We start from the raw sequence: 57671 nt of genomic DNA, 5'->3' as shown, positions 1-57671 counted from the left end.
AGCGTAAGCGATCGCAGTCGCCCGCCCGATGCCAGAGTCCCCGCCGGTGATCAGGGCCTTGCGTCCTTTCAGCCGGCCGTGGCCTTCATAACTATCTTCGCCATGATCGGGTCGAGGCGTCATCCGGGCAGCCAATCCCGGCTCGGCTTGCGGCTGACGGGGAAAGGGCGGACGCGGATACTGGTGGCGGGGGTCCTGCATGGCGGTGCGGTCGGACATCGTCTTCCTCATTCGGCTGGCCTGCCCTTTGAATGTCGACGCGCCACGGCCCGTTCCCACCCTCGCCTCTTGCAACGCGAGGGGACCGACCGCGTTCTTCCATCCCGACCGCGGCCGAAACGGCGTTCGTCGATAACCTTCACCAGGAGCGGCTCCACGCGCATGTCCTTGCCCGATCAAGGCCCCGCTTCTGTCCTTCGCCCGACGCCCGCTGGCCTGTGGTGTCCAGAGGGCGACTTCTACATCGATCCGCCGCGTCCCGTGGATCGGGCCGTCATCACGCATGGGCATGCCGACCACGCGCGCGCCGGCCATGGGGCAGTGCTGGCCACTCCACAAACCCTGGCCATCATGAGCGAGCGCTATGGCGCAGACTTCGCCGGCCGCACGCAAGCGCTGGAGTATGGGGAGCGGGTCAAGGTCGGCGGCGTAGAGGTTTCCCTCGCCCCCGCCGGACACGTCCTGGGCTCTGCACAGGCCACCGTGCGTCAACGCGGCCTCACGATCACCGCTTCCGGCGACTACAAGCGACGGCGCGATCCAACCTGCGCGGGCTTCGAGCCCGTGCCCAGCGACGTCTTCATCACCGAGGCGACCTTCGGCCTGCCCGTGTTCCGTCACCCCCCGGACACGCAGGAGATCGAGCGCTTGTTGCGCTCGGTCCAACAGTTTCCCGAGCGCGCGCATCTGGTCGGCGCCTATGCGCTAGGCAAGGCGCAGCGGGTGATCCGACTGCTACGCGAAGCCGGCTATGACGAGACCATCTACGTCCACGGCGCGCTGGAAAGGCTGAACCGGCTCTATGAGCACTTTGGTGTCGATCTGGGACCGTTGGCCCCGGCGACAGGCTCGAAGGCTGATTTCGCGGGACGCATCATCATCGCACCGCCGTCCGCCGTCGCCGACCGGTGGAGCCGTCGTTTTCCCGATCCTGTGACGGCCTTCGCTTCCGGCTGGATGAGCGTGCGGGCGCGTGTGCGCCAGCGAGGCGTCGAACTGCCGCTCATCCTGTCCGACCACGCCGACTGGGACGAACTGACCGCCACGCTGACCGAACTGTCGCCGCAGGAGATCTGGATCACGCACGGTCGTGACGACGCCCTGCGCCGCTGGGCGGAACTGCATGGGCTTAGCGCCCGCGCCCTTCACCTCGTCGGTTATGAAGACGAGGACGACGACTGATGCGTGCCTTCGCCGCCCTGCTGGATCGCCTCTCTTTCACAGCATCGCGCAACGCCAAACTGCGGCTGATCCGGGACTATCTGGCAGACGCCCCCGACCCTGATCGAGGCTGGGCGCTGGCCGCCCTGACAGGCGCGCTGTCCTTCACCGCCGCCAAACCCGCCATGATCCGCCAGGCGGTCGAGGGGCGGGTCGATCCCGAGTTGTTCCGCCTTTCCTACGACTACGTCGGCGATCTGGCTGAGACCGTCGCCCTGATCTGGCCAGCGCGTCACGGGGCCAACCGCGAGCCAGAACTGTCCGAGGTGATCGACGCCCTCAGCATCGCCAAACGGGGCGAAGTGCAAGGCCTGCTGGAAGGCTGGCTCGACGCGCTCGACGCCGATGGACGTTGGGCCTTGCTGAAGCTGGTGACCGGGGGCCTACGCGTCGGCGTCTCGGCGCGGCTTGCCTGGCAGGCCGCGGCCGATTTCGGCGGGGTCGAGGTCGCGGATATTCAGGAGGTCTGGCACGCGCAAAGCCCGCCCTACGCCGACCTCCTGGCCTGGCTGGACGGCAAGACCGAGCGCCCTTCGGCCATGGCGCTTGGCCGCTTTCGCCCCGTCATGTTGGCCCAGCCCATCGACGAGGCGACCGATCTGCCAAAGCTCGATCCCGAAACCTACGCTGCTGAATGGAAGTGGGACGGCATCCGCGTCCAGGCCGTCAGCGAAGGCGGCGTTAAGCGCCTTTACAGTCGCACCGGCGAAGACGTGTCAGCCGCCTTTCCCGATGTCGTCGCCGGCCTGGACTACGAAGGCGTCATCGACGGCGAGCTTCTGGTGCTACGCGAAGGCCGTGTCGCGCCTTTCGGAGACCTGCAACAGAGGCTGAACCGCAAGACGGCGGACGCCAAGCTGATGGTCAGCCATCCGGCAGGGGTTCGCGCCTACGACCTGCTCGCCGCCGATGGTGAAGACCTGCGCCCCCTCCCCTTCGCCGAGCGTCGCGCACGGCTTGAAACCTTCGTACTGGCGGTCGGGTCGGATCGCATCGATCTCTCGCCGCTGGTCCCTTTCACCAACTGGGATGATCTGGCCGCCCAGCGCGCCATGCCGCCCGACGGCGACGCGCAGTCCGCCGAAGGCCTGATGCTGAAGCGGCTCGACAGCGCCTACGAAGCGGGTCGGCCAAAGGGACCTTGGTTCAAATGGAAGCGCGATCCACATCTGATCGACGCGGTGTTGATGTACGCCCAACGCGGCCACGGCAAGCGGTCCAGCTTCTATTCCGACTATACCTTTGGCGTCTGGACCGAGGACGCGGACGGGGTCCATGTCCTGACGCCCGTAGGCAAGGCCTATTTCGGCTTCACCGACGAGGAACTGAAGCAACTCGACAAGTTCGTGCGCGACCACACGGTGGAACGGTTCGGGCCCGTCCGCTCCGTGCGGGCTGAGCGCGACTTCGGACTGGTGCTGGAGGTCGCCTTTGAGGGGCTTCAGCGCTCGAAGCGCCACAAGTCAGGCGTCGCCATGCGCTTTCCCCGCATCAGTCGCATCCGATGGGACAAGCCAGCCAGGGAAGCGGACGAGTTGGCCACGCTCGAGCGAATGCTGGATTGAGCGCACCGCCCCCCACGCTGACCGGCCCAAGTCGCGGAACTGGGCCGAACGCCGGAACGTTTCGACGCTTCATCCGCGGCTCTCGATCCACTCGATCACCTTTGTCTGACGTCAGATTGGAGAAGACTGGTTGTCCGACCCCGAAGCGCCGTCCGTGGACAATCGCCCTCTTCCCCCAGGCCTTGTCTGGTCGTCGGACGATCGGCCCGGGATCAGCCGCAGGCGTTCTGGCGCCGGCTTCAGCTATCGCGATGCGGACGGGGTTCTTGTGCGCGCGGCCGACGACATCGCTCGTATCCGTGGCCTGGTGATTCCTCCGGCATGGTCGGAGGTCTGGATATGTCCCAATGCTGCGGGTCATATCCAAGCGACCGGTCGAGACGCCAGAGGCCGCAAGCAATATCGTTATCATGCCGATTGGAATGCAGTCCGATCAGCGAACAAGTTCGACAGACTGCCCGCCTTCGCCAAGGCCCTGCCCCGTCTGCGGCGCAAGGTGGAAGCCGACCTTGCCCGTCCCGGCGCCGGTCGAGAAAAGGTGCTCGCCGCCTCGGTCCGCCTGTTGGAGTTGACCCTCATCCGCGTCGGCAACGCCCAGTACGCCCGGCAGAACCGTAGCTATGGCCTGACCACCTTGCACAAGCGTCACCTGACCGTCGATGGCGTCGCGCTTCGCTTCTCTTTTCGCGGCAAGAGCGGCGTCGATCATAAGGTCAGCATCCGCGACCGACGCCTGGCGGCCGTCGCGCGCTCCCTGCGCGACCTGCCCGGCCAGACGCTGTTCAAATATTCGGACGCCCTGGGAGATGTGCATCAGGTCACCTCGGACGACGTGAACGCCTACATCCGTGCCGTGATGGGTGACGACTTCTCCGCCAAGGATTTTCGCACCTGGGCCGGCACCGTATCGGCGGCGCGCCTTCTCAAAGGCGCCGAGCCCCCAAACTCTTCAACGGACGCCAAGCGCAAGACCACCGTCTGCCTTAGAACGGTCGCTGGCCTCCTGGGGAACACCCTCGCCGTCTGCCGCTCCTCCTATGTTCACCCCGTCGTGCTGACCCTCTTCGCGAGCGGCGAATTGGCCGACGCCCTGCCTGGCGCCGAGACCGCGGGCTTCGAGAAAGCTCTCGCGAAACTACTCGCCGCCGCCTAGCGGATTGACCAGGTGAAACAGACCAAGAACATCACTATATCCCTATTCCCGCCTCTGGATCGCCTGCTTGAACATCCGCGAACATGATCATGACCTGATCCCTCCGCGCTTCCGCGACTGGTTCGCCGAACGCGGCTGGGCGGTTCGCGCGCATCAGCGAGAGATGATCGAGAAAGCCAAGGCTGGGGTTGATGTTCTCCTCGTTGCTCCGACCGGTGGCGGCAAGACGCTGGCGGGCTTTCTGCCCAGTCTGATCGACCTCGCGGAGCGCGGCCCTCGCAATGGCCCGAAGGCGTTGCACACCCTCTATATTTCGCCCTTGAAGGCCCTGGCTGTGGACGTCGAGCGAAATCTTCTGACCCCGGTGCGCGAGATGGGCCTGCCCATCGTTGTCGAGTCCCGAACCGGCGACACAGGCCAGGCCCGTCGGCAGCGCCAGAAGAACCTTCCGCCCGACATTCTGCTGACCACCCCCGAACAACTCGCCCTCTTCTGTGCCTGGGAGGGCGCTCGCGATTACTTCGAAAACCTGCGCTGCGTGGTCATAGACGAGATCCACGCCATCCACGGCTCGAAGCGAGGCGACCTCCTGTCCCTGGGTCTGGCGCGTCTTCGAAGCTTCTCTCCCAATCTTCGCTGCGTCGGCCTATCGGCCACAGTGGACGACCCGGCGCGGGTGCGGCGATGGCTTTCGGATCGTGGGAACGACATCGTTCTGGGCAGGGCCGGCGCGCCTCCGCAGTTGGAAGTGCTGCTCTCCGAAAACCGCGTCCCGTGGGCCGGTCACACGGCCCAGCATGCGATGGCCGAGGTCTATGAGACCATCAAGACGGCCCGAACGGCGCTGGTCTTCGTCAACACCCGCTGGCAGGCGGAGTTCGCCTTTCAGGAACTCTGGCGGCTGAATGACGACAACCTGCCGATCGCTCTGCACCATGGCAGCCTGTCGGCCGAGCAACGGCGCCGGGTCGAGGCCATGATGGGTCGGGGCGAACTGCGGGCCGTCGTCTGCACCTCGACGCTGGATCTTGGCATCGACTGGGGGGCCGTGGATCTTGTCATCCAGTTGGCCGCGCCCAAAGGTTCGTCAAGGTTGGTTCAGCGTATAGGCCGCGCCAACCACAGGCTCGACGAGTCGTCCCGCGCCGTCCTGGTGCCCGCCAGCCGGTTCGAGATGCTGGAATGTCAGGCCGCCGTGGAAGCCGTGGCCGAGAACGCCCTGGACGGCGATCCGCCGCGCACGGGAGCTCGCGACGTCCTGGCCCAGCATGTCATGGGTTGCGGCTGTTCCGAACCCTTCGATCTGGAGGCGCTATACGCCGAAATCACGCGCGCCGCGCCCTACGCCGACCTCTCGTGGGAAGCCTGGGAACAGGTAGTCGATTTTGTCTCGACCGGCGGCTACGCCCTGAAGACCTACGACCGATTTCGTCGGTTGATCTGGGGTCAGGACGGCCTGTGGAGGGTCCGCAATGAGGAGACGGCGCGACGACATCGCATGAACGTCGGCGTGATCGTCACCGCCCAGACCCTGAATATTCGCCTGCCCGGCCGCCGTGGCTCGGGCCGCATGCTCGGCCAGGCCGAGGAATGGTATTTCGAGCAACTGTCACCCGGCGACAGCTTCCTCTTCGCGGGCCAGGTCTGGCGCTTTGAAGCCGTCGAAGGGACCGATGCGATCGTCACCCGCTCGAACGACACCGAGCCGAAGGTCCCCAGTTGGGGCGGTTCGAAGTTTCCCCTCTCCACCTATCTGGCGAAGCGGGTGCGGCGAATGATGAGCGATGAGGCCGCCTGGTCACGCCTGCCGCGAGATGTGTGCGAGTGGCTCTTCGCCCAGAAGGATCATTCCAGCCTGCCGGGTGAAGACGACCTGCTGATAGAAACCTTCACCCGAGGCAAGCGGCATTTCCTGGTCTGCTATCCCTTCGAGGGCCGACTGGCGCATACGACGCTGGCCATGCTGGTCACGCGCCGTCTCGACCGCGCCGGGGTGGGACCGATCGGTTATCTGGCGAATGACTACGCCCTCTGCGTCTGGGCCATGCGACCGATGGACGGCCTCGATTTCGACGCCCTGTTCCAGCAGGACATGCTGGGGGACGACCTGGAAGCCTGGCTGGACGAAAGCTTCATGATGAAACGCGCTTTCAAGGAATGCGCCCTGATCGCCGGCCTCATCGAGCGGCGTATGCCCGGCCATGAAAAGAACAGCCGCCAGGTCACCTTCTCGGCCGACCTGATCTACGACACCCTGCGTCGGCATGATCCCGGCCATCTCCTCCTGTCCTGCGCGCGTGAGGACGCGGCGCGGGGCCTGCTCGACGTGGCGCGTCTGGGTGAGTTGCTCGCACGCATATCCGGCCGCATCCGTGTTGAGCGACTGGCGCGCCTGTCCCCGTTCGCCGTGCCGCTGCTGATGGAGATCGGCAAGGAAAGGGCGCCGGGTACTTCAGCCGCCGACATGATGCTGGAGGACGCCGCCCTGATTGATGAGGCCATGTCTTGACCGCTCTCGCGATCGGCGCTGCGACCAATGAAGGGGCACTGACAATCCGCTTCGCCAACGTCGAAGTCATGCTTCGAGCGTCCGGCGCCTTGTGGCTGGCGCAGGAGCAGATGCTGGTGGTCGCTGACCTTCACCTGGAGAAGGGCTCCGCCTATGCAGCCCGTGGTCAGTTGCTGCCGCCGTATGACACGCGCGAGACCCTGGATCGACTGGAGCGCGAGATCGTCGCTCTGGCGCCCCGCTCGGTCGTCCTGCTCGGCGACACCCTCCATGACGGCGATGCCGGCGTCCGCATCGGCGAAGTGGAACGCGCGCGCATCGCCGATCTGGCGACGCGCACGCAGTTGATATGGGTCTGCGGCAACCACGATCCCGACGGTGCAGGTGATCTTGGCGGCGAAACCGCAGTCTTGGTCCAGATCGCCGGATTGACCCTGCGGCACGACCCTTCGCCCTATCCTGTCGTCGGCGAAGTCGCCGGACACCTGCATCCTTGCGCGCGTCTTCAAGGTTCGGCTGGGGGTGTTCGTCGGCGCTGCTTCGCCTCGGACGGCCGACGCCTCATTCTGCCTGCTTTCGGCGCCTACGCGGGCGGGCTCAATGTGCGAGACGCGGCGTTCGCCGATCTGTTCAATAGGCCGCCGATCAGCTTCGCCCTGGGCCGATCCGTCGTCCCGATCGCCTACGAACGCCTGCGTCCGGACCGTCCGCTCCGCTGATGCTCCGCGTCTCCGCCGTCAACCGTCACCCCCTCAGGGTCGCGCCCCCGTCCACATAGAGGTCGGTCATGGTGATGTGGGCGGCGCGGTCGGACAGCAGGAAGACCACCGCCTCGGCGATGTCATCGGGCGTCGCCAGCTTTTGCAGCGGAATGCCCGCCTTGAAGGTCTCCGACGAGCCGGCGATGACGCGGGCGGCGCCGTCTTCGTCAGCCCACATGCCGGTCTGCATCGGCGTCAGGGTCGAGCCGGGGGCGACGATGTTGCAGCGGACGCCCTTGGGTCCCAGCTCAATCCCCAGACAGCGGGTGAACATGGTCGCCGCCGCCTTGGACGCCGCATAGGCCGCCATCGCATGACGCGGCACGCCTGCCGCGTTCGAGCTGACGGTGACGAAGGCGCCCTTGCCTCTTTCGCCCATCCGGCGCGACGCCGCGCGGCCCAGATGGAAGACTCCATCCGCGTTGACTGCGAAGACGCGGCGCCATTCGGCGTCAGAGGTCTGATCCACCGTCACATTGGACAGGACGCCCGCCACGCTGGCCACGAAGTCGATCGGACCGTCTTCGGCCTCGATACGCTCGAACAGGGCCTCCACCGTCGCGCCGTCGGACACGTCCAGCGGCTCGACCCGCACGCCGTTCAGAAGCGCCAGTCCCGACAGGTCGGCGGACGGCAAGTCGGTGGCGACCACGCGCGCGCCCTCCTCGACCAGCAGGCGCACCACGGCGGCGCCGATGCCGCCGCCCGCCCCCGTGACTAGGGCCAGACGGCCGGACAGTCCGCTGTCTCTCATCGTGCGATCTCCTCGAAGGCGCTCATGCGGGCGTCCAGGGCGGGGGCGATCAGGGCCGTCGCCCCCGGGCTGGTCAGTTGCGGGTGCAGGAAGGGAACCTCGACCACGTCCAGATCGGCGGCGTAGGGCCGCCAAAGGCCGGGGGTCAGGTCGCGCTCCTTGTGATCCAGCGCCGCTCGGACGTGGGTGGTGCGGCCGCCGAACGCCTTGTGACGATGCTCCCGCACCAGGCGGTTCGTGTCGAGCACCACGCGTATCACGCCGTCCAGCGCCGCCTCAGGCAGGCCGCCCAGAGCGCTATCGCCCGCCTTCAGGAAGGCGAGGATGGCCGCGCGGCTACGCAGTTCGGGATAGTGCGTCGGGTCGTAGCCCGCGATGGCCAGAAGGGCGCGCATGGCGTCGACGGGGTCCGGTTCCGGCTCGGCGCGCCAGCACTCGGCCGGATAGGAATCCAGCATGGCCATCAGCCCGACCTTCACCCCGCGCCGCTCCAGTTCGACCGCCGCCGCCTGGGCGATGATGCCGCCGACGGACCAGCCTGCGATGTGGACAGGGCCACGCGCGCCCAAGGCCAGAATGTGATCGACATAGACCGACGCCAGCGTGTCGATCCCGCCCGGCAGGGCGTTCTGCGGGTCCAGCGCAGGCGACTGCACGCCCCACACCGTACGGCGCGGCGACAGGGCGCGCGCCAGGGTGCGATAACCCCACGACAGCCCCCCCGCCGGGTGGATCAGGAACAGTGGCGGCAGGGCCGGATCGCCCTCGGCCAGACGGATCAGCACGCCCAGCCCGTTGTCGAAGTCCAGCGCCTCGGCGTCGATCAGGCCGGCCAGTTCCGCCACGCGCGGCCGGTCGAACAGGGCGCCCAGCCCCGGATCGCGCCCCAGCCGCTCGCGGATCAGCATCATCAAATGCACAGCCAACAGGGAGTCGCCGCCCAGAGTGAAGAAGTCATCGTCGGCGCCCGCCGGTTCGGCCCGGCCCAGCGTCTCGGCGAACAGTTCGGCGATGATGTTCTCGGTTGGCGTCTCGGCCGCCCGGCCCGCAGCGGCCTCGAACACAGGAGCGGGCAGCGCCTTACGGTCCAGCTTGCCATTGGAGGTCGTCGGCAGGGCGTCCAGCACCACGATGGCGGCGGGGACCATGTAATCGGGCAGACGCGCGGCCAGCCTGGCCTTCAGGGCGGCGGGATCATAGACATCGGCCGGGACCAGATAGGCGACCAGGCGGCGCTCGCCGGGGCGGTCCTCACGGGCCTGCACCACCGTCTCGCGCGCCAGGCCGCTGGCGATGACGGCGGCTTCGATCTCGCCCAGTTCGATGCGCAGGCCGCGAATCTTCACCTGATGGTCGCTGCGGCCCAGATAGACGACGGCTCCGTCGGCCCGTCTGCGCGCCACGTCGCCGGTGCGATACAGGCGCTGGCCCGGATGGTGCGGGTCGGGAATGAAGCGGTCCTCGGTCAGGTCGGGTCGGTTCAGATAGCCGCGCGCCAGTTGCACGCCGCCCAGATGCAGATGGCCGCCCATGCCGGGCGCCACGGGACGCAGCCGCTCGTCCAGAATGACCAGCCGCGTGTTCCACACCGGCCACCCGATCGGCATGGGGCGGGACGTATCGCCCGGCCCGGCGGCCCAATAACTGACGTCCACCGCCGCTTCGGTCGGGCCGTAGAGGTTGTGCAGTTCGGCCATCACCGTCTGATGGAAACGGTCGCGCAGTTCGGCGGGAAGCTCCTCGCCGCTGCAGAAGACGTGGGCGACCGCGATCCCATTCGCCGTCGGCTCTGCGAGGAAGGCCGACAGCATGGAGGGGACGAAGTGCAGGTCGGTAATCGCATGGCGGCGGATCAGTCCGGCGATGGCCGCCGGATCGCGGTGCGCGCCGGGCGGGGCCACGACCAGTTCGCCGCCCGAGATCAGGGCCAGGAAGAACTCCCACACCGAGACGTCAAAGGTGGCGGGCGTCTTCTGCAGGATGCGGGTTTGGGCGCCGATGCCGTATTCAGCCTGCATCCACAGCAGGCGATTGACGATGGCGCGGTGCTCGACCAGCACCCCCTTGGGATCGCCGGTCGAACCCGAGGTGTAGATGACATAGGCGGCGTCCTCGCCCGCCTGCTCCACAACTGGCGCAGCCCCGTCCAGCGGCCAGTTGGCGGGCTCCAGCAGAGCCTCGCCGAACGCGCCACCGATGTCTTCATGGGCCAGCACGGCAGCGGGACCGGCGGCGCGGACGATGGCGACGATGCGCTCGGCCGGATGCTCCAGATCCAGCGGCAGATAGGCCCCACCAGCGCGCAGGGTCGCGACCAGGGCGATCACCAGCTCCAGCGAACGCGGCAAGGCCACGGCGATGAGGCTCTCGCGCCCCACGCCGCGCGCCGCCAGCGCCGAGGCCAAGGCCGCCGTGCGGCGGTCCAGTTCGGCGTAGGTCAGACTCTGATCGCCAAAGGTCAGCGCCGGGGCGTCCGGCGACGCCTTCATCGCCGCCTCCAGCAAGGCGGTCAGCGTCGTGTCAGGCACCGGATGAGCGGTGACGTTGAAGGCTTCCAGTTCACGCTCGGCCTCTTCAGGCGTGGCGATGGGAATTTCGGCCAAGGTTTCGGCATCGAGCGCATTCGTCAGGAAGACGGCCAGACGCTCGGCGTGGGCGGCAGCCTCCTCCAGCGTGTAGAGGTCGGGGTTGGCGTCGACTTCCAGCGTCAAGGACGGATTGGCGTCGCCTCGGAAGGTGAAGCTGATGTCATCGACCGGGCCAGTGCCCAACACCTTCAGCGTCGTATCCAGTCCCACAAAGCGCGGCGGCAGGTCGAACGGCAGGACGTTGACGAGCGGCCCATACAGACGCCGCGCCCCGCCGATCAGGCCCAGGTCGCGCCGCAGCTGCTCGCTGCGGTAACGGCCGTGTCGGCGTGTCTTGATCAGGGCCTTGGAGGCCAGGACCAGTTGTTCATCCAGCGGCGCGTCTTCGTCCAGTGTGAGGCGCAGCGGCGGGACGTTCATGATCATCGCGGGCGTTCGCGCCGAGGCGCTGCCCATGCGGCCCATCCACGGCACGCCGATCACCGCGTCTTCCGCGGCTGAGAAACGACGGACATAGGCGGCGCCGATGGCGGTCAGGACGTCAGGCCAGGACAGGCGCCCAGCATCGGCACGAGCGCGCAGGCGAGCCGTGACCTGCGGCGGCAGGGCCCGTTCGATGCGGTGAAATCGGTGGGCGGTCGTCGCCTTGCCGGGTGCCAGAGAGGCGACCTCGGGCGCGTCGCCCATGACCTCGCGCCAGTAGGCGGCGTCGGCCGTGCGCTTTTCGGAGACGCGATAGGCGGCGTCCTCGCCCCACACCTTGGCGATCGGATTGAAGACCGGCCCGGGCGTCAGGCCGCCGCGCGCGGCGTTGTATAGCTCGGCCACTCGGTTGGTCAGCAGGGCCATGCCGAAACCATCGGTGGCCAGATGGTGGACGCGCAGGCTCCACAGGAAATGCTGCGGCCCCATCTGAAACAGGATGTTTGCAGCCAGCGGATCGCGGGTCGGGTCCAGCGGCGTCTCATGATCGCGACGCATGGCGGCCATGGCCTCGGCGACGGGATCGGCGGCAGTGGACACATCGATGATCTCGAGGAACGGGCGGTGCGCGGCGTCCAGCGTCTGCACCACCGCCCCGTTCCGCTCAACAAACCGCAGCGACAGGGCCTCCGCCTCGACCGCGACCTGATCGACGGCGGCACGGAAAGCTTCGATATCCAGATCGCCCCGGACGTCGACATAGTGGGCCGTATTGAAGATCGGATTGGTCGGGTCCAGTCTCTGGGCAAACCACAGGCCAGATTGAGCCTCGGTCAATGGCGCTTCCGTCGCCGTCTCAACACCCACCACGGCGCGTCCGTCGTCCACGCCTCAGGACTCGACGCCGAGCGCGGCGCGCTTCTGGCGGATGATGGTCCACCACTCGGCCAGCGTGACGTGTTCGGCCAGCTCGCTGAACTCCAGCGGCACGGTCTCGCTCCACTGCAGGCTGAGGTTGAGCACGCGCAATGAATCCACGCCTAGGTCCATCAGGTTGTCATCGTCCAGAATGGAGTCCGGCGTTTCATGCAGCACGGCGGCGATGTCGGCGCGCATCCGTTCGAGGGTCAGCTCCTGCGGGGTCAGCTTGGTCATATCAGTCGTTCCAGAGCGCGCGCTGTTGAAAGGGCCACGGCGCAGGTGTCGGCGGCCCAGGCCACCGCGCCCATGTGTTTTTCGCGGGAGAAGTCACCCAGGGCGTCGGCGACGAAGAAGGGTTCGATGTCGCGCTGAAACGCCTCGGCCGCCGTAAGCTGGCAGCCGATGTGGGCGTAGACACCGCAGACGATCAACTGGTCCCGCCCCCGCACGCCCATCAGCGTCTCGAGGTTGCTGCGCTGGAAGGCGCTGTAGCGGTGCTTGACCAGAGGGAAGTCGCCCAGCGCCGGGGCCAGTTCGGGCAGGATATCTTCATGCGCAGGCGTGCGGCTCATGCCCGGCCCCCAGAGGTCGGCCTGCAGGCCCCGGTCCCGGCGGTCCTGATCGCCATGCTGGGCGGTGTAGAAGACGGGCACGCCCGCCGTCCGCGCCGCCGCGATCAGCCGGGCGATGTTGGCGATCAGCCCCGGCAGCGGCTCGGCGCCCGGCGCATAGGGGCGCATGAAATAGCGCTGCATGTCGTGGACCAGCAGGGCCGCGCGATCAGGCTGCAACGTCCACTGGGCGCGCGAGGGGGGAATCTCCGCCTCGGTCGGCAGGGTGTAGGCCGGAACGGTCGGCAGACCTTTGGGCGCGGTCATGCATGGTCCTCCTCTGGCACGATGCGCTGGCGTAGGGCCGCGCGCAGTTCCCGACGGCTGACCTTGCCCACGGCGGTCACGGCGAAGTCCTCCACGAAGACGATCTGGTCCGGCACCTTGAAGGCGGCGATGTCACGCTGGCGCATCCAGGCTTTCAGTTCGACGCCACGGGGCGCGTCGCCCCTGGGAATAACGAAGGCGCAGATGCGTTCGCCTAGATATTCGTCCGGCACCGACACTACGGCGGCGTCGAACACAGCCGGATGGGCCAGCAGGTGATCCTCGACCTCCTCGGCCGAAATCTTCTCGCCCGCGCGGTTGATGTGGTCCGTGGCGCGTCCCATGACGACCAGATAGCCCTCCGGCGTTCGGCGCACGACGTCGCCTGTGCGGTAGAAGCCGTCGTCGGTGAAGGACCGTGCATTGGCGCCCGGCTCGTTGTGGTAGGCGCGGATCGTGTAAGGCCCGCGCGTCAGCAGATCGCCAGCCTCTCCCTCCAAGACCGGCGCGCCTGCGTCATCCAGGATCAGGATTTCGTCGTCTGGACTGATGGGCCTTCCCTGGGTCTCGACGATCAGACTCTCATCGTCGTCGAGGCGGGTGTAGTTGACCAGGCCCTCGGCCATGCCGAACACCTGCTGCAGGGTGCAGCCCAGTTCCGTCCGGACGCGCCGCGCGGCCTCGGGCAGGAACTTGGCCCCTCCGACCAGAAGCACCTGAAGGCTGGACAGGTCGTGGGCTTTCCTCGACGCCGCCTGCATCCACAACAGGGCCAGCGGCGGCACCAATCCAGTGATCGTCACCCCCTCGCGCTCAATCAAGGGAAAGCAGGCGTCCGGCGAGGGCGAGGGCACCATCACGACCGTCGCGCCGACATAAAGGGCGCCCAGATAGCCTGGCGAACTCATGGGGAAATTATGCGCCGCTGGCAGGGCCGTCAGATAGACGCTCTCCGGCTCCAGTCCCGAGATGTCGGCGCTTTCACGCACGCTGTAGAGGTAGTCGTCGTGGGTGCGCGGGATCAGCTTGGACAGGCCGGTCGAGCCCCCCGAAATCTGAAGGAAGGCCACGCTCGATGGGTCAGCATCGGTCACTGGCAGGATCGCCGGATCGGCGAGAAAGTCGTCGAAGGCAGCGAACTCCTCGGCCTCACCGACCACGACCACATGGCGCAGGTCGGGAATCTCACCTTGAACGGCGCGGGCCAGGATGCGGTAGTCGAAGCCCTCGTGCCGGTCGGCCACGACATAGGCCGAGGCTTCGGCCCGCGCCACGAAGTGGACGATTTCGGTCGAGCGGTGCGCAGGCAGCGCATAGACAGGGATCAGTTGAGCCCGGAACAGGCCAAAGATCACGCTGAGGAACTCGGGCAAATTGGGAAGTTGCACCACCACCCGATCGCCCGGCTTCAATCCCAGAGCCAGAAATCCGGCGGCGGCCGCCTCAGCCTTTTCCAGAAGGTCGCCATAGGTCCAGCGCTGATCCATGCCGACCACAGCCACGGCGTCAGGCTGAGCTTCGGCGCGACTGCGCAGCACTTGAGAAAAGGTCTCACCGCGCCAGTAGCCCTTGGCTCGATAAAGCGCCGCCATGTCGTCCGGCCAGACCTGTTTCAAGGGAATCATACGCTCGCCTCGTCCACGCCCAAGGCGCGCATAACGGCCTGGAATTTACCGGATGTCTCGTCCGCCTCGGCCTCTGGGTCCGAACCGTCGACGATACCCGCGCCGGCATAGAGGCGCGCCTCTGAGCCGCAGATCTCGGCGCAGCGCAGCGTCACGTACCAGGCGCCGTCGCCCGCCGCATTGGTCCATCCCAGCGCCCCGGCATAGAAGCCGCGATCATAGGCTTCCAGGTCGCGGATAACTCCGGCCGCCAGGTCGCGGGGCGCGCCGCAGACAGCGGGCGTCGGGTGCAGCAAGGCCGCCAGTTCCGCCGCCGACACTTCGTCGGGGCGACGCACGCGTCCCTCGATGCGGGTGCCGAGGTGCCACATGGTTCGTGTCGAGACCAGCGCCGGTCCCGGCGGCGCGCGCAGATCGCTGCACCACGGCGCCAGCAGATCCATGATGGCTTCGACCACAAGGGCGTGCTCGCGACGATCCTTGTCAGAGGCGAGCAAGCTTTGAGCCGCCGCCTCGTCCTGGTACAGGTCCGGGCTACGTCTCGCCGATCCAGCCAGCGGATGCGACAGGATGGCCGGGCCGCGCTTCGAGATCAGCAGTTCCGGAGATGCTCCCACCAGGCGACGCATATCCCCGCCCTGCCCGAAGCCCAGCGGAACGAGAAAGCGCGCCGCCGATGGATCGACCTTCAAATCGCGCCACAGGGCGAAGGCGTCAAAAGGACGATCAGCCTCCAGCCGCAGGCTACGCGACAGCACGACCTTGTCGATCGGCCGGGCGTCGTCGCGAGACGCGCAGATGGAGGCCAAAGCCTTGGCGACAGCCTGCTGATAAGCCTCGCGCGAAGGCTCGCTCGTCAAGCGTATGCCGCCCGGAGACAGTGGCGCTTGGGTGGGCGCGCTCCAGGCGCGGTTGGCCGCGCGCTCAGGCAGGAAAAGACAGTCGCCCTGGTCGCGATCAAAGGGAATGGCGCCGACCAGAAGGCGCGGAGAAGCCTCGCTGCGGTCCGCCGACGGGTAGTCAGAGAAGAAGCGCTTCACCCGCTCGCCAAGACTTGCCGCCGGTCCTGACGGCAGACGACGCTGCACCCCCGTCGTGAACAGCCTCATCTCGGGCGTGGCCAATCCAAAGGCCCAGTCCATGGCCGCCTCCTGGCGCGCATCGGGCGTCGCGGCGTCCTTTCCGATCTGAACCGCCAGATCAGGAGCGCTCCAGAAGTTCGTCGCCATCGACTCCATTGCTCACCTTGCCGTCAACTTACGCTGTTGCGTATCACTCTCAATATCTGAGGCTATAGACGACCAACCTTCGCCGCGCCTTGCGGTGAGATTAATTCACCATCAGGCTGACCAGCGCGCCGAGGCGAGCTAGAGAGCGCTCCATGCGAATGCTTATCATTGACGACGACGCTCGGACCCGTGCCTTCGTGGCCGAGGGTTTGCGTCAGCAAGGCCAGACCGTGGACGAAGCGCCGGACGGCGACACGGGCCTGCACATGGCCCTGGACGGCGATTACAACGCGATCGTCGTGGACCGGATGATGCCGGGTCTATCCGGGCTCGATGTGATTCAATCAATGCGTTCGGCAGGACTAAAGACGCCCGTCCTCGTGCTGACGGCGCTGGGTGCGGTCGATGATCGTGTGGACGGACTGAACGCAGGCGCCGACGACTATCTGGTGAAGCCCTTTGCGTTCAGCGAACTGAGCGCGCGGATCCAGGCGCTCATCCGCCGTCCGCCTCTCGCCGATCGGGCGCAGGTGCACATGGTCAGCGATCTGGTGGTGGATGTGGCCGCGCACAGGGCCACGCGGGCGGGACAGGTTCTGGACCTGACCCCGCACGAGTTCAAGTTGCTGGAACGTCTGGCGCGAAATGCGGGACAAGCCGTAACCCGCACCATGTTGCTGGAGAGCCTGTGGGGCTTTCACTTCGATCCCCGCGCCAACCTGATCGACGCCCACATCAGCCGCCTGAGGGCCAAGGTAGATCGCGGTTTCGGATGCGATCTGATCCAGACGATTCGCGGGGTGGGCTATGTTCTCAAGCAGCCGGACTAGAGGACCGTCGGTCTGGTCGACGTCCGGCCTGAGATACGCCGCCGCCTTCTCACTTCTATTCGGCCTGGGCGCCGCCGTCATGGTCGCCGGCGTGGACTATGGCCTGATGCGCTTCGCCGAGGCCGAGGTGCGCGACGGTCTCAGCCATCAGATGGAGGTTATGCGCGCCGACGCCGACCGTCACGGCACGGCGACCTTGGTGCAGGAGTTGAACGCCGAGACGCGTAATCGCGATGCTCGCCGCTACCTGTTGCTGGTTGAAGCGCCTGACGGAAGCGTTTTCTCCAACGGTCTGACCCGGTTGGCCGTCAACGCCACCGGCTTCCGACACAACTTGCCGAACAAGGCCCGGCCCGCGCGCTGGCCCGATCAGACCCCCAACATGATGACGCTGAGCGCGCGCGCAGCCGACGGAGGGCTGTTGGCTGTCGGTCGCGACATCCAGCATCTGGACGAACTGCGTGGCGGCATTCGTCGCTTCGCCCTGTGGAGCGGGCTGGCGCTGATCTTGCTCGCTCTCGCAGGCGGGTGGGTTTCGGGGCGGCTTTTTCTGCGGCGCCTCGAAAGCGTCAATCAGGCGGTCGCGCGCATTATCGCCGGCCAGGACTCAATGCGTCTGCCCGCCGTTGGCCTGGGGCGTGAGTTCGACCAGTTGGCGGACAACCTGAATCGGATGCTGGATCGGCAGGAGGCGGCGCTGACGGCGCTGAAATCACTCTCCGAAGGCGTGGCCCACGAACTGCGAACACCCCTGAACCGGGTGCGCAACCGCTTGGAGCAGGTCGCCGCCGGGATTGACGATGTCGCCACGCGCGATGAAGCGATCGAGCGCGCGCTGGCGGAAACCGATCAGGTCAGCGCCCTGTTCGAGGCCTTGCTGACCTTGGCGCGGATCGAAAATGGCAGCGTCGGTCTGAAAATGGCCCCGGTGAATATCTCCGCGCTGGCGGCCACCGTCAGCGATATCTATCGACCGCTTGTGGAGGAGACGGGCGGCGTCCTGATCGCCGCCCTGCCCTCGCCGGCTGTCATCAACGGTGACGCCGCCCTCCTTCAGCAGGCGCTCGCGAATCTGATCGAGAACGCCGTTTTCCACGGCGGCGCGCCCGCCACCATCGAGATCTCGACCGGCATCATCGACGGGAAAACGATCCTGCGAGTCGCCGACAATGGTATTGGCGTGCCGGAGACGGAGCGAGAAAAGGTCTTGCGTCGCTTCTACAGGATCAATCAGACCGATCCTGCCCCGGGGTCTGGCCTGGGGTTAGCCATGGTGGCGGCCGTGGTCCGCGCCCATGGCGGCGAGCTCAGCCTCTCCGACAACGCCCCCGGACTGATTGTGGAGATCACGCTGCCTCGAACGCCCTAGCCAGAGTGTCGGCCACCCACTGTGTCGCCTGGTCGTCGCTGGACCGTTCATGCCAGACCAGATGGTAGTCAAACGGCTTGATGCTAGCAGGAAGTGGGAAGGTGCGAAGGCCGTGCGCGACGGCGAAACATTCTGCCGCCTTTCGCGGAAGGATCGCGATCGCATCCGTACCGGCCAGAAGGTAGGGCGTCAGCGAGAAGCTTTCGGCCGAGATCAGCACCCGCCGATCCGCCAGTTCCGGCAAGTCCTCGGCGATCCAGTCACCGAAGCCGTCGCCGACCGAGACCGAGACATGCGGCCACTCCAACAGGTCTTTGCTTGAGCGGCTGCAGGCGTGAACTGGGTGGTCTGACCGGGCCAGACCCAGATGGGTCTCCTGGAACAGCCACCGCGACTTCAAGCTGGAACCATGCGGGTTCCAGCCCGTCAGGACGAAGTCAAGGCGACCATCCTCCAGTCGTCGAAGGCTGGCGTCCGACAGAGGCTCGACCACCAGTTCCACCCCGCCTGCCTCGCGCTCGATCAGAGCAAGCGTGGGCGCGATCACGCTCAGCACGCCGAAGTCGGTCGAGGCCAGATGAAAGGTGCGCTTCATGCTTCCCAGGTCTACGCCGTGATCGCGGATCAGCGCCTCCCCTTCTCGCAACCAGGACCGAAGCGGGCCACGGAGCGCCTCTGCCCTGGGCGTCAACATCATGCCGCGCGGTCCGCGCACCAATAGAGGATCGTCGAACTGGTCCCTCAGTCTGGCGAGCACGCGGCTCATCGCCGGCTGCCCCATGCCCAGTCGTTCGGCGGCGCGCGAGACGCTGCGCTGCTCCAGCAGCACCATCAGATGCTGCAACTGATTGAAATCGGCACGGGAGGGCAGGCGCCCGGACATTCCGGCTTCTCCGAAGGCAACGACAGGGCCGCCCCTGTTATTGCAATGATTATTATTTGCAACTCGTAGCGACTGCCCATGCGGAGCTCATGCCGATTTGCGAATGCGCTCCATGCCGAATACGCCATTGAGCCGCTAATGCGAATGATTATTAGAAGCGACCGTCGCTCGCAAGCGTGAGCATTCCTCCCCAACCGGCGGTCGCCGCCCTTCAAATGCATGCCTTCGGGGGCAAACATGAGTTTTACAAAGCACCACATCAGGCTAGCCCTGATGACGTCCACTCTCCTCGCCGCATCGCCGGCCCTGGCCGACAATCCCGTTGAAGAACCCCAGGCCACCAGCGTGTCTGACGTCATCGTCACCGCGTCCGGAACGGCCGTGAACGTGCGAGACGCCCCGGCTTCGGTCAGCGTCATCACGCGCGAAGACATCGAGCGTCAGCCGGTTCAGAACATCGGCCAGCTTCTCAGCCGGCTTCCCGGCGTCAGCGGCGGTCTCAGCGGCACAGGCGAAATGTCGAAGATCAAGCTGCGCGGGCTGCCGGATAATTACACGCTGATCCTGGTGGACGGGCGACGTCTGGGTTCCTCGCGCGACCTGGCCTACCGCCCTGACTTGGGTCGCCAGGATCTGAGCTGGATTTCGTCCGACATGATCGAACGCATCGAAGTGGTGCGCGGGCCGATGTCGTCGCTATACGGCTCGGACGCCATGGGCGGCGTGATCAACATCATCACGCGCAAGATCGCCCCGACCTGGCGCGGATCCTTCAGCGCCAACTACACGATGCCGCAGGATGATGATCGCGGCGACGTCTATCAGTTCGCCTTCAACGCCACCGGACCGCTGGCCGACAACCTCGGCGCCCGTATCGGCCTCAGCTACTCGCGTCAGAACCCTGACGAGGTGGCCCTGGGCGGGCGGTCCGAGGACATGGGCTCCTCAGGCATCACCGACAAGAGCGTCAACGGCGCGCTGAACTGGGCTCTCACGCCCAGACAGACCCTGTCCCTGGAGGGGACATACGGCATCCAGGAAACGGTCAATCAGCCGCCGCTGACCGGCTCGACCAGCGCTCGCGCGGCCTGGGGCGCCTCGGAACTGGAACGCACCTCGCTACGCCTGAGTCACGAAGGCGAATGGGGCTTCGGGAGCACCAAGGTCGATCTCTACCGCAACGAGTTCGTCTGGGACATGACTGAAGGCGCCTCGGAAAACACCGAGACCATCCTTGATGTCATCCTCAACGCCACGCCTCACCTGATCTGGGATCACAAGCTTTCGATCGGTGGTCAGTACCGCGACGAGGAAATCGTCAACACCGACACCATCGGCACCGTGCCGGTGGACTATGAAGGCAACCCGATCGACACCAGCGGCAAGCTGTCTGGCGACACGATGGCCGTCTATGCGGAAGATCAGATCACGCTGCGGGAAAATCTGCTGCTGACGCTGGGCGCACGAGTGGACAGTCATGACAAGTACGGCGAGCACTTCACACCGCGCGTCTATCTGGTCTGGCACCCGGTCGAGAACTGGACGGTTCGCGGCGGGTTCGCGCAAGGCTTCCGCGCGCCGACGTTGAAGGAAAGCTCGCCCGGCGCCGCCACCAACTCGGGCGGCAACGGCTGCACCGGCCTGATCCCCATGGGCTACAGCGGCGGCGGTTGCTGGATGACCGGCAATCCGGACCTCAAGCCGGAGGAAAGCACCAACTACGAAATCGGCGTCGCCTACGATCGCGATCAGTGGAAGTTCGGCGTCACCTATTTCCACACCGACTTCGAGAACAAGATCGAATATCTGCCGCTCGGCTTCTTCCAGAACCGTTGGTGGACCAAGCGCGAGAACATCCAGGAGGCCCGCACCAAGGGCCTGGAAGCCATCGCCCAGGTGCCGCTGCGCGACAACCTGACCTGGAACACCAGCCTGACCTGGATGATCGAGGCCAAAAACCTGGTGACGGGGGCCAACCTGATCACCACGCCGGAGTGGGCGGGCTTCTCGTCGCTGGACTGGCAGGCCACGGACCGGATCGGCCTGTTCCTTTCGGCTCAGTATACAGGTGAACAACTCGGCGGCGGCACGGCCATCACCGAAGGCTACACCATGTTCGACCTCACTGGCCGCTTCGACATCAGCGAGACCGTCACCTTCCGCGCAGGCATCACCAACCTGTTCGAGAAGGAGATCAACTCCAGCGAAGGCTACAACTACTACCAACCCCGTCGCCGCTTCTTTGTCGGCGTGACCTCGCGCTTCTGATCCGAAAGATCTCATCATGACAAACTTCACGATCACCCGCCGGATCGCCGGCCTGGCGGCCGCGCTGGCCGTCTCGGTCGCCGCCGCTCCCCTCGCCCAGGCCCAGAGCGCCTTCTCCACCCCCGAGCGCCTTGACGGCGGTCAGGTCAGCTTCGCCTCGGCCGAACGCGGCCGTCCGGTGCTGGCCGGCGGCGAGGTGGTGGCCACTGGACGTGGCTTCCGTCCGAACCAGTCGGTCTCCCTGCTGTATGGTCAGACCCGCATCGGCGGCGCCACCGCCAACGCCGAAGGCGGATTTGAAACTCGCCTGTCGGTGCCGGCCAACGCCGTCAGCGGCAACCACTCGATCGTGGTGGTCGCTGACGCGCCCTACAACGCCGAGATCGCCAACCTGAAGGTCTCGCCGACGGTTCCCCTGTCGAACGAGGCGTCCTATCGCATCACCAGCGTCCAGCCGACGCGCGGCCTCTATCAGACCGCCTACAGCGCCAAGCGCAACGCCGTCTTCGCCACCTCTGCGGTCGGTCGCCCGCCGGTGCGCCAGTCCGAGTTGCTGCGCCTGAACGCCGACACCCTGGCGGTCGAGGCGCGTATCACCCCGGCCGCCGCGCCGGGCCGCACCGGCCGCGACGGCCAGCCACAAGACGGCGGCGTCTTCGCCGTCTACGGCGTGGGCGTAGATGACGCCCACGACACGGTCTGGGTCACCAACAGCCGTCAGAACACGGTGGCCGTCTATCGCCAGTCGGATCTGTCGCTGGTGCGTCAGTTCGAGCCCGGCACGGTCAACCACGCCCGCGACGTCGTCATCGATGAGCAGGACGGCAAGGCCTACGCCAGCGCCACATTCGAGCCCGAAATCGTGGTGTTCGACACGGCGGCCCTGTCGGTGTCGAAGCGGATCAAGATCGACTCGACCGTGCGCGGCGAGACCTTCTCGGCCGCCAGCGTCTCTTATGATCGAGCCGCCAACCGGCTCTATGTGGCGTCGAATTCGACCAACGAGATCGCCGTCATCAACACCCAGACGGATGCGGTCGAGCACGTCTATCCGATTCCGGGCGCCCGCAGCGTGATCGGCGTGGCGCACGACGCCCAGACCAACCGCATCTTCGTGGCGGCTCAGGGCACCGACAACCTGGTGATCCTGAACGGCGCCGACGGCTCAGTCGTCGCCGACACGCCGGTCGGCGCGGGTGCGCTTAACGTGGTGTTCGAGCCGAAGTCGCGCCGCGCCTTCGTCAGCACCTTCGGCGCCGGCACGGTCACAGTCACCGACGTCGACGGCCAGATCGTCGCCAACCTTCCTGCGCCGCCGGTGGCCAACCACGTCTCGACGGACGGGCGCGGCAATGTCTACGCCGCCGTCAAATCCGGCTGGAGCAGCGACGGCAACGACAGCGTCCTGCTCATCCGCCCGGCGCGTTAAGCTCCAAGGACCCTCGCCGGCTGGCGAGGGTCTTCTCTCCTGCTCGCTTCAGGCCGTAATGCGATGACTGTTTCGCCGCTTCAGCTCTTCTCGCCGCCAGACGCCCTCGCTTCTGCGACAGACTCGTCGGATGCAACCGTGGCCCAATTGCTCAAGGCAAACGGCCTTCTGTTCAATGCGGCGCGCCGTGATGTTCTGTGCGTCCTGCTTCGTGCCTCGGCCCCTCTCGACGTTGACACTACGCTGGCCGCCGCGCGGTCTGACGGCAGCCACGTTTCGCGCGCGGCTGTGTCGCGGTTCCTGAACCTCCTGACCCGACTGGGCGTCGCTGAAGTCGCAGCGCGACGAAACGCCCGACGCTTCTTCCGCCTCAAGCGTCACACGCAAACCATCAGCCTCAGTTGCGTGCGCGAAAACCGTATCATCGAGGTCCGTGACGACGCTCTGGTGCAAGCGGTCGAGCATATGCTGCACGGGCGCGGGTATCGCCTGGCGGAAGGCATCGACTTCCGTATCGAACCCCTCGCTGCTTCGAGCGACCGCCCGAAGGCATGATGTCGCAATCGGGCAGCGACCAAGCGTCGCGAACCTGGCGGTTGCAACTGACAATGATTATCACTACCCAGTGACGCTCTTGCCTTCCGCCTGGACCTGATTTCATGACTAGCGCAGCCCGTCTGGCTCTGCTCACCTCCGCCAGCCTGCTGGTTGCCCCCACCGCCTTCGCACAGAGCACGACGACGGTGGACGACGTCGTCGTCACGGCCTCCACTCGCGCGCAGAAGGTTGAGCAGGCGCCCGCCACCATCACCCTGGTGACAGCGGAGCAACTGGAAAGCCGCGCCTACGCGGACCTGTTCGACGCCGTGCGCGACGTCGAGGGCGTGTCGGTCAGCGGCGGGTCGAATTTTCAGGACATCTTCATTCGCGGCCTGCCGGGCGCCTACACCCTGACGCTGGTCGACGGTCGGCGGCAGTCGACGCGGGACGCCCGCGTCAACGGCAACGGCGGTCTGGAGCAGAGCTTCACCCCGCCCGTCTCGGCCATCGAACGGATCGAGGTCGTGCGCGGGCCGATGTCGTCGCTGTACGGTTCCGACGCCATCGGCGGCGTCATCAACATCATCACCAAGAAGGTCCCCGACCGCTGGGGCGGATCGGTCGCCGCCGACTATGTCGCTCAGGAGCACGGCGACAGCGGCGACTGGGCGCAGGGCCAATTCTATCTGGCAGGCCCCATCGTCAGCGAGAAGCTGGGCGCTCAAATCTGGGGTCGGGTCTATGACCGGGCCGAGGATCATATCTTCAACGCGCCCAGCAGCACCGGCGTCATGGGCTCGGACGAACACAGCCTGACCGGCCGCCTGGCCTGGACGCCGACGGCGGACCACGAAATCCTGCTGCAAGCTGACACCACGCGGATCAAGCGCTTCAGCACGGCGGGCAAGACGCTGGCCGCCAACGCCCGCAGCACACGCAACGAACACAGCCGGGACAGCGCCTCACTGTCGTGGAACGGCGACTGGAACTGGGGAACCAGCGCCCTGTCGCTGATGCGCGAAGAGTCGTCGCGCGAGATCTTCACTGCCGATGCGACCGGCAGGATGGTGCGCAACCCGCGCGCGCCGGAGTTGACCAACACTGTTCTGGACGCCCTGTTCAACCTGCCGCTGGCGGGCTCGCCGCTGGGCGACCACAACCTGGTCTTCGGCGGCCAGTGGATCGAGAACAGCCTGAAGGATATCAATCCTGGAGCCCGCGACAACATCGCCAAGACCTTCGACGTCTGGCAACGCGCCCTGTTCGTCGAGGACGAATGGACCCTGACGCCGGAGGTAGCCCTGACACTCGGGCTGCGAGTGGACGACCACAAGCGTTACGGCGATCACTGGAGCCCGCGCGCCTATTTGGTGTGGAATCCCAGCGATACCCTGACGATCAAGGGCGGCGTTTCGACCGGCTTCCGCGCACCCGAAATCCGCGCCGTGGCCGACGGCTACGCCTATGAGACCGGCGGCGCCAACTGCAACTATGGCGCGGGCCTGTGCGGCGTCATCATCGGCGATCCGAACCTGAAGCCGGAGAGCAGCGTCAACTACGAGGTCAGCGCCCTGTGGCGGCCGATCCCGACGCTATCGTTGAACGCCACCGTCTTCCGGACTGACTTCAAGGACAAGATCGCCGACGACCGGGTCTGCGGCCCGGACGTCAACAACAACGGCGTCTGCGACGTGCCGAGCGAGGTGGTGCGCTGGGATGAGGATCCCCTCTATCAGCTCTATTACTGGTACAACATCAACGACGCTCGCATTCAGGGCGTCGAACTGAGCGGACGCTGGCAGGCGACGGACCAACTGGCGTTCAAGGCCGGTTACACCTACACGGACTCGTCTCAGAAAGGCGGCCTCTACGACGGCCTGCCGCTGTCGCGCACACCCGAGCACATGGCCAACCTGCGCGCCGACTACGCGGCGACGGATCGCGTGAACCTGTGGGCGGCGGGCTCCTACCACGGCGAGGAAGTCAACGCCGGCCTGCGCGTCGGCATCAATGGCGAGCCGATCATGAACGGCCCGCGACAGGTCGGTCGCCGCTACCCCGACTACGCCCTGCTGGATGTCGGCGCGAACTGGCGCGTCCGGGACAATGTGACGCTGAAGCTCGGTGTCTACAACCTGACCGACAAGGTGCTTAACGTGGCGACCTACGACTTCCAGGGCGACGGTCGTCGTTACTGGATGGGCGTCAGCTGGGATTTCTGAGGATGGGGACCATGGTGGATTTCAAGCCGGGGCGACGCGCCCTTCTGCTGGGCGCCGCCGCCCTCCTGGCCGGGGCTGGCGCCTGCACGCGCCGGGAGGGCGAGGGACCTTCCTCCCTGCTGACCGACCTTCGGGACCGCCCGCTGGCTGTCACGCCGCCCGTCGGCAAGCTGTCGATCGACGACAGCCGCTTCCTGATCGCCCTGTCGCTGCTTCATCCTGATCCGGTCAGCCTGCTGGCCGCATGGGCGGGCGACGTGAACCGCCTGAGCCCGGAAATCTACGCCGCCTATCTGGCCAAGTCTCCGGCGCTGGCGACCCTGCCCAAGACGCCGAGTTCGGCCTCGGCCTTCAACGTCGAGGCCGTTCTGGGCGCTCAGCCTCAGGTCGCCCTGGTGTCGCTGGATTCCGGCCCGACCGACGCTCAGGCCGCCCAGTTGGAGCAGGCCGACGTCCGTGTCGCCTACATCGACTTCTTCCAGCACCCCTTCCAGAACCAGTCACGAAGCCTGTCCCTGCTTGGCAGCCTCATCGGCCGCGGGGAACAGGCAGAGGCCTACAACGCCTTCCGCGCCGCCAAGCTGAAGGTCATTTCTGACCGAGTCGCGGGACTGAAGGACGAGCAGAAGCCGAGCGTCTTCCTGGAGGCTCACGCCGGCAACGGACCGGATTGCTGCAACTCGGTCGGCGCTGGCAACATCGGCGACTACCTGACCTTCGTCGGCGGCCGCAACATCGGCGCCGAGGTGCTGAAACAGCCGTCAGGCAAGTTGAACCTCGAGTTCGTGGTCGAGCGCGACCCTGACCTGTACATCGCCACCGGTGGCCCGCATCTTGAGAAGGCTGGCGGCTTCGTGGTCGGCCCGAAGTATGACACGCAAACCTCTCGCGCGTCGTTGCGCCGCGTGGCTGACCGTCGCGGTCTGTCCACCTTGAAAGCCGTGCGCGATGGCAAGGTTCATGGCCTGTCGCACCAACTGATCAACTCGCCAATCGACATCGTCGCCACCGAGGTCCTGGCCAAGTGGATCCAACCTGAACTGTTCGCCGATCTCGACCCGCGCGGAACCCTGAACACCATCAACGAACGCTTCCTCGCCGTGCCCTACCACGGCGACTACTGGACCGACCTGGTCCCTGCCTGACGTCCCATCTCAAGGAGAGCCCCATGATCACCCTTCGCCACAGCGCCCTGCTGGCCGCCAGCCTCATCGTCCTGTCGACGGCGTCCGCCGCGTCGGCCCAATCGATCGAGAAGACCGTCAAGGTCGCGCCCGGCGGCCTGTATGAAATCGTCTTCAACCCCGCTGACAACGACATCTATGTCGCCGCCGTCGGACCGCGCGGCGCCAACCAGGCCCAGATCGTTCGCCTGGACGGCCAGACCCTGGCCGCCGAAACGCCGATCAACGTGTCGGAGCGTCCGCTTTATGGCCTTGGCCTCAACAGCCGCACCCAGGTCCTCTATGGCACCGACACCCGCACCGGCGCGGTTTCGGCCATCGATCTGAAGACCGGCGCCGTGGTCGCCACCATCCGACAGTCGGCAGACGACGACAGCGCCCACGTGCGCGAAGTGATCGTCGATGAGCAGCGCAACAAGGCCTATGTGACGGTGGTCGGCGGCGACGCCGGCGACACCTCGCGCCCCAACCTGATCTGGGTCATCGACGGCGCGACCAACACGGTCGAGCGCACCATCGCCACTCCCGTCGGCGGCCTGACCGGCGCGGCCTTCGATGCGGCGACCAACCGCCTCTACGTCACCGGCATGGGTAGCAATGAAGTCGCCGCCATCGATCTGACGACCGGCGAGACGGTGGGCAAGTGGCCGTCGCACGGCGAATCCGCCATCAACGTCGCGGTGGACTCCGAGGGTCGCCGACTGTTCGTCGCGAACCAGAAGTCGGGCGAACTGACGGTGCTGAACGCCGACACGGGCGCCCTGATCCACAAGGTCGCCACCGGCGAAGGCGCTCTCAGCGTCGCCTACAACGGCGCGGTCAAGCAGATCTACGTCGCCAACCGTCAGGCGGGCACGGTCACGGTTCTGGACTCCGACACCTACGCCGTGAAGGCCAACCTGCCGACCGGCACCCTGCCCCAGACCATCGCCATCGATCGCGCCACCAACGCCGTCTACGTCACCAACAAGGCGCGCGGCCTGCCGCGCAACGCGCCAGCCGGCACGCCGGTCCCCGTGGACGCGACCGGCGACGTGGTGACGTTGATCCGCCCCTGATTTCACGGTTCCTCCCCAAACTGGCCCGGTCGATCCTTCGACCGGGCCTTTTTTGTCTTTGGAGAGCTTGAGGATCAGCCTGCCTTCAGGACGTCGTCGATCAGGACCTGAAGCACGCCGCGTTCGCAGCGCTGGACACGCGCCGAGACGCGATAGACCTGGGCCAGAATATCAGGCGTCACCGCTTCATCCGGCGCGCCAAAGGCCGCTAGCCGGCCCTTCGCCATGACCGCGATCCGATCAGACACGCGCGCCGCGGCCTGCAGATCATGCAGGACGATCATCACGGTCATCCCGCGCTCGACCGCCGCCTCTCGCGCCAGTTCCAGAACCCGCAGCTGGTAATAGAGGTCGAGCGCGCTCGTCGGTTCGTCCAACAGCAGCAGGCGGGGCTCGCGCGCCAGGGCCTGAGCCAGACCCGCCAACTGCTTCTGCCCGCCCGAGAGACGATCCAGCCGCTGCCCCGCCAGCGCTTCGGCGCCAATGCGCTGCAAGACCTGGTAGGCCCGTTCAACGGCCTGGGCGTCAGTGAAAGCCGCCCCGCCCAGCGGCGTGGCCCGAATGGCGGCCACCACCGTTTCCAGAACCGTCAGGGCCACGCCCTGCGGCAGGGTCTGGGGCATATAGGTGACGCGCTTGGCCCGATCAGCCAGCGAGAGGCCGGTCAGTTCAACATCATCCAGCCGGATCGACCCCTTGGCCGGGATCAGTCCCGCCAGCGCCCGCAGGAAGGTGCTCTTGCCCGCTCCATTGGGACCAACGACCGACACCACTTCGCCAGCATCAAGCGACGGCAGGGTCAGGCCTTCGACGATCGGTCGCCCGCCGTAGCCAGCGCTCAGTTCCTGCACCCGTAGGCCCGTCATGCCCGACCTCCGTTGCGGAAGATCAACAGCAGGAAAACAGGCACGCCGATCACGGCGGTCACGATGCCGACCGGCATCAGGACCCCCGGCACGATGGCTTTCGACGCCGCTGAGGCCAGCGACATGATGATGGCGCCAGACAGTATGCTGGCCGGCAGGAAGAAGCGGTGATCCTCGCCCACCAGCAGGCGTGCGATGTGCGGCCCGACCAGACCGATGAAGCCGATGGCCCCGACGAAGGCCACGGCGGTCGCCGACAGAAGACTGACCCGAAGCAGGGACAGGAAGCGCAGCCGTTTCACGTCCACGCCAAAGCTCATGGCCCGGTCTTCGCCCAGCCGCAGCGCCGTCAGCCCCCGAGACGACAACAGGGAAAACGGCGTGACCAGCGCCACTACCAGAGCCAGCGCCCCGACATTGCCCCAGGTAGCCCGGGACAGCGACCCCATCGTCCAGAACACCAGTTGCTGCAGTGCCTCGGCCGAGGACAGAAACTGCACCAGCGCCGTTAGGGCGTTGAAGGCGAAGACCAGGGCAATACCGAACAAGACAATGTTCTCTACCCCCGACCCCTTCATCCGCGCCAACGCCTGCAGGGCCAGCACCGAGCCAAAGGCGAAGACGAAGGCGTTCAGCGGCACCAGCCAGTCGGACCCGATGAAGCTCGCTCCGACGCCCAGCACAATGGCCAGAGAGGCTCCGAAGGAGGCGGCCGATGAGACGCCCAGGGTAAAGGGGCTGGCCAGCGGGTTGTTCAACACTGTCTGCATCTCAGCACCGGCCAAGGCGAGAGCCGCCCCGACCAGAGCCGCCATCAGGGCGTAAGGCAGACGCACCTGCCAGACGATGGCCTGTTGCGCTGTGCTGAGCGATGTCGGATCGAAAATCCCCTTCACCACCGCCGCGGCCGAAAGCGAAGAGGGGCCCGTCACTACATCCAGCAGCAGTGCGGCGGCCGCGCCCATCGCCAACAGACCAAGCACCAAGAAACGCGCTCTGACATTCTGGGAATAGGCGACCACCGCATTCGGCGCCGCGGATTCAGCATTCGCCAATATGACGACCTCCACTCAGCGAATGCGTCGCAATACACCCTGCCCTCTTAATCGGCTAGGGTATCACGATGAGCATATCAGGTTCTGCTTTCGACGCCGCCTTTCCTCCCCTGACGGGCGGGTGCGTCCAGTTGCGCCTTGCCCCTGGCACGATGGCGCCCGGCCTCACGGTCTGGATCAACAGACCCCAAGCGGCACGACCGCCAAAGGGCTGGCCGACGCTGATTATTCTGGAGGGCGAAGCCTATTTCACCGCCGCCGCCGAAATGGCTCAACGTCTCGCACGGCGGTCGACGAAGACTCGGATCGAACCAATGATGGTCGTCGGACTGGCGCTTGATCACGGCGTCCATCGCCAGTCGTCGTTCAGTTTCGCGCCAGAGCCTGAACGTCCGGACGGACTGACAGGAGGGCAATCTCTGCTGCAGCGTCTGTCGGCCCACCTCCTTGGCTTGATCGAGGTCGAAGGCGCAGACACGACCCGGTTGACCCTGGTTGGGCATTCCATGTCCGGCCAGTTCGTTCTGGAGGCGCGCGCGCTTGCAGCCCCCTTCGCACGTTACGTCGCCGTCAGTCCCTCGATCTGGTCCAACCCATCGGTCGTCGCGGCGCAGCCGGAGAGATCATCTGACGACGCGGACGACCTGTTCGTCGTCGTCGGCGGCCAGGAAGAAACGCCGGGTCTTGATCAAACCCATCTGGCGCGCCGTATGATCAGCAATGCCCGCGGCTTGCTGGGCAAGGGCGGGGTCCGACTGGAGGTGCTGGACAGCGAGGATCACGGCTCTGCGCCCTACGCCTCGTTGCCGGCTGCGCTACGGTTCGCCTCGGAACCTTGGCGAGCATAGCCGTCTGGGCCGGTGACGGCGGCGTCCCGCAGTGCGCGCGAACGCCGCCTTACGCCCCTAGAGTTGCAGCCCCAGGAAGGTGAAGGGACGGCTTTCGACGAACTCGGCCGTGGCGTCGCCCGAAAAGGTGTGGATCTGATCCTGCCCCAGGTCCAGCTTCCGGACCTTGCCGGTCTCCGGCGAGAAGTCGACCTTCTTCAGATCGACCCAGAAGGTATTCGGGGTCAGCACCGACTCAAAGAAGTAGAGCTTGCGAGCGTGATCAAAGACTGTCCGCCAGCGCGTGGAAGACAGATTCGGCTCGGATTCGGTCGAAATGCCGAAAGGCACCGATGTATTACGCAGAACGCTGAATACGCTGGCCACGGCGATGTTCGGCTCCTCGAACTTCGGAATGGCGTTGACGTAAAAAGAAGCCCGGGCGAACCGATCGGCGGCGCGGTTGGTCCCGGGCAGCATAACCGTGCCTCCGATCTGCTTCCAGTAGGCATTCAGAGCCAGTTGCTCGTCATAGGTCGGAGAGTTGGTCATCACCTGATATTGACGGCCATGATGGATCTTCAACTGGCCGTCGATGTACTCGAAGATAGCGCTGTCGCCTGTGGCATCGGACAACGACAGGTGGACCGTCGTCAGGCGGTTCTCGCCGGGCACGTTGTCGGTGACGATGGTGAACGGCTCCTTCTCCAACGCCGCCACCGCCTCGGCGACCGTTCCGAAATTGTCGAGGGCGTACTGCGCCCAGGCCGCAATCGACAGGCTGGGCTTTGACGGATCGAAGGCCGGATACTCGGACTCCACCAGCCACAGCAGATTGGCCATCAGTCCCGCCTCATTGACCCCGTCGGTCGTGGACACATCGTACCCCGAGGTGACGACGCTGCCGTATTTCGCCGTCCAGCGGACGGTGTTGGGACCGGTCTCGCCGGTCCTCTGCATGCCGCGCGGGAATATCCAGAGATTGCTGGTGATCTCGCTGCGCCAGTCCATTGACCGGGCGGTGATCACCGTGTCGCCCGCCCCGTGGTAGACAAACCGTGTGCAGGCGTCGGCCACCCCCGCGCCCGCCATCGGCGCCATCAAGGCCGCCGCCGCAACCATAGCCCTTACGCCGCGCGTCTTCATCATGACCTGACCTCCACTTTCAGAACGTGATCGAAAACCCTGCCATCGGCCCGTGTCCCGTCATGTTCCAGACGAAGCGGTCGCCGGTGAAATCGCCTTGCTCATACTCTTGAAACAACACCGCATAACCGACGCGCAGCAGCACCGGGCGTGTCAGCACCGTCGTGCGATAGCCGAGAGTAGCCTGCGCATTCAGGCTGAACCGCTCCCCCGGATCAAAACCGCCGACGTCCAGATGTCCCGTGAGCTTCCAACGATCGTTCAGGTCAGCGTCGGTGCGCAACCCCACGATGACATCGGTCCATTCGGCCTGCTTGCCAACTTCGATCAGGCCCGGCACGGCCAGATCAGCGCGTGTTCGGGACCATCGGGCTCCCGCCAGAGGACGAATGCGAAGCAGACGCGGCGCGCCATGAACGGTCCGGCCGCCCAACTCTTCCTCATGCGCCACATAATAGACCGCGCCGGTGAGGCTCCGCAGCCGAATGTCGGCCTCGATCGGCAAGCCCAAGGCGATCCGCTCGTCGCGGCTGTCGGTTCCCTGATAGTCGACATAGGCGCCCCATCGCGGGCCATCGACCGCGACCTCCCCCATGAAGACGCCCTCCACCTTTTCGAAGGCTTCGGAAAACGGCACATGGACCGGCGTCGACAAGCCCGCCCCCTGCACCCTGCCCTGCATGGTCTTGGCCCAGACGTAGGGACTGACTGTGACCGTCCAGTCGCGGTCAGAAAGCGCCTGAGCTGCCGCCGAGGAAGCCCCGAGACACAGGACCGCCGCAGAAATCACCCAACCCGCGCAGTTCATAGGGGACCCTCCCAGTGGGCTCACCCTACAACATCAGGAATTCGATGGACAACGTTCTTCAAGGATAAGTGCTCGGGTCGCACGGGATTTTGCTCTGCGGGCCCGGCCTGCGGCGCCCCTCCCCAGACGGGGCCTGAACTCAGATGCGCCAAGCCAGCTTCACCCTATAAGGCGTCGATCAGGCTGACGTTGTGAACATCAATCGTCGCTGGCACGTCGTCAGACGAGGTCGGAAGGGCAAGAACCGACCTCTCTTCCGACTTAAGTTCCATCCGATCGAGCCAGACGCATGTTCTGTGCGTGTTGCATCCCGGCCAGCAGAAAGCCCCCGGCGTTGTGCGGCGGGGTTTTGAGATGTTTGGATAGAGGAAGGGCGTCACCGCCATCGACGCGAGCATGACCCCGCCGACCGCAAGGATACCGGGCATCCCGCCGAAGACAGTCCTCAGAAGGCCGGCGACCAGGTCCGATCCGCCTGTCGTCTGGATCGCATCCGAGACCGGGATCAAGGCGGCGATCAGCACCACGCCCGGCATGAACCGCTTGCGGACCCCGCCCAGCCGGACCTCGCGCTGGGCCTAGGGCAGGAGGTCCAGCGCCGTCAGCGCCGCCGGAGGGCCCATGTCGAGCGATTCAATGCGGGCGGACCGAACGGGCGGCTCCGCGTCACCAGCGGACATTGCGATAGCGCGCGGAAGACCACGTTTTGCGCCGACATGATCTCGTCGCCGAAAGCTCCCCGATGAACTGGTAATGCGTCGTCCGGTCCAGGCGGCGACGCATCGGGACTGCGAGCGCTGGAGCGCCTTGCCAAAGGCAGGCATTACATATGTAATCTTGCCTAGGAGGCGCTGATGAACATCACCGAGGCCGAGTTCAAGGTCATGGACGCCCTGTGGCGTCGCGAGCCCCAGTCCGCTGAAGAGCTGATCGCCGCAGTTCGCGGCCAGTCCGATTGGGGCGAGGCCACGGTCAAAACCCTGATCAATCGTCTGCTGAAAAAGGGGGCGATCCGTTCTGAAAGATCCGCGGGGCGGCATCGCTATCACGCGGCCCTGGAAAAGGAGGCATTCGCACTGGCCGAGAGCGAGAACCTGCTGGATCGGCTGTTCGGGGGTCAGATCGCACCCCTTGTGGCGCAGTTCGCGCAGAACCGCAGCCTGTCCGCCGACGACCGGGCGCGGCTGAAGGCGATCATCGCCGGGTTGGACGATGAGTGACGCTCCGGACCTGCTTCTGGAATTGAACGCGGCCCTGGCTCTGGCCGCGACGATCGTCCTGGCGCTCCGCACGCCGGCGCGCCGGGTCTTCGGCCCTCGCGCCGCTTACGGACTGTGGGGCGTCGTGCCGCTGACCCTGGCCGCAGTCTGCCTGCCGCGCATGGCCGTCGGCTCGGTCGTGGCGTCCAGCACCCTGTCGCTCATCCCTGGCCAGTTGATCGTCGCCGTCTGGGGCGCCGGCGCGATCGCCTTCGCCGGACTGATGATGGCGCACCAGATGAGGTTCGCCGCTCTTGCGCGCCAAGGCTTGGCGGGACCTGCCGTGACCGGGGTCATCGTCCCGCGCCTGGTCATGCCCGCCGACAGCGACATCCGCTGGAGCCCCGAGGAAAGGGCCCTGATCCGCGCGCATGAACATGCCCATCTCGAGCGTGGAGATTTGAGGGTCAATGCGGTGGTCGCCCTGCTTCAATGTCTGTTCTGGTGCAACCCATGGGCGCATATCGCGGTGAGCCGGTTTCGCTTTGATCAGGAGTTGGCCTGCGACGCCCAGGTGCTGGCGGTGCGGCCGGGGCGCCGCCGAGTCTACGCCGAGGCCCTGTTGAAGGCCGGCCAGACAAGAGCGACGCCGCTGGGGTGCGGCTGGGGCGACGCTTCCGGGACGCTGGAGACGCGGATCGCCAGCTTCCGCCTGAATCGCCACTCCCCAACGCCCGTCGCCGTCGCCGTCGTTCTTGGTCTGGCCCTAGGGGTCGCAGCGACAGCGTGGGCGTTGCAGCCTGCCACGGTCGAAGCGAGCGACGACCCTCGTCCCAAGATCCTGAACCTGCGCCTGTCTCCGCCTGAGGCATGACCCCTTGACTATATTACAATTGTAATCTCAAGATCTTCCATCGCCCAAATGGAGGATGTCATGCGCCTGCCCCTCGCAACCCTGATCGCCGTCCCGACCACCTTGTTGACCGTCGGCGCCGCTGCGGCCCAAAGCGTCGAGCCCGGCGGAAGGGGTCTGAAGTTTCTGGCTGTCTTCAACGACGCCGGACCTGAGACCAAGCTGATCGTAGTGGGCCTTGTCGGGGCGGCCCTGGCGGCCGCAGCCCTGGCGCCGCGCCTGGCCCGTCAGGCTTTGAACCACCCCTCCCCGAGAGGCGTCGGCTTTCTTTCGGGCCTTCGTCTCGGCGGCCCGCTAATCGCCCTGACCTGGATCTTCCATAATCTGTTGAACTGGGCGGTGGCCTCGGCCTGGTTCAATCGCCCGCCCGGCCACCTGCAACTGGCCCAGGGCTTCGCCGAGCTGGCCCTGATCGCAACGGCGGGAAGTCTGGCGGCGACTCTGGCCGTCTTCAGCCTGGAGCATGTGCGCGCGTCGGCCGCCCGCCGCTCATGATCCGGCGCCTGTCGCTTGCCGCGGTCCTGATCCTGTTGACGGGCTGCGAAGTCAGCACGGATCGCTGGACCGAGCGGCAGGCCGCTGTCGATGCTCCCGAACTGTGGCGGGTCGAGGTCGTCGACGCCGATTCACCAGCCGTGCGGATCTGCGTAGACAGCCTGCTCCGCACGGGCTTTTCCATGCCGATGCCAGAAGCTCATGGCATGGCCTGCGAGCCCTTGGGCGAGCCGATCAAGACCCAAGACGGACGCCTGCAGCGCTGCAGGATCGGGGGTCGAACCCTGCTGGTCGGCACCCGAACAAAGGGACCGGCGAACACTTTCGACGTTGAGCTTCGCGTCACCACTCTGGGCCCTGGGCCGGAGGCGTCTTTCGTCCAGACCCGCCGCTACACCCGGCAAGGCCACTGCCCAGAAGGCTGGAAGGTCGGCGACCAGACTGATCGCTTTGGTCGACGCAGCAATACTGTCTGGACCCCGGCATGGAGGTGACGGGCGACGCAGTAGCAGTCACCTGTCTGACGGCAGGACGCGACGCGCGAGAACCGGACACTGACGCCGTCGCGGGATCCAGACTTTCAGACAGGGCTCCGAATGAACTTCATCTTCCGATCCAATGCGGCCTGCATGAAGGCGACATCCATTAGGAAAAGCGGTCCCGTCGGCGAGCGCTTTCCGCACCTGCTCGCGCCGCAACCGGCCAAGCTGCGTATCGCGTCGGTGGAGCGTCTCTTCAAGGAAGAGAAACACGGCCGGGGAAACATCCAGACCTGTTCATCTAGACGCCCAATCCAACCTAGCGCTTCGTCACTGGCAGCCACCCAGTCACCTGCCCCCTATCTTCGGCCTCTAACTGCCTATCCACGAACACCTTGAGCGCTCTAAGCGAGTTCTGCATCGGACAATTTTCCTATCCGGAAAGGGCAAGCTTACTCTCGCAAGGGCGGCTTTCCACCCTTAAGCGGACTTCGCTTCACGACCCTAACCAGACATCGCGCCCCCTGCCCTCACGGCGAGGGTTCCTTGATCAAGAGGCGTAGCGGTGAGCGCTAGGAATGATCATCGACAGCCGTAGGCGGGATAATCGATGTAACCCTGTGCCTCTCTGTCACGAACAGTTTCAGGATTGGGGTAGAACGACGCGCTCGACAAGGTCAGGGTTGGAAATGAACCACCGACCGAAGGCGATGAGGTCCACCGTGCCATTGGCCAGCAGACGATCTGCTCGCTCACGCGACATCGCCCCGGCGACCATGAGCGCCGTGTTGGCTAGGTCGGTCTTGAACGTCCGAAGCAGCGGCTCAATCCGTTCAGCAACCGGCGACGGCTCTGGCGCTTTCAAACTGGACTCGGTGTGGTCCATGACATGGACGTAAGCGATTTTGCGCTCGCCCAACGCTTTCACGAACGCGGTGCATGTTCGGTTTCCTGAACAGGGAAGTCGGTTGCTGCCGAGGGGGTTGGCCGAGGCTAGCGCAGCTTGAAGCCACGCTCGGTCACCATGTCCCGAAGCCGTTGCCGACCGCCCATGTAGTCCATGCTGGTCGCGTAGGCGTGAGCGGACCCCTGCCAGGTCTTCGGCTTCATGCCTCGCTCTTCGCGGAACTGGAGATAGGCCGCCTCATACCCGTCGAGGTACTGACGATAGCGACCTTGCTGGTAGCCGTCGTGGTGGAGAACGACCGGTTGAGGCAGGCGTGGACGCTGCGTTGAGGTTCGCTCTGGGTCCGGATGACCGACAGCCATCCCGAACGCCACGAAGCTGTGGGACGGAAGGCCCAGGATGTCAGCGACCTCCTGCGCTGCGTTTCGCATCACGCCGAGGAATACGACGCCCAGACCGATGGACTCGGCTGCCAGCGCCGCGTTCTGCGCCGCCAGTGACGTGTCGATTGACGCCATGAGGAAACTGTCGAGGTACGCCAGCACTGTCGGCTCGACGCCCTGGGCTTGGGTCAGTTCTGCCGACCGGGACGAGTCGGCGACCCAGAGAAGCAGCACCGGGGCTTCCTCAATCCATGGGATGCGATCCGTGGGAACCGTGGCCGCGATGGTATCGGAGAGGCGCTGCTTCAGTGCAGGATCGCTGACAGCAACGGCGGTCCAGAGATGTAGAGCGCCCGACGTCGATGCGGATTGAGCCGCCGCAACCATCGTCTCAAGTGCGCCAGAAGGCAGGGGATCGGCCAGGAACGTCCGCACCGACTTATGCGCGATCTGCTGCTCGACCACGTCGTTCCAGATAAGGTTATCGGGCGTCTCCTGCCCACCGTAGCGAAGGCGCAGAAGCGTGGCGCGTTGATCGTCGCGACCTGACATGTGTGGCTCCATCTTTGACAGCGACGGAGATAGGCGACAGCGGATCGTCTATGGAGGTCTAAATTGCGAAGTCAGTTTCCACCCAGGTAGACAATGTCGCCGGCAGGCTTATGCTCATGACATGGACCAACTTGCTGCACTCCGGGTGTTCATTCGAACGGTGGAGGCTGGCTCCCTGACACGGGCGGCTGCGGAGCTCGGCCTGCCGAAATCTACGGCGAGCAAGCTGCTGGCGCAGCTTGAGCAGCATCTCGGAGCCAAGCTGCTACAACGGTCCACCCGGTCCCTCGCACTGACCTCCGAAGGCAGCGACTATTACGAGCGGGCAGGACAGCTTGTCGCCAAGCTGCATGATCTGGACACCGATCTTCAGCATCGTAGAAGCCTAGTCAGCGGTCGTATCCGCGTGGACGTTCACTCGACAATGGCGCACGCCGTGCTGATCCCGGTGTTGGCCGATTTCCGGGCTCGACACCCCGGCATTGAGGTTGCGCTGGGGATCAGCGACAGGCCCGTCAGCCTGATTGGGGAGGGCGTGGATTGCGTTGTCCGGCTCGGAAGGCTGGCCGACACGACCCTGATCGGGCGCACGGTCTACGAAGATCATCTGATCACCTGCGCCAGTCCAGATTACCTGCGCCGACATGGCCCGCTCACTGAACCAACCCAACTTCGCCAAGGCCATGACCTAGTCGGATACTTCTCGGCTCTGAGCGGCGAAGCAAAGCCGCTCGTGTTCCAGCGAGGCGCCGACACGATCAAGATCGCCGCCAAGGGGTTTCAGGCGAACGACAGCATGGGGCAGGTCAGCATGATCCTCCACGGACTAGGTGTCGGCCAGACGTTCCGCTCGACGGTGAAGGCACACCTTGCCTCTGGCGCTTTGGTTCCTGTGCTGGAGGAATGGACGGCAGGGACAGAACCCATCTCGGTTCTATACCCGCCCGCCAAACAGCAGAATGTGCGGGTCCGAGCGTTCATCGACTGGTTGGTTGAGCATCTCGACGCGCAAACAGGGCGATCCTAGCATCCGTCCCTTTGCGCGACCAAGCGCGGGCACTCGACAGACCCCTCCTGAAGCCACATTGAGAGCCATGTCCCAAGCTCGAGCCCCCAATCGCGCCGCCGACGCCCGGCAAGTGATTGATGCTGCCATCGACCATGCCGCAGCCTACGGGTTGAACAGCCTGACGATGCGCGATCTGGCGCTGGCGGTCGGCAAGAGCACGACCGTCATCGTCAACCTGTTCGGCGCGAAATCCGGCTTGATCCAGGCGGTGGGCGAAGAGGCGTTGCGTCGCGACGCCGCCTTCCACGACCGCTTTTTCCAATCGGTCACCGGCCTGCCCCTGAGCCGTGACAGCCTTCTGGCCACAGCGCGGCACTATCTGCACCTTCGCGCCTCGGACGCTTCGGGGTTCGCCCGAATCTGGGAAGCCTTGCTGATCGACAGCGAGGTCTCGGCTGAACGCCAGGACCTGATCCGACGGTGGGCCGCCATGCGAAAAGGGGCGTGGCGTGATCACCTGTCCGCCAATCCTCGGCTCGCAGACTTCGCCGACCCTTTGGTCGAATGGACCACCCTCGAACAGTTCTACGCTGGGGCGCTGCAGGGGCGTCTCGATTATGAGGTCATAGCCACGGAAGGTTTGCGCGGATTGATCGATCGCGCGTTCGGCCTGCCAGACGGACCGGCCACAGCCACCTTCTGGTACCGCGACAACCTGGTTCTGCCCCAGGCGCCCGCCGCAGGCCTGGAGCCGGAATCAATGCGGCTCAAGTTGCTGGACATCGCCGCAGACCAGATACTGGCGCGAGGGGTCGCCGCCCTGACCAACCGCTCCGTCAGCCAGGTCGCCGGGACCTCGACGTCAACCATCGCCTACCACTGGCCAGACATGAGACGCTTTGTGCTGGACGCCGTATGGCACAGCGTGTTCCGCGACATGCCCCGCTATCTGGCCGGCCAAAGACCCGAAGGCGATCCCTCCGCTGTCGATCTCGACAGCTGGGCGCGCATTATGGCGCCGACCATCTCCATCCAACCGGAGGCGGAGGGCTTTTACGTCAGATATGTACGCCTGATCGCCAGCGTCTGCATGGAAGCGCGAGGAGACCCTTCATTGCAGGACCTGGCCATGCTGCTGCGCGGCCCGGAGGGGGGCGGCACCTATTACAACAGCGCTGGCGTCTGGCCCGCCGACCTGGACCTCAATCGACTGGCGGCGACCCGGTTCGCCATCTGGATCAAGGCTGCAGCCCTCATGTCATGCGCCACTGGCGTCCCCCTCTCGACGGCTGGCCTTCAGGCGAGCGCCCTCCAGCTGGTCGCCCGCAAGGCATGACAGAACGAACGTTATTATCACTGGCGCGCAGCAACTGCGCAGACTGACAGAAACAGTTCAGACAAGCGTCATAAAAGCATAGCTCGCTCGATCTATTGCCGACCCGTTGTCGAACAGTTGTTTTTCTCGTGCAACGAAGGCTGCTTCACCCGCCCTCCCCCCGGCGTGAAAAGCCTCGTCAAACGGCGGGACGGGACGGCTGTTCGACAACGTCCTGAAACACTTCGATCGCTGCGGGAGGGGTATCCCGCGCGTCGCCCGATGGATCGACCTATGAAACGTCTTCTTCTCGGCGCCTCGAGCGCCGCCTTGGCCCTTGCGGCCGCCCTGCCCGCCACGGCCCAAGGCGATAATTCTGCTTCGGGCGAACCCCAGGCCACAGCGGTCCAGGATATCGTCGTCACGGCCCAGCGTCGCGTGCAGGCCAGTCAGGACGTCGGCGCCGCCCTGTCTGTCATCGGCGGCGAGGATCTCGACGAAAAGGGGATCAACGTCATCAACGACATCGAGAACGTCGTGCCCAACATGGAGGTCGACAGCCAGTTCGGGAGCGGCCAGCCGGCGTTCCGGATTCGCGGCATCGGCACGCGCGAATACTCCTCGAACAACGCCTCGACGGTGGGCGTCTATGTCGACGAGGTCGCCCACCCCTATACGATCACCACCCAGGGCGCGATGTTCGACATCGCCCGCCTAGAGGTCCTGCGCGGACCCCAGGGCACCCTCTACGGCCGCAACACGACCGGCGGCGCCGTCAACATCATCACCAACGCCCCCACCGCCGACGCGCGTGCCGGCTTCACCGCCGAATACGGCTCCTATGACCGCTACAAGGTCGAGGGTTATGTCTCGGGCCAGATCGCACCCGGCCTGCTCGGCCGCCTGGCCGCCGTCACCGAACAGGGCGGCGCCTGGCAGTACCATCGCACGACGGGCGAAAAGCTGGGCGATCGCGACAAGACCGCCGTGCGCGGCCGCCTGACCTGGGACGCCTCGCCAGAGGTCATGGTCGACCTGTCCGCCACCTATCAGATCGACAAGTCGGATGGCCTGGGCTTCCGTCTGCGCAGCCCCTATCCGGTCTTTGACGGCAGCGTCACCTATCCGGCCGACACCGCCCGTCGCATCACGGGGTGGAAGATTTCCGAAGCCCTGGCCGGCGTGTCCGGCCGCGGTCTAGACGCCAAGCCTGGCCGCGACAACGACGGCCTGGATCTCAGCGCGCGCGTCAGGGCGGACCTCGGCTGGGCCACCCTCAACACCGTCACCGCCTACCAGACCTTCAGCCGGTCGGAGTACAACGACTGGGACGGGACTCCTGCGGCGGAGTCGGACGTCTACTTCTACAATGACATCAAAGCCTTCTCGCAAGAGGCCAGACTGTCGAACGAATTCGGCCGCCTGAACTGGATGGTCGGCGCCCACTATGCGGACGAAAGCATCGAGGGCGGCTTCTACACCGAGTTCCGGGGCGCCAACCGCAATCTGATCAACACCCCCTACGACCAGTCGGTCGAAGCCGTCGGCGTCTTCACCCACAACAGCTTCGCGCTCACCGATCGCCTCAGCCTGATTGCTGGCCTGCGCTATGAGAGCGAAGAGCGCACCCTGACCACGACCGGCACGCGGCGCCTCAACCTGCCGGTCGGGCCGGAGATGAGCTACGAGACGTCGCTGTCGGAATGGACGGGCCGTTTCGGCCTGGAATATGATCTCGCCGACAACGCCCTGCTCTACGCCAGCGTGGCGCGCGGAGTGAAATCGGGCGGCTTCACCACCTACAACGGACAGTCCCAGACCCCCTTCAAGCCCGAGGTGGTCATCGCCTATGAGACCGGGATCAAGTCGGACCTGTTCGACAACACCCTTCGCGTCAACGGCGCCGTCTTCTTCTACGACTACGAAAATCAGCAGATCCAGGGCACCGAGTTCAGCCGCGAGACCGGCCAGTTGGGCAAGATCACCAATGTGCCCAAGTCCGAAATCTACGGCGGCGAGATCGAGCTGACCTGGACGCCTTTCGCGGGCCTGAGCATCAGCCAGAACTTCGGCTACAAGGAGGGCGAATACAGCGAGTATTTCGCCATCGACGCCGCCGCGACCAACGCCGCCAATCCGGTCGACGGGCCCTGGGACATCATCATCGCCAACGACCGTTCGGGCGAGCCGCTGCAGTTCCCGAAGTTCAACTACGGCGGTTCGGTCGCCTATGACTGGTCGATGGCCGGTTTCTACTGGCGCGCCGAGACCAACTACAACCAGCGCGACGGAATCTATAACGCCGCCTCGGCCTCGGTTCTGCCGGGCTACTGGCTCTGGAACGCCAACTTCAGCATGGGCCCGTCCGACGCCAACTGGCGCGTCGCCCTGTTTGCGCAGAACCTCTTCAACACGGAATACGAAGAGACGCGCAACAACTTCAACGGGGGCGCCCGTCCGACAAGCTCGCCCAATCCGGGCCGCACGATCGGCGTGCGTCTCAACATGGACTTCTAGGAACAGTCCCGCCTGCGGCGGTCCGGCCAGCCGGATCGCCGCCATTCCCCGTCGCCACGCCTGAACGGACGCTTTCGATGCCTCTGATCCCCTCCCTGACGCCGCTCAGCCGGCGCGCCCTGATCGGCGGTCTGGTGGCCGCTCCGGCCGTGCTGCGCTTCGGGCAGGCCCAGGCTGGGGGCGCCTATCTGTTTGCTTTGGGCGTCGCCAGCGGCGATCCCTGGCCGGACGGCTTCGTGCTCTGGACCCGCCTTGCCGCCGACCCGATCGCGCCGGACGGTCAAGGCGGCCTTAGCGCCCCTATCGAAGTCCGCTGGGAAGTAGCTTCCGATGAAGGCTTCACCCGCATTGCGGCGGCGGGCCGCCTCATCGCCGACGCGTCGACCGCCCACGCGATCCATGTCGAGGTTCAGGGCCTGCGCCCGGCCCGCCCCTACTGGTATCGCTTCACCGCCGCCGGCCAGCAAAGCCCGGTCGGCCTGGCGCGCACGACGCCGGCCGTCAATGCACCGGTTGATCGGCTGAAACTGGCCGTCGCCTCCTGCTCCAACTGGGAGGTGGGCTATTTCAGCGCCTACGGCCATATGGCCGACGAGGCGCCGGACCTGACCCTGTTCCTGGGCGACTACATCTACGAATACAGCCGCACCGGAGAGCGGGCGTCGACCAATGTGCGGAACTACGGTCTTGAGGAAGCCACCACCCTGGCCGGCTATCGCAATCGCCATGCCCTGCACAAGACCGACGCCGACCTGCAACGCCTGCACGCCGCAGCGCCCTGCCTGGTCACCTGGGACGACCATGAGGTCTTGAACAACTATTCCGGCGTCTGGCCGGACCGGGGCGGCACGCCGACCGACTTTCTGAAGCGCCGCGCGGCCGGCTATCAGGCCTTCTACGAGGCCATGCCGATCCGCCGCACCCGGATGGACGCCGCGCTTCAGATGCCGATCCACAAGCGCATCCGCTACGGCCGGCTGGCCGAGTTCTACATGCTGGACGGGCGTCAGTATCGCTCACGCGGGGCCTGCGTCGACGAGGGCGGAGCCAAGGGCCAGATCGTCACCGACGCCCTGTGTTCAGACCGTCGAGACCCGTCGCGCACCTTCCTCGGCTTTGAACAGGAGCGCTGGCTCTACGACAGCCTGGCCCGCACCGACGCGCAGTGGAACATCATGGGCCAGAATCTGGTCATGGCCGGCCTGAGGTTCGAGGACCGCGGCGACGAAACCCGCTACTGGACCGATACTTGGGACGGCTTCCCCACCGCGCGCGACCGGATGACCCAGGCGCTTCACACGCTGAAGCCAAGCAATCCCGTGGTGCTTTCCGGAGACTATCATTCCTTCTGGACAAACGACGTCCTGCTCAACAGCGAGGATGAGACATCACCCGTCGTGGCGACCGAGTTCGTCGGCACCTCCATCACCTCGGGCGGCCCGCCCTATGAAGGCCTGATGTCAGCCATGCCCGCCAACCCTCACATCAAATTCTTCGAGAGCCGTGAGCGCGGCTACATCTCGATGGAAGTGACGCCCGACCAGATCATGACCCGCTATCAGATCGTCAGCGACGTGCGTGACCCCAAGGCGTCCCTATCCACCCTGAACACCTGGATCGTCGAGAACGGCCGTCCCGGCGCCCAGGCCGCATGACCATTACCAGTTCAAGAGTTTCCATGACCCCCATCCCCCTTGCTCGACGCCTCGCCGCGACCGCCCTGGCACTCACCCTTGCGGGCTGCGCCTCGGCCCCCGCTGAGGCGCCGAACTTCTGGACCGGCTTCCTCGACCATCCCCACGGCTATCTGGACAAGACAAAAGCCCCGAACGCCGCCGCCTTCCTGCCCCCTCCGCCTGAGCCCGGCTCGCTGCGCGCCCAGGATGACATCGCGATCTATCGCGCTACCCGCGCCTTGAAGGGGACCCCGCGCTGGAACCAGGCCCGGACCGACAACGAGATCGAGACGCCATCCGCCCCCCGCATTTTCGACGAAGCCCTGGGCGTAACCTTCGTCCCGGAAGCGATGCCGACCCTCACTCGTCTTCTGGGTCGGATGCTGGGCGATCTTGAAACGGTCCAGACCCCGGCCAAACGGGGATTCTTCCGTCCGCGCCCCTTCCTGGCTGAACCGGCGGAGACCTGTTTCACGCCCGAGACCTGGCTGGCGGACAGCGGTTCCTATCCGTCCGGCCACTCCGCCCTCGGCTGGGCCTGGGCCCTGGTGCTGGCCGAAATGGCGCCGGACCGCGCCGACCCGATTCTGGCGCGCGGCCTGGCCTATGGCGAAAGCCGGATGATCTGCGGCGTCCACTACGCCAGCGATGTCGAAGCGGGCCGCATCGTCGGCGCCGCCATGGTCACCGCGCTCAAGGCTGACCCGGCCTTTCAGCGCGACTTCATCGCCGCCGCCCGCGAGCTCAACCAGGCGCGCGCCGCCCGCTAGCCGCTTCGCTCGAGGCCAGTTTGGCTCGCGCCTGCACCCCGCCCCGCCAGCGCCGACGCCCGGCCCGCATCCCGCAAACCGCCCGCTCCATGAAAGGCGGCGGCGCCGTAGGTGTGTCCGAGAAGCCTGAGTTGGGCCGTCAATGAGGGACCGATCATGAGCTCGCCATGCTGGCGGCGGTCCCGCCCGTGGGGGATCGCCCCTTGCCGGCGCCCACGCATCCCCGCCATCACCCCGATCCGGCCATGAAACGCGCCACGAGCGGGCATCAGGCGGACCTCCCGCTATGAGCCCGACGCTCGCCTAGGCGCCTTTAGAAACTCTTTCAAGACATCAGCGAAGGCTCCCGGACGCTCCAGGTATACGAAGTGCCCGCTATCGGACATGACGACCCGCTGGGCGCCGGGGATAAGCGCCTCCAAGGCGCCCGCATGGGCGTGGACGTCGGGCATGTCGACCTCGCCGGTCACGATCAGCGTGGGCGTGGTCAGTTCGCCCAGGCGGCCCATGACGCCCTGCCCGCTTCGCATCATTCGCCCCGCGCCGAAATTGCCCGGATGCGCGAGCAGGTCGGCGGCTACGAAGCCGCGAGCCTCTTCTGCGGAGGAGGTGAGGATGTACGGATCGCGAACCGCCTCCTCCAACCGCCCCTGTGAGAGGAGCCCGACCAGGGTCGCCGTGCGCCGCCTGAAATGTTCGGTCGGCTGGAAGCCGCTCACGGCCGCCCCGACCAGCACAAGGCCGTCCACCGCATCCGGATGGGCCAGGGCGAACTCGACCGCGACGCCTCCGCCGGCCGACGATCCGACCAGGGTCGCCCGTTCTACGCCTGCCGTTTGCATGACCGCTGCGAGATCCGCGACCGGATCATAAGCGGCGGAAGCTGCGGGCGAGACGCCGTATCCCCGGCGGTCGTAACGCACCACTTTGAAGGTCTCGCACAACTGCGACCACACGCCGTCATAGGCGGAGGAATCCAGAATGCCGTCGTGAAGCAGGACCAGGGTCCGGTGACCGGACCCAAGCGGCGGCCGCCCTGGGCATGAACGTCACGACCGTGGTTCGCCGCCTCTCGAGCGCCGAAAGCGCCTTCGGCGCGCGCCTCTTTGATCGTCGGCGCACCGGCTATGCGCCGACAGCCGCCGGACATGTGGTCATCGAACTGGCCCAAAGAGTGGAAGCCGACATCAGCAGCGTCTCAAGCCAGGTCGCGTCATACGAGGAAGATGGCGCGGGCGTGATCCGGCTAGCGACCAGCGATTCCCTCCTGGAAGGCTTCGCTGCGGTTTTCCGGGATTTCAGAACTGCTCATCCAGCGACACAGATCGAAACCCATATCGAAAACAGCGCCAGCAATCTGGCGCGGGGCGACTGCGATGTCGCGATCAGGGCGACCAACGCTCCGCCGGAAAACCTGGTCGGGCGCAAGCTGGCTGTCATCGCCTGGGCCCCTTACGAACGACGCGATGCGATCGCGACGCCCGGCCCCGATAGTCTCTTTGAACGAGACTGGGTCTCATTCACCGGCGATCTCGCGGCCTTGAAAGCCGTAACATTCCTGGAACAGCGCGCCGCTCCGCAACGCATCATCTACCGCACCAACTCGGTGTCGGGCGCCGCCGCCGCCATCAGGGCGGGCGTCGGGGCCGGCTATCTACCCTGCATGCTGGGGGACCTTTCGCCTGCACTGACACGCCTCGGACCGCCTGAACAGGCGCTCAGCGACGACCTCTGGCTCCTCACCCATCCCGCCGTCAGGCATGCGACGCGCGTCAGATCCTTTGCAGACCACTTCTATCGAGCCCTCGCATCGCATCGCCCGCTCATTGAAGGACGGTTAGTCAGACCAAGCTGACGAATCCGGACGTTCTCCAAGCCGCCTCCGCGCCAAGAGCGGACATTGATACTGAACCCGAAGGCGGACACTCAACGGTTAGTCTGCCAAGGTCCGAAAACCACCCACAGCAGGCGGCGCTACTGACGCGTCAGCCGAATGGCCCGCAGGTCGGCTTCATCGCGAACCACGCGGGCGGCGACGATGTCCTGCGACGGAGAGACGGCCAGACTGTGCTTCAGGCCGAAGGTCCCCAGCGACTGAACATCCCGGCTCGCGCCGGACCATGCTGTCAGGCGCAGAACCGCCTCGCCGCCGGGCGCGCCCGTCAGATGGTAAACGCCGGCGGCCGTCGGCGTCCAGGCCGCCTCCGGGTCGATGCGGATCAAAGGCGAGGCCAGGACGACGCCCCCGGCACCCAGACGCCAGAGCCGGTCATCATCCTTCCTGACCGCGTACAGTCCCTGAGCGCCGGCGCTCTTGATCGTCAGAACACCGGCGCTGTTCGGGACAATCGTGACCCGTCCTCGGGCGTCGATCCGTTCAATCCGCCACCCGCCTTCGCGCAGCGTAGGCACGAGCAGGTCGCCGTTGCGATCCCACGCCAGTTCGTCGCGCGCCGCCCCGTCCGAAGTGAGGTTGCGAAGACCGGAGCCACCGGCGTTGATCAGATAGACGTCCGTGCGGCCGTCCCGCGCCGCGACGAAGGCGATGCTCCGACCGTCCGGCGACCATCTGGGCGAGAAGACGCTGCTGGCCTTCAGATCGGTCAGACGCGTCGGTTGGCCGTCGCCGCTCTTGCTCCAGATTTCCGACCCGCCGTTCTGGTCCGAGACAAAGGTCAGTTGGCCTGTCGCAGACAGGTCAGGGTCCCAGTCGCTGGTGTTGCCGTTCGTCAGGGCGACCAGCGCCCCGCCTGCGCGCCAGGCGAACAGGTTGGATCGATAATCGCCGGCCTCGGCCGCCAGAAGCCCTGTCCTGTCGGTGGACAAACGGCCAAACTCGAGCAGGCCCAGGCTCAGACGCACGGGCGTCGTCGGTCGTTTGAAGTCCACCGACCACAACCCGGAATCCCCGCCCCGATTACTGGAGAAGACTAGGGTGCGATCGTCCGCCGTAAAGGCGTAGCCCATGGCTTTCCATCCATCGCGGGTCAGCGGCCTCAGCCCGGCGCCCGACACTTCGGCGGCGTAGAGATTCGCGACGCCGTAGGAAAAGGCCCGTCTGAAGGCCATGTGGTCGCCGCCGTGGGTGACAACGGGATCGAGGTCTCCCAGGCTGGTGGCGGGCGGCGCGGTGACCTCACGCATGCGTCCGCTGTCGGGGGACAGGGCGCGGATGCGGCGCACGGCGTCGCGCGTCGGTCGGTCCGACAGCAGGATTTCTCCGCCCCGCGTCCAGGCGAGACGCGTCATGGCTTCTACCGAACAACGGCCCACGACGCGCGGCTCGCCCTGAGGCACAGGCGCGACCAGGATCTCGCAAGGCGCGCCCGGAATGCGGCGCACGAAGGCGATGCGCCGCCCGTCCGGCGACCAGGCGGGAGCCATGTCGTCTTCCGCTGTGTTGGTCAGCCGGATCGGCGTGCCGTCGGCGACGCCGCGCAAGAAGATGTCTCTCTGAGCCCCGAAACCGGCGCCGCCCGCATAGGCGATCATGCGGCCGTCCGGCGAAAGCGCGGGATGGGTCTCGACGCCGGGGTCGGACGTCAGGGGGCGCACGGCCTCGGCCGCCAGCACGCCCGGCGGTTTCATTAGGACGAAGGCGCCGATGCCCAGCACGGCGATGGCGGCGGAGGCCCCGCCCGCCAGCAGCCATCTCGGCGGCCGTCGAACGGATCGAGGCGACGCCGTGGTTGTCGCCGCCCCTGTCGCCTGCGGGGCGACGGAGAGCAGGCGCAGGCGATAGCCGACCTTGGGAATGCTGCCGATCTCCACAGCCGGATCCCGCAGGAATGTCTTCCGCAACTTGCCGATGCATCGCACCAGGGCGTCATCGCCGACCACTCGTCCATCCCAGCAGAGGCGGGACAGTTCTTCCCGGCTCAGCGGCCCGCCGCGCCCACGGTTGAGCGCGACCAGAACCTGCATGACGCGGGGCTCGAGCTTGCAGCTCCCATCGGGCCAGACCACCTCGAGAGAGGCGGGGTGAACCACGCCCTGTCCCAAAGTGAACGACGGCTCGGACACCAGTTCGATCGGCCTGCGAAGCAGAGCTGACAGGTCGTTCATCGGATAATCATCGGTTCAAGATCGGGCCCCCGCCCTCGCTCCCAGAACATCAATCTCTTCTATCGCGGCCGACATTACCAGCCACCTTGAAGAGCCCCCGATGCGCATCCTCGACGTCCGCCTGCTCGTACTGACCCCGCTGTCTCTGACGCTGGCCGCCCCCGCGCTGGCGCAGACCGCGCCGTCGCCTCCCGCGTTACAGGTCGAGGCCGGCCAGCAGGGCGTGCTGGTTTTCACGCCGGACTTCTTCGCCAGCCAGCAGCCGGTCACGGCCCTGGACATGGTCAGCCGCGTGCCGGGCTTCACCGTCATAGACGGCGATGGCAGTCGCGGCTTCCAGGGCTCGGTCGGCAACGTCCTGGTCAATGGATCGCGCCCGGCCTCGAAGAACGACACCGGCTCCAGCGTGCTGTCGCGTACCCTGGTCGCTCAGGTAGATCGCATCGAACTGGTTCGTGGCGGCGCCCCGGGCATCGACATGCAGGGCTTCTCGATCGTCGCCAACGTCATTACCCGCGACCAGACCAGTCGCCAGTCGATCTTCACCGGCAACGCCGTCCTGTACGAGGGCGGCAACGACACCTACGGCGGCACGTGGCAGTTCACGGCCCGGAACGGCGAACGCACTTGGGGCTTCACCCTTTCCGACGGGTTCGACGTCAACGATTCCAACGGCGTTGGCCCCGTCATGCGCCGCGACGGCGCGGGCGCATTGCTGCGCAATGAAGCCTTTTCCAACGACCAGAAGAGCGGCGGCAACGCCCTGCGACTGAACTACGCCAGTCCCTTCCTGGGGGGGCTGATCGACCTGACCGCCCGCTACGGCGTCAACGACTATGAAAACCTGACCCTGCAATCCTCGGCGACCGTGCGGCGCGAGTCCCTATATCAGGAGGACGGCTCCAGCGGCGAGTTCGGCGCGGTTTTCACCCGCCCGCTCGGCAGCCGCCTGAGCTCGGAGACCCGCTTCATCCACGAGTTCAGCGACAACGACGGCGTTTCGCTCAACCGCACCACCCTGTCTGGCATCGCCAGCCCGGAGCAGCGCTTCGCTTCCGACAGCAAGGCTTCCGAGACCATCCTGCGCGGTTTGATCCGCCTTGAGCAATTGCCACGGCTGACGTGGGAGTTTGGCGGCGAGGTCGCCTACAACATGCTGGAAACCGAACAGGCCTTCAGCATCGGCGGAGCCCCGGTTCCCCTGCCCTCCGCCTCCGTGAAGGTGGCAGAGACGCGGGGCGAAATCTTCGGCAAAGGCGCGTGGCGGTTAGGCGACAATCTCTCCATTGAAAGCGGTTTACGCCTCGAGGGCTCGACTATCAGCCAGTCGGGCGACGCCGACAGCGAGAAGACCTTCACCTTCATCAAGCCGCGCCTGCTGGCGACCTGGACCCCCGGCGCAGCCAACCAGTTCCGGGTGCGCTTCGAGCGCGAAGTGGGCCAGCTGGATTTCAACGCCTTCGCCGCCTCGGCCGAGTTGCAGAACGAGAACGTCCTCGGCGGCAACATCGATCTTGAGCCCGAGCAGCGCTGGATCAGCGAGTTGGCCTACGAACGCCATTTCGGGGGCGACGGGGTTGTGAGCGTCACCCTTCGCCACGACGAAATCACCGACGCCATCGACGTCATCCCTCTTGAGGCCGGCCTGTCGGCCACCGGCAATATCGGCGACGGCACGCTGGACCGTCTGGCGGTGAACATCCAGGCGCCTCTGGATCGTTTCGGCTTCAGCGGCGGCCGGATCAGCGCGCGCAACACCTGGAACCACACCGAGGTCACAGACCCGACCAGCGGCAAGACGCGTCCGATCTCCAACGTGCCGAAATCCCACGCGGTGATCATCCTGGCTCAGGACATCAAGTCATGGAACCTGCAGTGGAACCTCGCCTGGGTCCCGCTTCTGGGACGGACCAACTACGATCCGGACGTGCAGTTCTCATGGCGAGGTCGTGACTTTCTGGAAGGCTGGGTCGAGTACAAACCGTCACCTACCCTAGCCATCCGCGCCCAGGTTACCCTTTGGGACGAATACCATCAGACGCGGATCGCCTATTCAGACCGCAGCGCCCGCCCGATCGCCTATGTCGAGACCCGCAACATCGACCCGCGGACCTTCTACTCGCTGCGTTTGCGCAAGACCTTTTAACTGCTTACCGCAAGCTAGGCGCGACCAAAGGATGTCGGAGTTGCGCCATCAGCCGACATTAGCGCTGGTGCGCGAAGTCGACATTCATTCGGGATTGCATGTTCTCGTTTCAACGGGGCCATTGCTCCGGCGCCATCTTCCCTTGCAGGTGTGTCCCTCAATGGATTGCCCCGCTGCCTTTCGCGATCCGCTCTGCCTGCGCCAGCTTGTCAGGATTGCGGGTAATGAAGATCGACACGACCCGACCGTCCTCGATCTCCAGAGCCGTGGTCTGCAGGGCGCCGTCGCGTTCGTAGCTGACATAGCCCGGCAGGCCGTCGATCCAGACCCAATCGACCAGCACCGGCGGTACCCGGGTGAGCTTGTGGCGAAGCGCGGCGAACAGGCGCGTCACACGGTCGAAGCCGATGATGGGCCGGAGCCAGGCGTGGGCCTTGCCCCCGCCGTCCGCCCTGAGGACCACGGCGTCGGCCAGCAGGGCGCGCAGCCCCTCGAGATCGCCCTGGTTCGACGCAACATAGAAGGCGCGGGCGATGCGATCGCCCTCCTCGCGGCTGACCGGGAAACGCGGCCGGGCCTCCCGGACGTGCTTGCGCGCCCGGGCAGCCAGTTGCCGGACCGCTGCGGCGTCACGATCCAGCGTCCGAGCGACCTCCGCCAGTGGTGTGCCGAAAACGTCATGCAGGAGGAAGGCGGCCCGCTCAAGCGGGGACAGCCGCTCCAGCGCCAACATCAGCGACAAAGTCAGATCGTCCAGCGTCGGCGCCGCCTCTTCCGGTTCGAAGATCGGCTCGGGCAGCCAGTTGCCGACATAGGCTTCCCGCCGCGCCCGCGCCGACTTCAATGTGTCCAGGCAAAGTCGGGTCACCGTCCGCGCCAGGAAGGCGCCGGGCTGCGCGATGGCCGAGGGATCGACCCGTCGCCAACGCAGCCAGGCTTCCTGCACGACATCCTCCGCCTCAGCCGTGGAACCCAACATCCGATAGGCCAGCCGCAGCAGGCGCGGACGGTGCCGTTCGAAGGCGTCGGTCGAGGGATCTGACAAGGTCATCAGGCCGGGTGTTCCGCGGGTAGGAGGCCTTCATACACCATGGCGGCCCGAACTGCGGGTCGCGCCCGCATCTGGTCGCGCATCGTCTCAAGCGAGGCCGGCGCTGCAACGCCGAACCGTTCAGCCCAGAGCAGCATCACGAACAGATAGAAGTCCGCGACGCCCGGGTCGTCTCCGAACAGATAGGCCCCACGCATCGTCTGACCGAGCGGGGCGAGGAGGGCCGTGACCGTCGCCCCGGCTCTGGTCTTCTCCTCGGCCGAGCCGCCGTGCCACATCGGCTTGAACGCCCGGTGGATCTCGGTGGTGATGTAGGTCAGCGCCTCCAGCACCCTCGTCCGCCCCAGAGGTCCACCGATGGACAACAAGGGCGCGGCCGTCGCGATCCAGTCCAGGACCGCGACATTTTCGGTGATGATCTCGCCGTCGGCCAGCACCAGGACCGGGACATAACCCTTGGCGCTCACCTCGTGGAAATCGCGGCCAGTTTCGGTGCGATGGCTTCTCAGATCGACCCGCTCGAGGTCGAAGGTGAAGCCTGCTTCGCGCAGGGCGATGTGGTCCGCAAGACTGCACGCCAGCGGGCTGTAATAGAGTTTCATGGTCGTGATCCTAATGCTGGCGGGGTCAGTCGGCGGTGATGGCGCTGCGCAGCCAGTCGCTGAGCGTCGTCGCGCCCAGGCGCGCCCCCGGTCCCGGCGTCAGGGACCGGTCATCAATCGGGGAGCCGAAGTACAGGCCGCCCGGCTCGGCCACGATCTTGCGACGATCCTCCAGAGCCGAGAGGTAGTGCTGGGCGAACGCGTCCATGCGGATCGCCTCGGGACCCGCAATTTCAACGGTGTCGTTCAGCGGCGCGGCGAGGACCAGTTGGATCAGGGCGTCGACGACATCTTCCGCCGCGACCGGCTGGACGAGCGCCGACGACAGATGGATCTCGTCGCCGACGCTGCCGGATTGGATAATACCCGCCACGAAGGGGAAGAATTGCGTCGAGCGGAGGATCGTCCAGGGGACCGACGAGGCCTTGATCAGTTCCTCCTGAGCCAGCTTCGCTCGGAAGTATCCGCTGGATTGCAGCCGGTCCGTGCCGACGACCGACAGGGCGACGTGATGCGCGACGCCCGCCGCCTTTTCGGCCGCAAGAAGATTGGCGCCCGAGGTGCGGAAAAAGTCCAACGCAGCATCGGCTTCAAAGGAGGGGGAGTTGGCGACGTCGATAACGGCGTCCGCTCCCGCCAAGACCTCGGCCAGGCCTTCACCCGTGATGGTGTTGACGCCGGTATTGGGCGAGGCCGCGATCGCCTCGTGCCCAAGCGCCTCCAGGCCCGACACGACCTTTGACCCAATCAGGCCGGTCCCGCCGATTACAACGATTTTCATGTCCGTCTCCCGGGCCCGGGCCGGGCTTCGCCATCGAAGCCCCGGCCGACCTTCATAGCGAAGACGAGACAAGGAGCGCGGATGTGACATGGCCGGGCTATTTTTTCCCGCCCACCCCAGGGCGGTCACCTTCCGCTGTGCGCCAGATGCGGACATTGGCCGGCCACCGAGAAACGGACACCGTGCTAGCCATTCGAGAGCCGACTTTCGCAGATCCCTTAGGATGAGACTCGCCGCCTCTGTACGCGCGGCAAGATGATCTCGAACACCGCTCCGGTCGTCGACGATCCAAGCCCTAGATCCGCGCGATTTGCCCGCAGCAGCGAGCGCGCGATCGACAGGCCCAAACCAGCGCCCCCCTCGCTGCGACGGGTTGTGAAGAACGGCTCGAATATCCGCTCAACATCGCCCTCGGCCACGCCTGGCCCATTATCAGCCACGATCAGACGAACCAGATCGGCCTCAACGCAGGCGGTGATCTCGACCGCGTCCGCGCCGACCTGACGGCTGTTCTCCAACAGGATGGTCAGGGCCATCTCCAAGCTGGCTTCCGGCACGGCCACCTGGGGCAGATCGGCAGGCAGATCGATCACTATCGTCAGGCCGCCTTTCAAGGCGTCAGCGATGCGGGCCGCGACGGGGCGGGCATCCACCGCCGCCCCGGCCTCGGGTCGCGCCATGTCGGCCCGCGTCAGGTCCAGCAGCCGCGTCACCAGATCGGACAGGCGCCGCGCATCAGCGTCAATGTTGCCGAGGAAGCGCCGGCGCTGCTCCGCCTCCATGTCGTCGCCGTGGTCCTGAAGCAGTTCGACAGCGCCCCGGATGCTGGCCAGCGGCGTCTTGAACTCATGGCTAACGGCGGCGGCGAAGTCCCGCAGATAGCGGGAGCGGCGGTCGACGGCCTCGGCCATCCGGCCAAAGTCCTCATAGAGGTCGCGGATCTCGACCGCCGCCGTGGCGGGCGGAGGCGGCACCGATCCGCCGCCGTAGGTGACGTCGCGGGCGACACGGCGCAGGGCCTCGATCGGCCGGGCGATGCCGCGCGAGACCAAGACAGCCAGGATGCTGAGCAGGCCAAGGACGGCGACGACGCCGAACAAGATCTTGCCCCGGTCCTGATAGATGCCTTTGAAGAGTGCGCGCGGCGACCGCGATGTCAGGACCACGCCCTCGACCCGGTCGTTCACCACTATCGGCCGGGCGTGATGGATGCGCAGACCCGAGGCCCGGCTGAGCCACTCCATGTCATAGCGCGGCTGATAGGCAGCGTTGCGGCGCAGGACCGTCGCGGGCGCGCCGGACAGGGCGGCCTCGACCTCCGGCAGGTCGCGCCAGCTTCCGCCTTGGCCCAGGCCGCGCACCACGACGCCGTTGCGGTCCAGCAGGACGATGGAGGCCAGGGTGGTGCGGCTGGTTTCCTCCATAATCGGCGCCAGACGCGCGGCCGCCGCCAGGGCCGCCGGGTCAGGCGGCGTCCGGGCCGCGTCCACCGACGGACGCGGCGGCAACACCGGATCTGAGCGCAGGTCGATGCCCGCCGGTTCGGGGCGGTAGTAGTCAGCCGCCTTCCGCTGGGCCTCGGTCGGGACAACGATCCGCGCGCCGGGCCACATCGCCTCGGCCACCGCCGACAGGGCCGCAGTCTGAGCGATCAGTTCGGCCTCGGTCTGGCGAACCAAGGTGTTCTCATAGACCCGCAGGAAAATGGCGCTGACGCCCGGCAGGACGGCGGCGAAAAACAGCACCGACAGCAGGATGGTGCGCAGGCGCAAGGCCGGCCAATGCGCCCGCACGAAGGCCCGCGCCCACTGAACGGCGGCGCCGATCACGCCGACTGGCCGCGACAGGGTCCCATCTGATACCCGACGCCCGAGCGCGTCTCGATCACATCCGAGGCCCCGAGCGCGGCGAACTTGGCCCGCAGGTTGCGCACATGGCTGTCGATGGTTCGGTCGGTCAGGGCGAAGCCCGGCCCATGAATGCAGTCAATGATGGCGTCGCGCGTGAAGACCATCTGGGGCGACGCCGCCAGGGCCTTGAGGATGCCGAACTCGGTCGTGGTCAGGGCCACCTCCCGATCATCCCAGCGCGAGCGCCAGCCGTCGGTGTCCAGTGACAGGCGGCCGATACGCGCCGCGCCCGGCGGCGGGGGCGGCGGCGACAGGTTCACCCGCCGCAGGATGGCGGCGACGCGGGCCACCACCTCGCGCGGGCTGAACGGCTTGACCACATAGTCGTCAGCGCCCAGTTCGATGCCCAGGATGCGGTCGATCTCGTCGTCGCGCGACGACAGGAAGAGGACCGGTAGTTGGCCCTGGGCGCGGATGCGACGACAGACCTCGATCCCGTCCATACGCGGCATATTGATGTCCAGAATGACCAGGTCGGGCGCTCGTTCGGCGATGGCGGCCAGCGCCGCCTCCCCGTCCCCGGCCTCGCGCGTCGCCAGCCCGGCCCTGCCGAGGGCGAAGGTCAGAAGGTCGCGGATATGCGGGTCGTCGTCGACGACCAGGACGGTGCGTTGCATGATCGCCATGTTCAGGCTCCGGCTTCAGAGGTCAACGGGGCAGCGATCGGTGCGGGCGACGCCGGGGCAAACGCGGGGACGGTCACGGACGCAGGAATGACGTCTGCGCCGCAGTCGCGCAGGCCCGGAAGCGGTTCAGTCAAGGGCTCGCCGGCGGTCAGGCGCGCCACGCGACCCAGCCTTCGTGCGTCCCGCCAGCGCCAGCCGCGCCATTCGGCCTGATGCGCCTGCATCGTCGCCATCTGGCGGGCGCGGACCGCGGCTACGCGATCCTTGAGCGCCGGGTCCGCCGCGCGTTGCTCCAACTCCACCAGAGAGACAAGGGCCGCGCCGTTCAAACTGTCGAGATAGCAGAGGTCCAACTGCGCCCCCTGCCCGTCAATCTCGCGCGCATGGCGCACATTCCAGGCCGCGGCGACCGCGCCCAGGTCGACAGCGCTGACGACGACCAGCACAGCCAGAGTCGCACCGACATTGGCGTTGATCAGCCAATGCGCGCTCTTGTTCCTCAACAGGCGCCAGCAGATCAGGCCAAGACCGACGCCGACCAGCACCATCCAGATCATGGCCGCGATGCGGAAGCGGGTCAGGGAATAGACCTCGATATAGTCCGCTGTCCGCAGCAGGCTGGAGGCCACCAGCAGCAGGTTCTGCCCGACCCAGAGCATGACCAGACTGCGGACCAGCGGCCGCGCCGCCGTTTCGGAACCCGGCCGCAGAAAGACGAGGACGAACAGGCCCGCCAGCAGGGCCGTGACGATCAGCGGATAGGCGCCGCGATGAGCGTATTCGGCCAGGGTCACACCCTCAGGCAAGGGCGCGCCGCTCCACAGAAAGGCCAGATCCAGCCCGTTCTGCACCGCGAACAGCAGATTGAACACCACCAGCGACAGGGTGACGGACGCCGCGGTGCCGCCGGGGACGACGCGGCCTTGCAACGACGGCAAGTCGATCAGGCGACGCCGCCAGCGCGGGCGAAGAATTCCCCCTACCGCGACCAGAGCCGCGCCCCAGAAGATGACCCGCCCCGCCGTCTCATCTGTCAGCGCCGGCAACCGCAGCCGCGCCGCCAGTTCCCCGATCAGCGGATTGGCGCTGGCGAACAGACCCAGGAAGACCGCCCCGCCCAGAACCGGCATCAGCAGCAACCGCAAGACACCCGGCAGGCTGAACCCGCGTCCGCGACGCCGGTTGGCTCGCCCCAGACGGAACAGGTCGATCCACGGCCCGGCCACGGCCGCGACGGCTTGGACGACCAGCCTCTGCATCCAGCGCCAGGCCTCCTCGCCACGACGGACCCGCGCAGACTGCATGGCGATCATCAGGGCCAGGCCGAACAGAACCCAGGTCAGCAAGCCCGGGCGGTCGATCATCACCAAGGCCAGCCCCGCCGCGCCTCCCGCCGCCGACAAGCCACGCCGATCCCTGATCCAGCCTTTCCGGAAAAGGGCCGCGACGCCCATCCACAACAGGGCAAAGAAACCTAGGGTCGCACCTGGCCGATGCATGAAGAACAGGGCGTCGGCGATGGCCACGAGCAGAAGCCCTATGGCGACTTTCAGCCAAAAGGAGGATCGAATGGTTGAGATGAACACGGGTGGACGGCGCCTCCTTTTCAGAAGCGCCTATGTCCCCAACGCGCATCAAGCCGCGATGGCCGAAAGGTCGAGTTTCAAAGGAAACATCGTGCAGAAGCTGTGCAGATAGAACGACCAGACTGCGCCAGCAGAGTACACTGGATCTGCTCCCCAAACTGGACTTGGCCCGCGGACCTGCTGTCCCCTGAAGCGATTTCGGAGGCCGTCAAAGCCTTCCACGCCGCAGCAGAAGCGGAGCGGCGCGCCCTGCTCATCGAGCGCGCGCCGCTGCAGCGCGAACTGGCGGAGATCGAGCGCAAGTTGAAGGCGCAACAACAATGACGCGACTGCAGTCGGGTCCGCACCGCCTCGACGC

49 protein-coding genes (1 of these 49 running past the window's edge) are annotated in these 57671 nt (G+C 66.1%); 25 read left to right on the top strand and 24 right to left on the bottom strand.

All coding sequences use genetic code 11. The annotated features are described in order from the left end of the window. On the bottom strand, positions 1–219 hold the beginning of the coding sequence (locus B4A39_RS10660) for an SDR family oxidoreductase (protein ID WP_292036435.1). Its footprint begins 675 nt before the window's first position; the window shows 219 of its 894 coding nt (coding positions 1–219); it begins with the start codon at positions 217–219; its stop codon lies off the left edge, out of view. 162 nt (positions 220–381) lie between these two features. On the opposite strand from B4A39_RS10660, the gene B4A39_RS10655 reads away from it, so the two are divergent. The 5 genes from B4A39_RS10655 to pdeM all read left to right on the top strand — a co-directional run bounded on the left by B4A39_RS10655 (position 382) and on the right by pdeM (position 7386). Next, a complete protein-coding gene (locus tag B4A39_RS10655) occupies positions 382–1401 on the top strand; it encodes a ligase-associated DNA damage response exonuclease (protein WP_292036433.1) in 1020 nt (339 codons plus the stop codon). Continuing rightward, positions 1401–3005, top strand: a complete 1605-nt coding sequence (locus B4A39_RS10650; RefSeq protein WP_292036431.1) for a cisplatin damage response ATP-dependent DNA ligase — start codon at positions 1401–1403, stop codon at positions 3003–3005. The genes B4A39_RS10655 and B4A39_RS10650 overlap by 1 nt, the downstream gene beginning before the upstream one ends. 130 nt (positions 3006–3135) lie before the next feature. Continuing rightward, the gene (locus tag B4A39_RS10645; protein WP_292036429.1) at positions 3136–4158 is read left to right on the top strand and encodes a DNA topoisomerase IB; all 1023 of its coding nucleotides are present in this window, start codon (positions 3136–3138) and stop codon (positions 4156–4158) included. A 67-nt stretch (positions 4159–4225) separates the two neighbouring features. Continuing rightward, on the top strand, positions 4226–6667 hold the full coding sequence (locus B4A39_RS10640; RefSeq protein WP_292036428.1) for a ligase-associated DNA damage response DEXH box helicase: 2442 nt from the start codon (positions 4226–4228) through the stop codon (positions 6665–6667). Then, on the top strand, positions 6664–7386 hold the full coding sequence (pdeM, locus tag B4A39_RS10635; RefSeq protein ID WP_292036427.1) for a ligase-associated DNA damage response endonuclease PdeM: 723 nt from the start codon (positions 6664–6666) through the stop codon (positions 7384–7386). The genes B4A39_RS10640 and pdeM overlap by 4 nt, the downstream gene beginning before the upstream one ends. A gap of 25 nt (positions 7387–7411) precedes the next feature. On the opposite strand, the gene B4A39_RS10630 is transcribed toward pdeM, so the two are convergent. From B4A39_RS10630 to B4A39_RS10605, 6 genes are read right to left on the bottom strand one after another with little or no spacing between them, the layout of a single operon-like run. Further along, positions 7412–8182 (bottom strand): 2,3-dihydro-2,3-dihydroxybenzoate dehydrogenase, encoded by a 771-nt coding sequence (locus B4A39_RS10630; protein WP_292036426.1) that lies wholly within the window; start codon positions 8180–8182, stop codon positions 7412–7414. Further along, on the bottom strand, positions 8179–12081 hold the full coding sequence (locus B4A39_RS10625; protein ID WP_292036424.1) for an amino acid adenylation domain-containing protein: 3903 nt from the start codon (positions 12079–12081) through the stop codon (positions 8179–8181). Before B4A39_RS10625 ends, B4A39_RS10630 begins: the two co-directional genes overlap by 4 nt. A 3-nt stretch (positions 12082–12084) precedes the next feature. Then, entirely contained in the window at positions 12085–12348 is a 264-nt protein-coding gene (locus tag B4A39_RS10620; protein ID WP_292036422.1) for a phosphopantetheine-binding protein, read from the bottom strand. After that, positions 12345–12992, bottom strand: coding sequence for an isochorismatase family protein (locus B4A39_RS10615; RefSeq protein WP_292036420.1), 648 nt, complete (start codon positions 12990–12992; stop codon positions 12345–12347). Before B4A39_RS10615 ends, B4A39_RS10620 begins: the two co-directional genes overlap by 4 nt. After that, positions 12989–14617, bottom strand: coding sequence for a (2,3-dihydroxybenzoyl)adenylate synthase (locus B4A39_RS10610; protein ID WP_292036418.1), 1629 nt, complete (start codon positions 14615–14617; stop codon positions 12989–12991). The genes B4A39_RS10615 and B4A39_RS10610 overlap by 4 nt, the downstream gene beginning before the upstream one ends. Beyond that, positions 14614–15846 carry an isochorismate synthase gene (locus B4A39_RS10605; protein WP_292036415.1) on the bottom strand — a complete coding sequence of 411 codons (1233 nt, stop codon included), beginning with the start codon at positions 15844–15846 and terminating at the stop codon, positions 14614–14616. The genes B4A39_RS10610 and B4A39_RS10605 overlap by 4 nt, the downstream gene beginning before the upstream one ends. A gap of 152 nt (positions 15847–15998) precedes the next feature. Here B4A39_RS10605 and B4A39_RS10600 point away from each other — a divergent pair, with 152 nt between their 5' ends. Both B4A39_RS10600 and B4A39_RS10595 read left to right on the top strand, forming a co-directional pair. Then, positions 15999–16676 carry a response regulator transcription factor gene (locus B4A39_RS10600; protein WP_292036413.1) on the top strand — a complete coding sequence of 226 codons (678 nt, stop codon included), beginning with the start codon at positions 15999–16001 and terminating at the stop codon, positions 16674–16676. A gap of 160 nt (positions 16677–16836) precedes the next feature. Beyond that, the gene (locus B4A39_RS10595) at positions 16837–18045 is read left to right on the top strand and encodes a HAMP domain-containing sensor histidine kinase (RefSeq protein WP_292036411.1); all 1209 of its coding nucleotides are present in this window, start codon (positions 16837–16839) and stop codon (positions 18043–18045) included. Here the strand turns inward: B4A39_RS10595 and B4A39_RS10590 are convergent. Continuing rightward, positions 18023–18928, bottom strand: coding sequence for a LysR family transcriptional regulator (locus B4A39_RS10590; protein WP_292036410.1), 906 nt, complete (start codon positions 18926–18928; stop codon positions 18023–18025). The genes B4A39_RS10595 and B4A39_RS10590 overlap by 23 nt on opposite strands. 273 nt (positions 18929–19201) lie before the next feature. On the opposite strand from B4A39_RS10590, the gene B4A39_RS10585 reads away from it, so the two are divergent. The 6 genes from B4A39_RS10585 (at position 19202) to B4A39_RS10560 (ending at position 27629) form a co-directional block, all read left to right on the top strand. Continuing rightward, positions 19202–21196 (top strand): TonB-dependent receptor domain-containing protein, encoded by a 1995-nt coding sequence (locus B4A39_RS10585; RefSeq protein ID WP_292036408.1) that lies wholly within the window; start codon positions 19202–19204, stop codon positions 21194–21196. Positions 21197–21212: 16 nt separating this feature from the next. Next, positions 21213–22625, top strand: a complete 1413-nt coding sequence (locus B4A39_RS10580) for a YncE family protein (protein ID WP_292036406.1) — start codon at positions 21213–21215, stop codon at positions 22623–22625. Positions 22626–22763: 138 nt separating this feature from the next. Further along, entirely contained in the window at positions 22764–23180 is a 417-nt protein-coding gene (locus B4A39_RS10575) for a transcriptional repressor (RefSeq protein WP_292036404.1), read from the top strand. 104 nt (positions 23181–23284) lie between these two features. Beyond that, entirely contained in the window at positions 23285–25387 is a 2103-nt protein-coding gene (locus B4A39_RS10570; RefSeq protein ID WP_292036402.1) for a TonB-dependent receptor domain-containing protein, read from the top strand. Positions 25388–25398: 11 nt separating this feature from the next. Beyond that, positions 25399–26532, top strand: coding sequence for an ABC transporter substrate-binding protein (locus tag B4A39_RS10565; protein WP_292036400.1), 1134 nt, complete (start codon positions 25399–25401; stop codon positions 26530–26532). Between the two features lie 23 nt (positions 26533–26555). After that, on the top strand, positions 26556–27629 hold the full coding sequence (locus B4A39_RS10560; RefSeq protein WP_292036398.1) for a YncE family protein: 1074 nt from the start codon (positions 26556–26558) through the stop codon (positions 27627–27629). Positions 27630–27703: 74 nt separating this feature from the next. Here the strand turns inward: B4A39_RS10560 and B4A39_RS10555 are convergent, their stop codons facing one another. Then, positions 27704–28495: an ABC transporter ATP-binding protein gene (locus tag B4A39_RS10555; protein WP_292036396.1), complete on the bottom strand. Its 792-nt coding sequence runs from the start codon at positions 28493–28495 to the stop codon at positions 27704–27706. After that, complete coding sequence (locus tag B4A39_RS10550) at positions 28492–29478, bottom strand: FecCD family ABC transporter permease (RefSeq protein WP_292036393.1); 987 nt, start codon at positions 29476–29478, stop codon at positions 28492–28494. Before B4A39_RS10550 ends, B4A39_RS10555 begins: the two co-directional genes overlap by 4 nt. A gap of 140 nt (positions 29479–29618) precedes the next feature. On the opposite strand from B4A39_RS10550, the gene B4A39_RS10545 reads away from it, so the two are divergent. Beyond that, positions 29619–30398 (top strand): alpha/beta hydrolase, encoded by a 780-nt coding sequence (locus B4A39_RS10545; protein ID WP_349679246.1) that lies wholly within the window; start codon positions 29619–29621, stop codon positions 30396–30398. Between the two features lie 57 nt (positions 30399–30455). Here B4A39_RS10545 and B4A39_RS10540 read toward each other — a convergent pair whose 3' ends face one another. From B4A39_RS10540 to B4A39_RS10530, 3 genes are all read right to left on the bottom strand, one after another. After that, a complete protein-coding gene (locus B4A39_RS10540; RefSeq protein ID WP_292036391.1) occupies positions 30456–31526 on the bottom strand; it encodes a linear amide C-N hydrolase in 1071 nt (356 codons plus the stop codon). Between the two features lie 16 nt (positions 31527–31542). Beyond that, the gene (locus B4A39_RS10535) at positions 31543–32331 is read right to left on the bottom strand and encodes a hypothetical protein (RefSeq protein WP_292036389.1); all 789 of its coding nucleotides are present in this window, start codon (positions 32329–32331) and stop codon (positions 31543–31545) included. A gap of 164 nt (positions 32332–32495) precedes the next feature. After that, the gene (locus tag B4A39_RS10530; RefSeq protein WP_292036387.1) at positions 32496–32867 is read right to left on the bottom strand and encodes a hypothetical protein; all 372 of its coding nucleotides are present in this window, start codon (positions 32865–32867) and stop codon (positions 32496–32498) included. Between the two features lie 318 nt (positions 32868–33185). Between B4A39_RS10530 and B4A39_RS10525 the strand changes: the two genes are divergently transcribed. From B4A39_RS10525 to B4A39_RS10510, 4 genes are read left to right on the top strand one after another with little or no spacing between them, the layout of a single operon-like run. Next, positions 33186–33551, top strand: a complete 366-nt coding sequence (locus B4A39_RS10525) for a BlaI/MecI/CopY family transcriptional regulator (RefSeq protein WP_292036384.1) — start codon at positions 33186–33188, stop codon at positions 33549–33551. Then, complete coding sequence (locus B4A39_RS10520) at positions 33544–34404, top strand: M56 family metallopeptidase (RefSeq protein WP_292036381.1); 861 nt, start codon at positions 33544–33546, stop codon at positions 34402–34404. Before B4A39_RS10525 ends, B4A39_RS10520 begins: the two co-directional genes overlap by 8 nt. A 60-nt stretch (positions 34405–34464) precedes the next feature. Continuing rightward, the gene (locus B4A39_RS10515) at positions 34465–34938 is read left to right on the top strand and encodes a hypothetical protein (RefSeq protein WP_292036378.1); all 474 of its coding nucleotides are present in this window, start codon (positions 34465–34467) and stop codon (positions 34936–34938) included. After that, positions 34935–35432, top strand: a complete 498-nt coding sequence (locus B4A39_RS10510) for a hypothetical protein (protein ID WP_292036377.1) — start codon at positions 34935–34937, stop codon at positions 35430–35432. The genes B4A39_RS10515 and B4A39_RS10510 overlap by 4 nt, the downstream gene beginning before the upstream one ends. A 628-nt stretch (positions 35433–36060) precedes the next feature. Here the strand turns inward: B4A39_RS10510 and B4A39_RS10505 are convergent. Beyond that, positions 36061–36345: a hypothetical protein gene (locus B4A39_RS10505; protein WP_292036375.1), complete on the bottom strand. Its 285-nt coding sequence runs from the start codon at positions 36343–36345 to the stop codon at positions 36061–36063. A 65-nt stretch (positions 36346–36410) separates the two neighbouring features. Next, the gene (locus tag B4A39_RS10500) at positions 36411–37259 is read right to left on the bottom strand and encodes a nitroreductase family protein (protein ID WP_292036373.1); all 849 of its coding nucleotides are present in this window, start codon (positions 37257–37259) and stop codon (positions 36411–36413) included. A gap of 121 nt (positions 37260–37380) precedes the next feature. Here B4A39_RS10500 and B4A39_RS10495 point away from each other — a divergent pair, with 121 nt between their 5' ends. From B4A39_RS10495 to B4A39_RS10475, 5 genes are all read left to right on the top strand, one after another. Continuing rightward, the gene (locus tag B4A39_RS10495) at positions 37381–38286 is read left to right on the top strand and encodes a LysR family transcriptional regulator (RefSeq protein WP_292036371.1); all 906 of its coding nucleotides are present in this window, start codon (positions 37381–37383) and stop codon (positions 38284–38286) included. A 67-nt stretch (positions 38287–38353) separates the two neighbouring features. Next, a complete protein-coding gene (locus B4A39_RS10490; protein WP_292036368.1) occupies positions 38354–39604 on the top strand; it encodes a TetR/AcrR family transcriptional regulator in 1251 nt (416 codons plus the stop codon). Positions 39605–39877: 273 nt separating this feature from the next. Continuing rightward, complete coding sequence (locus tag B4A39_RS10485; protein WP_292036366.1) at positions 39878–42100, top strand: TonB-dependent receptor; 2223 nt, start codon at positions 39878–39880, stop codon at positions 42098–42100. A 77-nt stretch (positions 42101–42177) separates the two neighbouring features. Next, a complete protein-coding gene (locus B4A39_RS10480) occupies positions 42178–43755 on the top strand; it encodes an alkaline phosphatase D family protein (protein WP_292036364.1) in 1578 nt (525 codons plus the stop codon). A 23-nt stretch (positions 43756–43778) separates the two neighbouring features. Then, positions 43779–44546 carry an acid phosphatase gene (locus B4A39_RS10475; protein ID WP_292036362.1) on the top strand — a complete coding sequence of 256 codons (768 nt, stop codon included), beginning with the start codon at positions 43779–43781 and terminating at the stop codon, positions 44544–44546. 284 nt (positions 44547–44830) lie between these two features. Here B4A39_RS10475 and B4A39_RS10470 read toward each other — a convergent pair whose 3' ends face one another. Beyond that, a complete protein-coding gene (locus B4A39_RS10470) occupies positions 44831–45544 on the bottom strand; it encodes an alpha/beta fold hydrolase (protein WP_292036454.1) in 714 nt (237 codons plus the stop codon). A gap of 44 nt (positions 45545–45588) precedes the next feature. Here B4A39_RS10470 and B4A39_RS10465 point away from each other — a divergent pair, with 44 nt between their 5' ends. Next, positions 45589–46401: a LysR family transcriptional regulator gene (locus B4A39_RS10465; protein WP_292036360.1), complete on the top strand. Its 813-nt coding sequence runs from the start codon at positions 45589–45591 to the stop codon at positions 46399–46401. 119 nt (positions 46402–46520) lie between these two features. Here B4A39_RS10465 and B4A39_RS10460 read toward each other — a convergent pair whose 3' ends face one another. After that, positions 46521–48611: a winged helix-turn-helix domain-containing protein gene (locus B4A39_RS10460; RefSeq protein WP_292036358.1), complete on the bottom strand. Its 2091-nt coding sequence runs from the start codon at positions 48609–48611 to the stop codon at positions 46521–46523. Positions 48612–48711: 100 nt separating this feature from the next. Between B4A39_RS10460 and B4A39_RS10455 the strand changes: the two genes are divergently transcribed. Then, entirely contained in the window at positions 48712–50757 is a 2046-nt protein-coding gene (locus B4A39_RS10455; protein WP_292036356.1) for a TonB-dependent receptor plug domain-containing protein, read from the top strand. Between the two features lie 157 nt (positions 50758–50914). Here B4A39_RS10455 and B4A39_RS10450 read toward each other — a convergent pair whose 3' ends face one another. The 7 genes from B4A39_RS10450 to B4A39_RS10420 all read right to left on the bottom strand — a co-directional run. Continuing rightward, complete coding sequence (locus tag B4A39_RS10450) at positions 50915–51808, bottom strand: sigma-70 family RNA polymerase sigma factor (RefSeq protein ID WP_292036354.1); 894 nt, start codon at positions 51806–51808, stop codon at positions 50915–50917. After that, the gene (locus tag B4A39_RS10445) at positions 51808–52410 is read right to left on the bottom strand and encodes a glutathione S-transferase C-terminal domain-containing protein (RefSeq protein WP_292036352.1); all 603 of its coding nucleotides are present in this window, start codon (positions 52408–52410) and stop codon (positions 51808–51810) included. Before B4A39_RS10445 ends, B4A39_RS10450 begins: the two co-directional genes overlap by 1 nt. A 25-nt stretch (positions 52411–52435) precedes the next feature. Then, on the bottom strand, positions 52436–53191 hold the full coding sequence (locus B4A39_RS10440) for an SDR family oxidoreductase (RefSeq protein ID WP_292036350.1): 756 nt from the start codon (positions 53189–53191) through the stop codon (positions 52436–52438). Between the two features lie 218 nt (positions 53192–53409). After that, positions 53410–55020 carry a sensor histidine kinase gene (locus B4A39_RS10435; RefSeq protein WP_292036348.1) on the bottom strand — a complete coding sequence of 537 codons (1611 nt, stop codon included), beginning with the start codon at positions 55018–55020 and terminating at the stop codon, positions 53410–53412. Continuing rightward, the gene (locus B4A39_RS10430) at positions 55017–55727 is read right to left on the bottom strand and encodes a response regulator transcription factor (protein WP_292036346.1); all 711 of its coding nucleotides are present in this window, start codon (positions 55725–55727) and stop codon (positions 55017–55019) included. The genes B4A39_RS10435 and B4A39_RS10430 overlap by 4 nt, the downstream gene beginning before the upstream one ends. A 2-nt stretch (positions 55728–55729) precedes the next feature. Further along, complete coding sequence (locus B4A39_RS10425) at positions 55730–57253, bottom strand: DUF4173 domain-containing protein (protein ID WP_292036344.1); 1524 nt, start codon at positions 57251–57253, stop codon at positions 55730–55732. 108 nt (positions 57254–57361) lie between these two features. Beyond that, the coding region (locus tag B4A39_RS10420; RefSeq protein WP_292036341.1) for a hypothetical protein at positions 57362–57671 on the bottom strand (310 nt) is incomplete at its 5' end.

Origin of the sequence: Brevundimonas sp. UBA4553, assembly GCF_002387245.1 — a bacterium.
Lineage (GTDB): Bacteria > Pseudomonadota > Alphaproteobacteria > Caulobacterales > Caulobacteraceae > Brevundimonas.
This window is presented reverse-complemented; position numbering and strand designations above follow the sequence as displayed.

What these genes read in the sequence shown, in the direction of transcription:
- B4A39_RS10480 (WP_292036364.1), top strand. Translation starts at nt 42,178, where the DNA reads ATGCCTCTGATCCCCTCCCTGACGCCGCTCAGCCGGCGCGCCCTGATC.
- B4A39_RS10620 (WP_292036422.1), bottom strand. Translation starts at nt 12,348, where the DNA reads ATGACCAAGCTGACCCCGCAGGAGCTGACCCTCGAACGGATGCGCGCC.
- B4A39_RS10565 (WP_292036400.1), top strand. Translation starts at nt 25,399, where the DNA reads ATGGTGGATTTCAAGCCGGGGCGACGCGCCCTTCTGCTGGGCGCCGCC.
- B4A39_RS10530 (WP_292036387.1), bottom strand. Translation starts at nt 32,867, where the DNA reads ATGCCGGGCGTGGTGCTGATCGCCGCCTTGATCCCGGTCTCGGATGCG.
- B4A39_RS10535 (WP_292036389.1), bottom strand. Translation starts at nt 32,331, where the DNA reads ATGAACTGCGCGGGTTGGGTGATTTCTGCGGCGGTCCTGTGTCTCGGG.
- B4A39_RS10540 (WP_292036391.1), bottom strand. Translation starts at nt 31,526, where the DNA reads ATGATGAAGACGCGCGGCGTAAGGGCTATGGTTGCGGCGGCGGCCTTG.
- B4A39_RS10460 (WP_292036358.1), bottom strand. Translation starts at nt 48,611, where the DNA reads ATGAACGACCTGTCAGCTCTGCTTCGCAGGCCGATCGAACTGGTGTCC.
- B4A39_RS10600 (WP_292036413.1), top strand. Translation starts at nt 15,999, where the DNA reads ATGCGAATGCTTATCATTGACGACGACGCTCGGACCCGTGCCTTCGTG.
- B4A39_RS10510 (WP_292036377.1), top strand. Translation starts at nt 34,935, where the DNA reads ATGATCCGGCGCCTGTCGCTTGCCGCGGTCCTGATCCTGTTGACGGGC.
- B4A39_RS10520 (WP_292036381.1), top strand. Translation starts at nt 33,544, where the DNA reads ATGAGTGACGCTCCGGACCTGCTTCTGGAATTGAACGCGGCCCTGGCT.
- B4A39_RS10515 (WP_292036378.1), top strand. Translation starts at nt 34,465, where the DNA reads ATGCGCCTGCCCCTCGCAACCCTGATCGCCGTCCCGACCACCTTGTTG.
- B4A39_RS10655 (WP_292036433.1), top strand. Translation starts at nt 382, where the DNA reads ATGTCCTTGCCCGATCAAGGCCCCGCTTCTGTCCTTCGCCCGACGCCC.
- B4A39_RS10650 (WP_292036431.1), top strand. Translation starts at nt 1,401, where the DNA reads ATGCGTGCCTTCGCCGCCCTGCTGGATCGCCTCTCTTTCACAGCATCG.
- B4A39_RS10440 (WP_292036350.1), bottom strand. Translation starts at nt 53,191, where the DNA reads ATGAAAATCGTTGTAATCGGCGGGACCGGCCTGATTGGGTCAAAGGTC.
- B4A39_RS10580 (WP_292036406.1), top strand. Translation starts at nt 21,213, where the DNA reads ATGACAAACTTCACGATCACCCGCCGGATCGCCGGCCTGGCGGCCGCG.
- B4A39_RS10455 (WP_292036356.1), top strand. Translation starts at nt 48,712, where the DNA reads ATGCGCATCCTCGACGTCCGCCTGCTCGTACTGACCCCGCTGTCTCTG.
- B4A39_RS10595 (WP_292036411.1), top strand. Translation starts at nt 16,837, where the DNA reads ATGCGCGCCGACGCCGACCGTCACGGCACGGCGACCTTGGTGCAGGAG.
- B4A39_RS10560 (WP_292036398.1), top strand. Translation starts at nt 26,556, where the DNA reads ATGATCACCCTTCGCCACAGCGCCCTGCTGGCCGCCAGCCTCATCGTC.
- B4A39_RS10430 (WP_292036346.1), bottom strand. Translation starts at nt 55,727, where the DNA reads ATGGCGATCATGCAACGCACCGTCCTGGTCGTCGACGACGACCCGCAT.
- B4A39_RS10570 (WP_292036402.1), top strand. Translation starts at nt 23,285, where the DNA reads ATGACTAGCGCAGCCCGTCTGGCTCTGCTCACCTCCGCCAGCCTGCTG.
- B4A39_RS10490 (WP_292036368.1), top strand. Translation starts at nt 38,354, where the DNA reads ATGTCCCAAGCTCGAGCCCCCAATCGCGCCGCCGACGCCCGGCAAGTG.
- B4A39_RS10555 (WP_292036396.1), bottom strand. Translation starts at nt 28,495, where the DNA reads ATGACGGGCCTACGGGTGCAGGAACTGAGCGCTGGCTACGGCGGGCGA.
- B4A39_RS10545 (WP_349679246.1), top strand. Translation starts at nt 29,619, where the DNA reads ATGAGCATATCAGGTTCTGCTTTCGACGCCGCCTTTCCTCCCCTGACG.
- B4A39_RS10525 (WP_292036384.1), top strand. Translation starts at nt 33,186, where the DNA reads ATGAACATCACCGAGGCCGAGTTCAAGGTCATGGACGCCCTGTGGCGT.
- B4A39_RS10500 (WP_292036373.1), bottom strand. Translation starts at nt 37,259, where the DNA reads ATGTCAGGTCGCGACGATCAACGCGCCACGCTTCTGCGCCTTCGCTAC.
- B4A39_RS10495 (WP_292036371.1), top strand. Translation starts at nt 37,381, where the DNA reads ATGGACCAACTTGCTGCACTCCGGGTGTTCATTCGAACGGTGGAGGCT.
- B4A39_RS10450 (WP_292036354.1), bottom strand. Translation starts at nt 51,808, where the DNA reads ATGACCTTGTCAGATCCCTCGACCGACGCCTTCGAACGGCACCGTCCG.
- B4A39_RS10605 (WP_292036415.1), bottom strand. Translation starts at nt 15,846, where the DNA reads ATGGCGACGAACTTCTGGAGCGCTCCTGATCTGGCGGTTCAGATCGGA.
- B4A39_RS10615 (WP_292036420.1), bottom strand. Translation starts at nt 12,992, where the DNA reads ATGACCGCGCCCAAAGGTCTGCCGACCGTTCCGGCCTACACCCTGCCG.
- B4A39_RS10610 (WP_292036418.1), bottom strand. Translation starts at nt 14,617, where the DNA reads ATGATTCCCTTGAAACAGGTCTGGCCGGACGACATGGCGGCGCTTTAT.
- B4A39_RS10590 (WP_292036410.1), bottom strand. Translation starts at nt 18,928, where the DNA reads ATGTCCGGGCGCCTGCCCTCCCGTGCCGATTTCAATCAGTTGCAGCAT.
- B4A39_RS10445 (WP_292036352.1), bottom strand. Translation starts at nt 52,410, where the DNA reads ATGAAACTCTATTACAGCCCGCTGGCGTGCAGTCTTGCGGACCACATC.
- B4A39_RS10475 (WP_292036362.1), top strand. Translation starts at nt 43,779, where the DNA reads ATGACCCCCATCCCCCTTGCTCGACGCCTCGCCGCGACCGCCCTGGCA.
- B4A39_RS10585 (WP_292036408.1), top strand. Translation starts at nt 19,202, where the DNA reads ATGACGTCCACTCTCCTCGCCGCATCGCCGGCCCTGGCCGACAATCCC.
- B4A39_RS10465 (WP_292036360.1), top strand. Translation starts at nt 45,589, where the DNA reads ATGAACGTCACGACCGTGGTTCGCCGCCTCTCGAGCGCCGAAAGCGCC.
- B4A39_RS10630 (WP_292036426.1), bottom strand. Translation starts at nt 8,182, where the DNA reads ATGAGAGACAGCGGACTGTCCGGCCGTCTGGCCCTAGTCACGGGGGCG.
- B4A39_RS10485 (WP_292036366.1), top strand. Translation starts at nt 39,878, where the DNA reads ATGAAACGTCTTCTTCTCGGCGCCTCGAGCGCCGCCTTGGCCCTTGCG.